Below are 57054 nucleotides of genomic sequence, written 5' to 3' on the forward strand. Positions count from 1 at the left end.
GTCAGGGGCGTCGGCCGAGGGCTGATGTGAACCAGATCAAGGTCGAGAGGCCGGCCCGACCAGTCGTTTACCTCGGCAGGCGTATAGGCCTCCAAGCGTGTCACTGTCTGCGCGATCCGGTCCTGCAGATCCGCATATGGAGCTGGTCCGACAAGCGGCGGAGGGGTGAAGGCACCCGTTCTCATTGCTTCCAGGCCCCAGACGGAAAAATTGTCGACGCACTCGATCTGAAACCAGAACTGAGCCATGTCCGGATAAAGCCGCGCGGTCGCGAAGTCGTCCGGATCGGTGCCTGTCTGCTGGCTATGGGTTGCCGCCTTTTGAAGAAACCCGCTGACGGCGCGTGCCGTTTGCAGGAAGGTTGGCACGCTTATGTCGTAGAGGGTGGTCGCCACGGGCTGTTTCCTGGTCATGATCCGGGTTCGAAACACGCCTTGGCGTGATCTTCAAAGGGTACGACGGGGAGGCGGATCATATCCAGGAATTTTGAGCGCTGGTGTGGAAGCCGGCATTCTGCCTCGGGCGGCAGGGTGCACTTGCTGGCTGTCTGTCGAGCACCGCGAAGAGAAAGGGCATCTGACGTATTTCGCCGCGCGCAGCGTATCAGCGCCTCTTGCCGAAGGTCGGCTTGCCGGCGCCGGCACTTGCGTCCTGACGGGTGCGGCGCACGGAGGTGCGCTCGTCGGCATGCGGTTCATCCTGGTGGCGGCGTTGGAAAAAGTTGTCCGGGCTGTCGCGGCGCTCGTCGAGTTCGCTTCTCAGAGCTTCTTCGGAGCTTTTCAGCACCTGCGCGCGCTGCGCAGCAACATGCCGTTTCTCGCCGATGAACTGGACGCCGCAGCGAAGGCCTTCCTCCCAGCGGCGTTCGCAGGTGACTTCATAGTCTTCCAGGTCGATATGAAGGTCGAATTCCTTGGGCAGCATGTAGGCCTGCTCGAATTCCAGCAAAGCGCCGCCTTCGGAGATGTTGCGCACCATGCAGGGAATGGATCTCAGCCCGTTTTGAAAGACCATCTTGCCTTTCTTGAACACGCGTGCCCGCCGCTCCCGCGGCATCTGTTCGCTGGCGCTCTCATCCGCGGGTGCGTGCGGAAATGGTTTGGCGTCCGACATGGGTTTCTCGCATTCTCATGGTGTCCAAGGGCACTTTAACCCCCATTTGGGGTAAGTTTAGGCGCAAAGCCCTTGCCAATCGGTGAATCCACGTATGGATCAGTCAGGTAAAGCCCGGCATAGGACCATGTTGGGAGCAACAAAAGCTCCCTTGCGAGGGTCAGAGAAACCTGAGCTTTTTGTATTCAGGCGAAAACGTGGAACACCATTCCTTGAATTGATACACTGTACCTTTCTATTTACGGGACAGCCACGCGGGCGGACAGCGCGGGGGGCAATATTTCCCGGCGCGAATTGAGGCATCGATGACTGAAGACCAGATATCTTTCTTGAACCTGCTGGCCCTGAGGGCTGGAGAGGAAATCCTCAAAATCTACGCGGAACCTTTCGAGGTTGAGAACAAGGTCGACGGGTCTCCGGTGACCAAGGCCGACGCGGCAGCCGAGGAAATCATTCTCGCGGGCCTTGCGGAAAAGTTCCCCGACATTCCGGTGGTGGCCGAAGAAGCGGTCGAAGCCGGCAAGCTGCCTGCGGCAGGTGCGCGGTATTTCCTGGTCGACCCGCTCGACGGAACCAAGGAATTCCTGAAGAAGAACGGTGAGTTCACCGTCAACATCGCCCTGATCGAGGATGGCCGCCCGGTGTTCGGCGTGGTTTCCGCACCAGCCCTCGAAGAGATCTATTGGGGTGGGGAATTCCGGGAAAACGGCAAAACCGAAACCAGGGCCTTCAAGGGAACCATCGCGAACGGCGGCATCAGCGATGTTGCGCCTATCTCCGTTCGCACGCCGCCGGTGGACGGCATCAGCGTGCTCGCCAGCCGCTCTCATCTTTCGGAAGAAACCTCTGCCCTGATTTCACGGCTGAGTGTCGCCGAACAGCTTAACGTCGGCTCGTCGCTGAAGCTGTGCTGGGTGGCCGCCGGCCGGGCCGATTTCTATCCCCGTCTTGCGCCCACGATGCAATGGGACATTGCCGCCGGTGATGCAGTTGTACGCGCCGCCGGCGGGGCGGTCGTTCTGGCTTCAACCGGCGAGGACTTTGTCTACCGGGTGCCGGAGAACGCCCGCAAGGACGACCTGCGGAACCCGTTTTTTCTGGCAGCCGGGTGCAGGAACCTCCTGCGGGATGTCGCACCCGCTGCCTGACGATTTGCAAAATTGCGCGGGCGGTTGGCCCGTGCCGAACGATTGATACGGCCGGTTCGCCGGCCAAACGGAAAAGCGAACATGAACATGCAATCTCACGGGATCTCGCCCGAGCGCCTCAGCAATCTGAAGCGGCTGGAAGCAGAAAGCATCCACATCATCCGCGAAGTCGCGGCCGAATTCTCCAATCCGGTGATGCTCTATTCCATCGGCAAGGACTCCGGCGTCATGCTGCACCTGGCGATGAAGGCATTCTATCCGTCCAAGCCGCCGTTTCCGCTGCTGCATGTGGATACGACCTGGAAGTTCCGGGACATGATCACCTTTAGGGACGAGACCGCCGCGCGTCTCGGCATGGACCTGATCGTCCATACCAACCCGGAAGGGCTTGAAAAGAATATCGGCCCGTTTTCCCATGGCTCCTCGGTTCATACGCACATCATGAAGACCGAGGCGCTGAAACAGGCGCTGAACAAATACGGCTTCGATGCCGCCTTCGGCGGCGCGCGCCGGGACGAGGAAAAGTCGCGCGCCAAGGAACGCGTCTTCTCCTTCCGCAATTCCAATCACGGCTGGGACCCCAAGAACCAGCGGCCGGAACTGTGGAACCTCTACAATGCCCGTGTGGCAAAGGGCGAGAGCATCCGTGCGTTTCCGCTGTCCAACTGGACCGAGCTGGATATCTGGCAGTACATCCTGACGGAAGACATCCCGATGGTGCCGCTCTATTTCGCTGCAAAGCGCCCGGTCGTGAACCGCGACGGCATGCTGATCATGGTTGACGACGACCGCATGAAACTGCAGCCCGGTGAAGAGATCGAGGAAAAGATGGTTCGCTTCCGCACGCTCGGCTGCTACCCGCTGACCGGCGCCATTGAATCGGATGCCGATACGCTGCCCGCCATTGTCCGCGAAATGCTGATTGCCCGTACATCCGAACGCCAGGGCCGCCTCATCGACAAGGATGAAAGTGCGTCGATGGAGAAGAAGAAGCGGGAAGGATATTTCTAAGATGACGATCGAGAACATACAGGAAGCTGCAGAGACAGCCGTCACCGAATATATCCTGGCACAGGAAAGCAAGGACCAGCTCCGCTTCCTGACCTGCGGTTCCGTTGACGATGGCAAGTCGACCCTGATCGGCCGCCTGCTTTACGACACCAAGCTGATCTTCGAAGACCAGTTGGCCGCGCTGGAACGCGATTCCAGAAAGCATGGCACCGTGGGCGAGGACATCGATCTGGCACTGCTGGTCGACGGTCTTGAGGCCGAGCGCGAGCAGGGCATCACCATCGACGTTGCCTACCGGTTCTTTGCGACCGAAAAGCGCAAGTTCATCGTTGCCGATACCCCGGGCCACGAACAATACACCCGCAACATGGCCACCGGCGCTTCCACCGCCGACCTTGCCGTGCTGCTGGTTGATGCCCGCAACGGCCTGATGGTCCAGACCCGCCGCCACGCGTTCATCGCGTCGCTGCTGGGCATCCGTCACGTCGTGCTGGCGATCAACAAGATCGACCTTGTCGGCTATTCCCAGGAACGATTTGAGGAAATCCGCAAGGAATTCGAGGTCTTTGCCAACGGCTTCGATTTCGAAACCCTGCAGGCAATTCCGATGTCGGCGCGCTATGGCGACAACGTCACCGGGCGCAGCGACAAGATGGACTGGTATTCCGGACCGACCCTGCTGGAGCACCTGGAGACGGTTCAGGTGGGCGAGCATGTGCTGGAAGCCCCGTTCCGCTTCCCGGTGCAGTGGGTCAACCGGCCCAACCTCGATTTCCGCGGCTATTCCGGTACGGTCGCCAGCGGCCAGGTGTCGGTTGGCGACGAACTGGTGGTTGCCGGTCCGGCAAAGCAGTCCAAAGTAAAGTCGATCATCGGCGCAAGCGGCGAAGTCAGCTCCGCCCGGGCCGGCGAGGCAGTCACCATTTCGCTGGAAGATGAAATCGACATCTCCCGCGGCGATCTTCTGACCTCGACCGCACATCGCCCGGATGTTGCCGATCAGTTTGCCGCCCACGTCATCTGGATGTCGGACGAGCCGTTGCTGCCGGGCAGGCCCTATCTCCTGAAGATCGGCACTCGCACGGTGACGGCGACGGTCTCCGAGATCAAGCACAAGATCAACGTCAATACGTTCGAGCATGTGGCCGGCAAGACGCTGGCATTGAATGAAATCGCGTTCTGCAATTTCTCACTGTCCTCCGCGGTGCCGTTCGATCCCTATGAGGCCAACCACACGACCGGTTCCTTCATCCTGATCGACCGGATGAGCAACTCGACGGTTGGTGCGGGCATGGTCTGGTTCGCACTGCGCCGGGCAAGCAACATTCACTGGCAGGCCCTCGACGTCGACAAGAACGCCCGGTCTGAAAAACTCGGTCAGAAGCCGGCAGTCCTTTGGTTCACCGGCCTCTCCGGGTCCGGCAAGTCGACCATCGCGTCGATCGTCGAAAAGAAACTGCATGTCGACGGACGGCACACCTATACGCTCGACGGCGACAACGTCCGCCATGGCCTCAACAAGGACCTGGGCTTTACCGATGCCGACCGGGTGGAAAACATCCGCCGCGTCGGCGAGGTGGCCAAGCTCTTTGCGGATGCGGGCATGATCACGCTGGTATCCTTCATCTCGCCGTTCCGCTCGGAGCGTCAGATGGCGCGCGATCTCCTGGAAGACGGTGAGTTCATCGAGGTCTTTGTCGATACGCCCATCGAGGAATGCCGCAAACGCGACCCGAAGGGCCTTTATGCCAAGGCCGACCGGGGCGAGATCAAGAACTTCACCGGTATCGACAGCCCCTATGAAGCGCCGGAAAATCCGGAACTTCATATTCGCAACGTCGGTCGGGAACCGGAAGAAGTTGCCGAGGAGATCGTTGAATATCTGCGCAAGCGCGGGTTCCTGAACAGCTTCTCCGTCGACGGCGGCGGCATCTGACAAGAGGCCGAAGGTGACCTTGCCAGGCTGATGACCTGCCCAGGCATTCGAAAATCAGCCATCCGCGTTGCAAGGACGCGGGTGGCTTTTTCGTTTGTGGGGCCGATGCGATATTCCGGCCAGACCAGCTGGAATTTCGTTTGGGAACCGGTCGTTTTTCAGAAGCTCTGTGGGCGTGTCACGCCGCGGTAATCCATTTTGTACTAGGTGTTGTGGCGTCTGTAAGTGTCGCGGTTCCAGGAGGCCAAGAGGGTTCGGACAGACTTCGCCATTGCCCGAACCTTCGAAGCCTTTTAATAACTTGGCTGACCTACTTACGCGTTTTGTAAAATGAATTTTTGATCGAAAGGCTTTGGGCAAATCATGAAAACCGTTCTGGTGACCGGCTCTGCCGGGTTTATCGGCTTTTACCTATGTACCCGACTGCTGAAGGACGGCTTTCGGGTGATCGGCCTCGATGCCATGACGGATTACTATGATGTCCGGCTGAAGGAACGCCGGCAGCAGATGCTGATGCAGAACGAGCATTTCAAGCCGGTGAACGACCGCGTTGAGGCGCCGGACCTTCTGATGTCCCTGTTCCGTACGGAGCGGCCGGATTTTGTCATTCATCTGGCAGCGCAGGCCGGTGTCCGCTACTCCATCGAAGCGCCGCGTTCCTACCTGGAAAGCAATATCTGCGGAACGTTCGAGCTGCTCGAGGCAGCCAGGGCCTTCCCGCCGGAACACATGCTGCTGGCGTCCACGTCGTCCGCCTATGGCGCCAACACCGAAATGCCCTATGCGGAGACCGACAAGGCCGACCACCAGATGTCGTTCTACGCGGCGACCAAGAAGGCAACAGAGTCGATGGCGCATTCCTATGCCCATCTCTACGACCTTCCGGTGACGATGTTCCGCTTCTTCACCGTCTACGGTCCCTGGGGACGGCCCGACATGGCTCTCTTCAAGTTCACCAAGGCGATCCTCGAAGGCAAGCCGATCGACGTCTATAACTACGGCGACATGAAACGGGACTTCACCTATGTGGAAGATCTCGTCGAAGGCATCCGGCTGCTGATGGACGCAGTGCCTGTTCGCCCGGCCGAGGGAGAAGGGGTGAAGGAAGGCGACAGCCTTTCGCCGGTTGCTCCCTGGCGAGTGGTCAACATCGGCAACTCGACCTGCGTTCAGCTGACCGAGTTCATCGAAGCCATTGAGGCAGCTACGGGCCGGACCGCCGAACGCAATCTCATGCCTATCCAGGCCGGAGATGTTCCGGCGACATGGGCCAATGCGGATCTGCTGCAAAGCCTCACGGGGTACCGCCCGAAGACCACAGTGCAGGAAGGCGTTGCCAGGTTCGTCGAATGGTACCGGGACTATTACCGGGCGTAACGCCTGGCAGACACCGGGCGAATGTCTGGCTTCATGTGGCTCTTATGCCTGCTGCGACGCATCCTGCGGCGGCTGGCAGACATCCACCCATTCCGCACCGGTAATTTCCGCCATGCGCTCCGGCGGTATCCTGACAGCGGCATTGGTCGCGCCGGCGGCGGGAATGACCACGTCATATTCCTTCAGCGAGACATCACAGTAGACAGGCAACGGCTGGGCAAGGCCGAAAGGGCATACGCCGCCGACGGGGTGTCCCGTCAGCGTTTCCACTTCATCAAGGCCCAGCATCTTCACCTTGCCACCAAAGGTTGCTTTCGCTTTCTTGTTGTCCATGCGGGCATCGCCGCGGGCAACCACCAGAAAGATCTTGTCCTTGAGCTGAAACGACAGCGTCTTGGCAATCTGACCGGGCTCGACCCCATGTGCCTTGGCGGCAAGGTCGACCGTGGCACTGCTGTCTTCCGTCACGATGACTTCAAGTTCGGGGGCGGCACTGGCAAGGTGGTTGCGTACGCTGTCAAGGCTCATGCTGCAGGGCTTCCTTCAGGTCGGATCAAACAAGACCGGCAGGGAGGGACGCGCAAGAGCTGCGCGGGCCGGGCCATAATTTGTGCATATCAACAATTTCATTGTGCTGTAAATTAAGAAAAGATTCATGTTAATCTTAAACGGGTTTTAACCATTTACGACGTAAACGGTACTGTGTGTGGCCGATGGAAATGGGTTCCAGATGGCCATTGGTTAAGTCGTTCAAGGATTGCCGAAATGGCGAGAGCAGCTACAGCCGGAACCGAAGTTGAATCCTCTGGGGTGGAGAGGAGGAAGCAGGCTGACTATGCAGCTCATCAGGGTGGGTCTATGAATTTGCCATTTTTGGTGGCGAAAAATCTCCTGTTCTGGGGGACGATTTCGCTCAGCCTTTACGGTCTTTACGCGGTGGTTGCTGCCATCTAGGCAGCAGGTGCGTAAACCGATTGTGATTGAACGAACCGCGTCAAGTTCGCGGTCATGTCACATCATCTGCAATCGCATATACAACTCTTCATTGCATGCGCGCCGTCGGCTTCTGCAGTCGGCGCATGCGTAACCGTGAGTTCCTTTAGCGATCTGCGTCCAGTCTGCCGCTGCCGAAGTGGTGCGCCGGGCGGAATGTCTCTGGCAGAGGAACAACAGGTTCTCTGCCAGTCATCTCCGCCACCAGGGCATCCGCTATCAGATGTGCAATGCCGAAGGATATCTTGAAGCCGCCTGTTGCCGCGAAGGCGGTGTCAAAGCCAGGCAGTTTTCCAGCCAGCGGGTCCCGCCTGTGATTGCGGGGGCGGATACCGGCCCAGTCGGAAAGAACCTCGCGGCCCTTCAATTGCGTACAAAAGGCGGTGGCGCGTTCCAGCAGTTCGGCTGAACGGGCTGGAGAGGGGGCAGCGTCTTCGAATTCGCGGTCGGATGTGCTGCCAATGGCGACGGTGCCGTCGTCATGCGGCACGACGTAAAGCCCGTCGCAATAGATCGCTGGCCTGTCTTCCAGTCCCTTGCCCTCCAGCACAAGGGCCTGGCCTTTCTCACCACGTCCGATGCGTTCGCCGGTCAGCGTCTCGATCAGGTCGAAAGCCGCAAATCCTCCTGAAACGACGAATTGCCGTGTCTTGACGGGGGCGTGTCCGTCGGCGAGCAGGACGGTCTGTGTTGCATCCTCATAACCGACCGCTTCAACGCCTTCCCGCAGGCTGCCGTTCTGGCGGACGAAGCTGGCAAGGCTTGCCAGATAAGCCCTCGGGGAGATCCGCGCGGCAAGGGTTTCATAGACGATGCCGAAGGGAGCGGCATTTGCGTCCAGCCAGTCAGACCGGCTTCCGGCAGGTTCAACCACATAGGAAAAGCCGGTTTCCTGAGGTTGCCAGCGCAGCTTGCTTTCTTCCGCTCGCTCCAGATGGTGCTCCAGCTTGTCGGTTGTCGTCAGCGGCAGGATGCGTCCACAGCGGTGATAGCCGCAGGAAAGCCCTGTTTGGCTTTCCAGTTGGCGGATGCGGTCTTCCAGACACAGCAGGGCCTGGAACTGGAATTCCTTCTTGGGGTTCCAGCGTGCCGGCATGTGCGGCATCAACGCCCCCAGCACACCTCCACTGGACCCGGCGCCAACGTGGCTTTTCTCCAGAACAACCACCTTCAGCCCGGCCTCGATCGCTGCCCGGGCAACAGCGAGACCGAAAATACCGGCTCCGGCAATGGCAACATCGAAAGTTTCGGCGTCGGTTGCTGCCATGGGGCGGGGTCCTTTGAGATTGATTGATCCTGCCGGCTCTCTTATGAGAACGCGTTGCAAATGGCAAAGGCTGATGGGTGCGACCCGAAGGAAACCTGAAGATCATGTCGATCAAGGCACCGGATCTGGAATGGCTGCAGGGCGATGTGCCCCGGGCTGAAGGCTTCAACGACACGTATTTTTCCAAGGCTGGGGGGCTTGCGGAAACGCGTCACGTGTTTCTGCAAGGAAATGGCTTGCCTGGCCGGTTCGATGGCTGCGAGCGTTTCACAATTGCAGAGTTCGGCTTCGGGACAGGCCTCAATTTCCTCACCACCCTTGCGGCATGGCAGGAAAGGACCAACCGGCCGGAACTGACCTTCCTGACCTTCGAACTGTTCCCGATGACGGGAGAGCAACTGGCACGGGCACTCGCGGCCTTTCCCGAACTGGCCCCGCTGGCAGAAGAGCTGCTGCAGGCCTGGTCGCCTGAGCCGGGTTGGAACAGCCTGAAAATTGCCGGAGCCAACCTCCAGATCGGCATTGGCGATGCGCGTGAGCTGATCGGTGAGCTGAACGCCGGAATGGCAGGTGAGGGCGAGGGAGGAGAACCGGCAATTGCCCCCATTGATGCCTGGTTTCTCGACGGTTTCAGTCCGGCTCGCAATCCGGAGCTCTGGGACGCGGACCTTCTGAAGGTGGCGGCTGACCTGACGGCCCATGGCGGAACACTGGCAACTTACACGGCTGCCGGCTGGGTTCGCCGCAATCTTCAGGCTGCCGGGTTCGAGATTGAAAAGGCTGAAGGCTTCGCCGGCAAACGCGAAATGGTGAAGGGTCGAAAACCTTGAGGTGGGCGATTGCCTCCATTTACTCCGTAACTGTCTCCAGCATCCACAAGCGGAACTTCTGCATGGCGCTGGTCTCCTCCCGCGACTTCAGCCAGGTCAGCCAGTAGCTTCCCGTCAAGACGCTGGTCTGGAAAGGCTGCACGATCGCGCCGGACGCGAGGGGGCGGCTGAACATCGCTGTCGGCACCAGTGCGACGCCTGCGCCCTGCGTGACGGCTTCAACCATCGCAAGAGAACTGTCGAACATCCAGCCACGCGCCCGTGGTGGCGGCAGTTTCGCTGCCTGGAACCACATGGCCCATTCATCCAACCTGTAGGATCTCAGCAGGGGCTCGTTCACAAGGTCTGCCGGTTCGGACAACCGGGCAGCGATTCCAGGTGAACAGATAGGCGACAGCGGGGCGTCCATCAGCTTGACCGCGTTGGTGGCATGCCAGGCCCCGTCGCCGAAGCGCAGGAAACAGTCGAGACCATCTGCCAGAATATCCGCGCGGTTGTTGTTGGTTTTCAGCCGCAGATCGATCTGCGGATGGGCCCTGGCAAAGCCGGAAAGGCGGGGCAACAGCCAGCCGGTCGCGAAAGTGGCGACGGCGCCGACCGTCAGCACCTCCCGGTAGTTGCCATCCTCAAACCGGCTGAGCGCATCGCTCATCCGCCGGAAGGCATCGCTCAGTACAGGTAGCAGCGCCAGTCCTTCATCCGTCAGGGCAACGCCGCGCGGAAGGCGCTCGAACAGCGACACCTGCAACACGTCCTCCAGCGCCTTCACCTGGTGGCTGACGGCAGTCTGCGATACTCGCAGTTCCAGGCCGGCGCGTGTAAAGCTGCAGAGCCTTGCAGAGGCTTCAAAAGCTCTCAAGGCATTGAGCGGAAGTTTCGAGACGTCCATCCGGATCCAACTTAGGCCAAGTTTTACTCATGTCTAACCTCAGTATTCATCATTTGCGTTATATCTGAGGCAGCGGCACTGTCGCGGTGTCCCGAAGACGAATGGTGCGGGGGGGCGACACACCACACCGGTTCGGGCTGTTTGTATTCATCATTGGAGTTGAAGATGAAACTCTGGACACGCCGTAGCGCGTTGACGCTTTCCCTTGCCCTTTTTGCCGGGTTTCCGGCAATTTCCGGATTGGCACACGCCGCCGGGTTCGATCCCGCACCACTTGAGAAAACCGTCACCGGTGCCGAGAGCCGACTGTCTGCCCGGATCGGGGTTGCGGTGCTGGATACGGAAACCGGCAAGACCTGGACCCACCGCGCCGACGAGCGTTTTCCGCTCAACAGCACCTTCAAGGCCTTTCTGTGTGCGGCCCTTCTGGAAAAGGGCGAGCAGGGTGAGGTTCAGCCGGAACGCCGCGTGAAGATCCGCTCGCAAGACCTCGTCTCCTATTCGCCGGTTACCGAGAAAAAGGTCGGCTCCGGAGGAATGACCTATCTGGAACTGTGTGAAGCGGCCGTTGCGATCAGCGACAATGCGGCGGCCAATCTCGTGCTGGAGGCTGTCGGTGGGCCGGAAGGACTGACGGATTACCTTCGGGGTATTGGCGACACCATCACCCGGCTGGACCGGACGGAGCCGGGTCTCAATGAAGGCCGCCCGGGCGATGCCCGTGACACCACCACCCCGGCAGCGGCAGTTGCCACGTTGCAGAAACTGGTTCTGGGCAATGCCCTTTCGTCCACCGCCAGAGCCCAGCTGACAGGCTGGCTGCTGGACAACAAGGTGGGCAACGCGACCCTGCGTGCCGGGCTGCCGGAAGAATGGCCGGTCGCCGACAAGACCGGGGCAGGGGCCAATGGCTCGCGCAACAACATCGGCGTGATCTGGCCAGACGACCGGGAGCCCGTCGTGATCGCGGTCTACATCACGCAGACCGACGCTTCCTTTGACGACCGCAACAAGGCGATTGCCGATATCGCAGCCGCACTTGCCGAAAGTCTCCACGACTGAGTTTTCTTGTCCGGGCGGATCCCTTCATTCGCCCGGGCGCCTCTGCCTCTGGAAATGTCCTGCCGCTTCTGACGGAGACAACCTTGTCCGTTCCAAGATCCTTGTTTGCCCTGCCGTTGGCGCTTGTCGCGGTTTCAGCCGGTTTCTCCCAGGCATCTGCCGAGGAAACACGCGAACAAAAGCGCGCCAGAAGATGCGCCTACTATCAGGAGATCGTCCGCGTGGCGTTCGAAAATGTCAGTCGTTCACAAATGCGGCCCGGTTTCGTTGCCGAACATGATGCCTTTATCGAAGGGGGGTGTTTCGCGGCGAAAGCCGTTTGCCCGAAAACACCCGCCGAATTCGCCTTTGCCGACATTCTGACGATGATGACCGTCAGTGCAAACATGGGCAGCACCTTTACACCGTTCAGGTGCCCGGCCGGTGGAGCGGAATGAGAAGGTTCGGCTTGAGGCCTTCCCCAAGCATGTGAGATGTCGGTGCGGACCGGCCCGGAAGGGGCCGGCCCAGGGTGCTGGCGGAGGTTACGTCGCCAGCCACCTTCTGCGACCTGGGATGTCGTCTTCTGCCGTTGCGAGGTACCCCGAGCAAACGGGCCACTTCCGCAGGCAAACTGGACCCGCTGACGGATCCGGGCGAACAGCCGGTGTTGAGTAGGCTTCTGAACGCATTCGTCTTTTGGTTCACCAGCCGCCTCAGTCGGCATCCCGGCGTGGTTTATGTGGTCTGATGGATCCACGCCTATCGGGTAAGCGCATCACAAGCAGAAAGGATGCGCTTGATCCATAAACCTAAGGCACAAGCCGGGCGTGTCAAATACTGAGCCGGGAAAAGAATCGGATCGGGCTGCCGAGCAGCCCTGGCATGCCCTCGATCTCAGCGCATTTCCGGCACTGGCGTTATGGCCTTGCCAGTTTCGAACCAGCTTTTCAGGTTGTCGACCACGAGCTGACCCATGGCATTGCGGGTCGCCTGCGAGGCGGAACCGACATGCGGCAGTACGGTGACCCTTGGCAGTTTCAGAAGGGCTTCGGGCACATGCGGCTCGTTCTCGAAGACGTCGAGACCGGCACCGTAGATTGTGCCGTTTTCAAGGGCCGCGATCAATGCGGCCTCGTCGATGACGGTGCCACGGCCGATATTGATGACGATGCCATCCGGCCCGAGTGCTTCCAGCACCTCTGCATTGACCGCATGTTTCGTTTCCGCGCCACCAGGCGCCACCACCATCAGCGTGTCGCAGGCCGTCGCCAGCGCCTTCGGCGTCGCGTGATAGGGGTAGGAGACGTCGTCCTGTTTGCTGCGTCCATGGTAATGGATCTTCATGCCGAAGGCTTCGGCCCGCTTGGCAATCGCCTTGCCGATGCGCCCCAGACCAAAGATGCCGAGCGTGCGCCCCTGCATGGTCGCCCCGGTCAGCTTGTAGGGTCCTTTGCTTTCCCAATTGCCCTGGCGAAGCCACTGTTCAGCCTGGCCGAATTCGCGGATGGTCATGATCATCAGCCCGACCGCCGTATCGGCAACTTCTTCCGTCAGCACATCGGGCGTATGGGTCACCATCACCTTCGCCGCCAGGCAATCGTCCGTGTTGACGTGGTCATAGCCGACACCAAAGCTGGAAACGATTTCCGCGTTCGGGATTTTGGCAAGCAACTCGGCGTTGACCGGCCCGAATGCCATGGCAACACCGCGGATTTTCTCTCCGATTTCCGCCAGCAGCGCTTCCGGATTATCGGCCTCATACAGCCGATGCACCGTAAAGGCGGCATCAAGCTGCTCCTGAACGATCGGCAGCATCGGGCGGGGCATCAGAATATCGATGGAGGTCATGGCAGGTCCGGTGGGGTGATGAAGAAAGGTGAGGTGACCTTAAGGTCTTCGGTTGGGGGAGAAAAGAGCCGAATGGGCAGAGTTGGTACGCAAATTTCGTCACCCTCGAAGCGCTTTCGGCTCACTTCATCAGTGAAACGGCGTATTCCGCCGTCATTCCGGACAAGTGAGACAGGTGTCGAGCGCCGATCCGGAATCCAGAGATATGTCGCGCCATGCGCGGCAAATTGGGTATTCGCTTTGCTCACCCTGACACGCTGGGTTCCGGATCGGCCTGCAGCCTAGCTGCACTTGTCCGGAATGACAGGGCGGGCAGGTTCTTGGGCGTAATTGCAATTCCGAATATAGCGGTCGGCGTTTAACGCGAGTGGGGCGGCGTGCTTTCTGGAAACTTTGGTAATCGGAGTCGGTCCGTAAACTGTCCAATGAAAAGGACACTTATCCCAAAGCGAGGGTGGCTGGAAGTTGGCCAAGGAAGAGGTCTAATTGCGATTGCACAGGTAATGCCTGATTGCGAGACGAACTCTCGAGGCGTTCTCAGGCAAATCCCCCCATTGCCCCCGGGCGCCATTTCCCCTAAAAGACGCCGCAGAATTCCTGAGAATCCCATCAGATTTTGAAAGCGGAGAAGCGGAGCCCCATGGCGCGCCAGTTCATCTATCACATGCATGGCCTGTCCAAGGCCTATAACGACAAGAAGGTTCTCGACAACATCCATCTCTCGTTCTACCCGGACGCCAAGATCGGTATCCTGGGCCCGAACGGTGCGGGTAAGTCGACCCTTCTGAAGATCATGGCCGGTATCGACAAGGAATATACCGGTGAGGCCTGGGCGGCCGAGGGTGCGAAGGTCGGCTATCTGCCGCAGGAACCGCAGCTCGACAACACCAAGACCGTGATGGAAAACGTCATGGAAGGTGTTGCCCACAAGCAGGCGAAAATCGACCGCTACAACGAGTTGATGATGGACTACTCGGACGAAACCGCCGAGGAAGCCGCACAGCTTCAGGACGAGATTGACGCGCAGGATCTGTGGAACCTGGAAAGTCAGGTGGAAATGGCGATGGAAGCCCTGCGCTGCCCGCCATCAGATGCAGCCGTCGACAATCTCTCCGGTGGTGAGCGCCGCCGCGTCGCGCTCTGCAAGCTGCTGCTGTCCGAGCCGGACCTGCTGCTGCTGGATGAGCCGACCAACCACCTGGACGCTGAAACCGTTCACTGGCTGGAGCGTCACCTGCGTGAGTTCAAGGGCTCCGTCCTGATCATCACCCACGACCGCTACTTCCTCGACAATGTCACGGGCTGGATTCTCGAGCTCGACCGCGGTCAGGGCATCCCTTACGAAGGCAACTACTCGGTCTATCTGGAAAAGAAGACCAAGCGTATGGAGCAGGAAGGCCGCGAGAACATGGCCCGCTCCAAGGCGATCGCCCGTGAGCGCGAGTGGATGGGCATGAGCCCGAAAGGCCGTCAGACCAAGTCGAAAGCCCGTATCCGGGCCTTTGAAGACCTCTTGACCGCCCAGGAAGAGCGTCAGCCGTCCATCGAACAGATCCTCATTCCGGTTGGCGAGCGTCTCGGCGCAAACGTCATCGAAGTCGATGGTGTTTCCAAGGGCTTTGAAGACCGTCTCTTGATCGACGACCTGTCGTTCAAGCTGCCGCGCGGTGGCATCGTCGGCGTGATCGGCCCGAACGGCGCCGGCAAGACGACCCTGTTCAAGATGCTCACCGGTCAGGAAACACCGGACAAGGGCAAGGTCGTCGTGGGCGACAGTGTGCACCTTGGCTACGTTGACCAGTCGCGCGATGCGCTCAACCCGAACAACACGGTCTGGGAAGAAATTTCCGGCGGCGCCGAGGTCATCTACCTCGACGACAAGGAAATCAACTCTCGCGCCTATTGCTCGTCCTTCAACTTCAAGGGTGCTGCCCAGCAGGCCAAGGTCGGCGACCTTTCCGGCGGTCAGCGCAACCGCGTGCATCTGGCCAAGGTCCTGAAGAAGGGCGCCAACGTTCTGCTGCTCGATGAGCCGACCAACGATCTCGACACCGAGACGCTGGCAGCTCTGGAAGACGCGCTGGAAAACTACGCCGGCTGCGCCGTTATCATCAGCCACGATCGTATGTTCCTCGACCGTCTGGCCACACACATGCTCGCCTTTGAAGGCGACAGCCATGTGGAATGGTTCGAAGGCAACTTCGAAGACTACGAAAAGGACAAGGTCCGCCGCCTTGGCGCGCATGCCGCCGACCCGCGCCGGATCAAGTACAAGCCGCTTACGCGCTAAGCGAACGGCCTGAAAGCCGAAATGGGGGGCGTGCCCCCTGTTTCCCGAATGTGCCGGCCCCGGAAACGGGCCGGCATCTTTTTTGCCCGGCGGTATAAACCGGCCACCGGCAATTTTTGTCCTTGCGAGCGGCACAAGGCATGTTCCACAGAACTCTCGTCTGTCTGTTTGTGGCCTTCGCCATCGCTGTTCTCGCCTCGTTTCTGGCGGCAGTCGGCTGGCCCGTCGATCTGCTGGCTCATTTTCAGACCCAATACGTTCTTGCCGGATTGCTATTTGCTGCAGGGTTCGTCTTCTTCCGGAACTGGAACATGGCGGCACTGGCTATCTGCCTGTCGGTGGTCGCTCTCATGCGCATGGGCATCTTCGACAACGGACGCTTTGCCCCAACCGCCAATGCGGCAGAACCGGCGATCAGCGTCGTCACCGCAAATCTCTTCGGCAGCGCCGCAGCGCTCGGCAATCTGGTTGAGGAAAACAGCGCCCGCGGCTTCGATCTCATGATCCTCACGGAGCTGCCGGTACCAGCCGACCAAGGGCTGCTCGACCGGTTTGAAGGCATGCTGCATGTGGCCGGAACGCGCCATCAGGCGCTTGGTGGACGTCCCGCCGCAGTTATCCTCTCGCGCACTGCGCCGCACAACGTTGAACTGATCCCTGTAGGCGGGAACCCATACGCGATTACGAAAGCGATTTACTGCGGTATCCAGGCGGAGCCCTGTGTGAGTGTCCTTGCAGTTCACACACTGCCGCCTTTCAGGCGTGACTTCTATCTGCACCAGGCGGAGATCCTTCAGAAGCTTGCATCCGAAGTGTCGAGGACGCCGGGACCTGTTCTTGTTGCCGGCGACATGAACGCCGCCTCTTGGGCACCGCTACTGAAACGGTTTCAGGAAACGGCAGGGGTGCGCAAGGCAGTCTGCGGCAGCCGTTGGACCCCGACATGGCTTGCCCCTGTTCCGGGCATCGGTCTCGAACTCGACCATTTTTTCGTCAGGAGCGGGCTTGCGGTCAAAAACTGCGAACTCGGACACTTCAACGGTTCTGATCACTGGCCGGTCTTTGCCGAATTCACGGTTGTCGACGACAAGTCGTCCGACTGATCTTCGGCGGCAAGCCTGCGCCCACCCGGTCAAAGCGCCATGGACACGAGACAATGCAGTCCGCATAAAAGATTTCTATTCAGTACGTCGGGGTTTTTGCCCTGAAGAGCCGGGTTCAAGTCAGACAGATGCTGCAAGCCGCTTCGGACATTAAGACAAGTCTCCTGCGCACGGACCCCGGCGGCCTGCGGCTGATGCGCGGCGTTCATTTGATGCTGACCGTGCTCGGAGCGGTCTTCCTGGCAAATGTCGTGGCAAGCTTCGTGCCCGGTCAGTCGGCCTTCAAACTGGCCGTTCTGGCAGCCGCTAGCGGCGGGCACTGCCTGATGTTCACGCCGGTTTCCACCAGAAAGGCCGAGGTCCTCGGTATCCTGAAGCTTGGCGTTCTGCTGACGTCCCTGTTTGCTCTCGGGGCTGTTGTCGCCGAGCTGTCGGGGAAAAGCGCCTCAACCGTTCTGCAAGGGCTCTGGATCGCCGCGATCATGCTCGGCTTTGCCATGCAGGGGCTTGGTCCCTTCTGGCAACGCGCTGGGCGCAGCATGGCGATTTGCTGGCTTTTCGTGGTCCTCGGCAACGTCGGAGGATCGCCCGGCCTCTGGCTTCCGGTCATGGCGGTGCTTGGAATGGTGACAGCGCTCGTGGTTCGCACAGGGCCCTGGCGGCCTTCGACATACCGAACCTACCTGCGGGTCGAAGCTGCAAATCGTCAGGCGATGGCAACCTATCTGAGGCAGCTGTCAGGCCGGGCGACCGGTTCGTCCGGCGATGCGGCCGTTCGGATCAGGGATCTTGCGAAGCTGCGCATGGAACTTCAGGTCTGCGCCGATCTGCTCAGACCGGAAGGTGAGTTGCAGGGCATGTCGCCGGAAGCGGCTATCATGGTGGAACTCGCCCTGGAAGTGGTGGGCGATGCACGCGACCAGCTGTCCCGGGACGCACGCACCCGTCTGGCGCAAGACGACGGCTTTGGCCGTGCGGTCGACCGGCTTGTCCATCGCCTGGAAACCGGTGAGGGCGTTCCGGAAGAGAGCGATGTCGGGGAAGGCAAATCCGGCGAAAGCGCACCTGCCGCGAGCTGGCTGCAGGCCGATGCGGCAGTAACTGCACATGACCGGTTTCAGGAATTGCGCATTGCCCAGGCTTTCAAGCGTCTGTGGCTGCTGGCGGCAAAAGACCAGCCGGTTCGCCTGAGCCTCGGTACGGATGACGACAGCCGCGAGGGCGGCTGGTTGCGGAAGCTTTCCTGGCGCCTGTCACTTCAGGCAGGTGTCGCAGCCGGGATCGGCTTTTCCCTGGGGCTCGCGTTCGATCTCAATCACGCCTATTGGGTCACGCTCACCATCATCATCGTGCTGTCGAACAGCCTTGGGGCGACACTGCTCCGAACCACACAGCGGATCGGCGGGACGGCGGGCGGCGTTGTTCTGGCCATGCTGGTCGACCCGGCCCTGGCGGAGTTTCCGTCCGTCAGGCTGGTACTGGTTGTCATTGCCATACCCGGGGTCATCGTTTTCCTCGACCGCAATTACGCCATCGCCTCCGGTATCATCAGTTTCCTGGTGGTCATGGGGCTTCAGACGCTTGAAGGTCTGCCCATCGACGAACTCTGGTCGCGTCTCTACGACACGATGATTGGCGCAGGCGTGGGGCTTGCTGCGGCATGGCTGCTGTTTCCCAACCGCACCGGCGCAAGCTTCAAGGGGCTGGCGTCCGATTACCTCAACGCGTGCCGAAATTGCCTGCGGGCGGAAGGCGGCAAGGCGGATACGGACCTTCAGGACCTCGCCCGGCTTCGAACGGCAGCGAGCACGCTGATCGCCACCGCCAGGTCCTATCGGATCGAGCAAGCTCCCTGGTCGTCGTTCACACGCTCCGCCAGCGACCTCAACATGCTGGTGATCGTTCTGGCCCAATACGTGGTGCTTTACCGCGATGCCCGTTCCGACGTCACGCGGGAAACGGTGGAAGCTCAGGCCAGGTCGGGGATAGAGGCGCTTGTCGCTCGCATGGACAAGCGTCTGGAAGATGAGTTCTCGGCTGTCCTGGATGGACGCCCGAGGCAGACCGTCCCGGGCCTGGAAGATGACTGGATGACAGCCATGCCCGAGGGCGCAACAGGCAATCTTGCGCTGGAAACCGGTTGGGTTGCGATGCTCTACCACGCGCGGAAAATCGTCCGATGCCTGGACGGCTTGCGCAAGGAGAAATTCCTCTCCGGCCCTGCCTGAAGATAGCTTTCACCACCGCAAATACTGGGGCAGCGGATCGATCTTCCGCGCTTATGAAAACATCAATGAGTTTTGTTGGTCAGGAAGGCGCCAGCGCCCTAGCATCGCCTCTCGACTGCGACAGGAGACCCCGCATGACAGACCAGCTCCAGCTTCTTGCCGATGATTTTCGGATTACGCCTGCATTCAGGACAAGCGGCAAGGTGGAGGGCGTTTTCAGGACAGTCTCTGCGGAAGACTTCAGGACCACTGCAACGGATGCTTTGGAGATGACGTTCGAAGGCATTTCGGGAGACCGGCATGGCGGATACACCCGGAGGTCCGGTGGCCGTGAACCCTGGTATCCGCGTGGCACGGAAATGTGCAATGAGCGCCAGATATCCATCCTGTCCGCCGAGGAACTTTCGTTGATTGCCACTCGCATGGAGATTGCCGAACTGAAAGCCGAATGGATCGGCGGCAACATTACCTTGTCCGGCATTCCCAACCTTACGATGGTGCCACCGCGCACCCGGCTGGTGTTCGAGGGCGGTCTGGTTATTCGTGTGGACGGTGACAACAAACCCTGCCGTTTCGCAGGCGAGGCGATCGCCGAAGCCAATCCCGGCCGGGAAGGACTGGACCTGTTGTTCCCGCAAAAGGCAAAGCGCCTGCGAGGACTTGTTGGCTATGTCGAAATCCCGGGGAAGGTTGCGGCGGGCGAGGCGGTCACCGCCCATGTTCCTGAACAGTGGATCTACGAGCGCATCTAGATTTAAGGCTCGCAGCGAGGGAAACCTGTTTCCCGAGGTGCCCGATATTCTCTAGTCTGGATGCTCTGTCATAACCGTCCAACAGGAGCCTCCATGCTGCCGATCCACCACATGATCGACCAGGCGCCACAGCCGGTCGCGCCATTCTCCCATGCCGTCGAAATTGACGGCTGGGTGTTTGTAACCGGCCAGATGCCGACACTGCCGGACGATCCGGACGCCCCGCTACCGGAAGGCATAGAGGCGCAGACTGTGCGGGTGATGGAAAACCTGAAGCTCGTTCTGGGCGGCCTCGGGCTCGGCCTTGAAAACACGACTTTCATTCGTGTCTATCTGACTGAATTCAAACGCGATTATCAGGAGATGAACGACACCTACCGGTCATTTTTCGAACCCGGTAAATTGCCGGGTCGTACCTGTATTGGCGTGTCGGGCCTTGCCGTCGATGCGCTGGTCGAGATCGATTTGATCGCCAGGCGGCCGTAACGGCAGGTCGCCCGCAAATCACATCCCGGGTCGTGTGTGATGGGCACGGATCCGCTTTAAGCGCCGATGTCAGTCCTCGGTTGGGGACGTATCGTCAGCTTCCAGGCGTTTCGCACATCCCCAGGAGCTCAGAACGTCATTCATTTCGTCCAGCACGAAGAACCGGGCAGCGTCACGGTCATAACCTTCGTCCAGCAACGTATCGTAGTCGGTCAGGGCGTGCCTGACATGACTGGTGGTGGCCTGCCAGAGGGCAATGCCGGGCGGCAGATGGCGCAGGTGTCCGGCGAGGGCAACTTCGAGAATGGCTTCCGCATCTGAAAAGGGAACGCGCGGCAGCAGGACCCGCAAGGCCTTGCGCATGTCTTTTTGCCGCTTGGTGCCGCCGGTCATGAACAGGTCCCGGATTTTTGAGGTTGAGACCGGAGCGGTAAACAAATCCCGGACGGATTAGAAGAGGTCCGGTGGAATTGGTCCGGATCGCCGGTCAGGCGCGGAAGAACTGAAAGCTGCTGGCCCCGGCAGTGCCGGACAGGGGCAGCCCTGCAACCCTTCCATTTTCCCTGGCATCGGCAAGAAGGTCCTCGAAAGGCAGGGGAGCGCTGAAATGGTATCCCTGGACCAAACGGCAATGCATCGCTTCCAGAAGTTCCAACTGGTTGCTTTCTTCAACGCCTTCCACCACGCACTGCATCTTCATGGACCGGCACAGGTTGACGATGGAGGTCACGACGCCGCTCGCGATCGGGTCCTTGATACCGGCAACGAAACTGCGGTCGATCTTGACGCAGTCGATAGGCAGTCGGTGCAGGTAGCCAAGGCTGGAATAACCGGTGCCGAAGTCATCGAGCGCGAGTTTGACACCGGCATTGCGAAGAACCTGCAGACAGGTTTCAGCCGCTTCATAACTGCCGATCACGGAAGTCTCGGTAATTTCGAAGGTGATCCGCCGCGGGTCTATCGCCGCGCGGCGGATGATCTCGAGCAGCGCAGCCACTGTCTCGGCGGAGGTGACGTCATGTGCGGATAGATTGAAGGATAGCGAGAGCGTTCCGGGCAGGGCCTTGATCTGCTCGACCGCCTTTTCGAACAGCGACAAGGTCAGCCTGTGGATCAGGCCGGCGCGCTCGGCAATGGGAATGAACTTGTCGGGGGCAATCCTGCCAAGCTGGGGGGTGTCCCACCGCGCCAACGCCTCGAAGCCGACAACGAACCGTTCCGGCAACTGGACGACAGGCTGGAAATAGACCTGGAATTCGCTGACAAGATCTGCGCTTTGAAGCGCGGCCTCGATGGCCCGTTCCGAGCGGATGCGGGCTTCATGTTCAGCCGAATAGACCGTCGTGCGGCCGCGCAGGCTGGTCTTGGAATTGTAAAGGGCGTAGTCGGACCGGTCGAACAGAACATGGGCAGAAGTGCCGGCGTCAGGATAGAACGCAATGCCGCAGGACGCGCCGACAGAAACCTGCAGTTCACCGATCCGATAGGGGCGGCTGATCAGTTCGCAAATAGACTGCCCCGTCGAGGCTGCCTCGTAGATGTCTCCGAGATAAAGGAAACCGAACTCGTCGCCGCCGAGACGGCAGATCTCGACATTCGGCAGTCCAAGGCTTTTCAGGCGCGAGCCGACTTCCATCAGCAATTGGTCGCCCAACTGGTGGCCATAGGTGTCGTTGATGGGCTTGAACCGGTCCAGGTCGACGACGCCGACCGCAAACTGCCGGTCCGTGCCTTCCACTTCACTGATCAGGGCTTCAAGCCGGTTGAAGAAATAGCGTCGGTTCGGCAGGTCGGTAAGCGCGTCGGTTTGGGCAAGCTTGGAGTTTTCTGCGTTGAGACGCTCCGTTTCTTTCTGTTTGGCGGCCAGGTCCGATTGCGATTCAATCAGTTTGCAGAACCCTCGATAGCCGTTCAGAAGAACCTGCAGGACGACCAGGCACACCAGGAAGATATTGAGCCCTATGGCAATGTAGACGTCCTGGTTCTGGCCGAGATAGTGCACCAGATAAGGGATCGTCACGATCACCATGACCATCAGGGCAGCCTGCGGCAGATGCATCAGACAGAAGATGCAGCCGATGACGGTGATGGCGATGAAAAGCGCCACATGACCGCGCTCCGCAGGTCCGCCATAGCCGTCCAGGCTCAGCGACCAGGCAATGTAGATGACGGACACCAGACTGCCGAGAATGACGGTCTGCCGCATCTTGCTGATCGCTTCTTGCGGTGTCGGGTCAACTTTGCGGGCGCGTATCCAGGCCACCATGCGAAAGGTCGTGATCAACAGGATCGGCGCAAGAATTCCGACGGTCAGATAAGTCGGCGCGATATCGAAATGGGTATAGGCAACGGCAACCGCATTGACCATGAGGAGGGCATAGAGCGACGGAATCTGGGTCTTGAGCTCATTGTACTGAGCCTGTGCAATTTCCGGATGGCGAGGATCGATCATCATCCATCTCAGGAAAGCCCTGATTTTTTCCATCATTTTCTCCATTGATATTTCTTCTAATCAAAATGAGATAAAGAATTGTTATGAAGGCGACTTTCCTGACTTTGCGTCGCATTGGGGTTCTTGAAGAGTTAAAGCGCCTATAGGAAATGCTGACGCGACGGTTACGAAATATTTCAAGGCGAAAACCGTGTGATCAAGCAATCAGGCACTAAGTTGGGCCGGCGCCGGACAACGGTTCATCGCAGGATATTATAGTGACATTTCTTGCATGCTCCCGCCACGCTTGGCAAATAAACGTGGCTGCCAAGGCAGGCTTGTTGGCGGGAAATGCTCTGGTCGCTTCACAATAAGATAAGCAGACTATTTTTTTATCTTTGAAATACGCTATATAGACGGCTATGGCAGATCGTACTCGAACCCGGCTTTTGAACGCGCTGAAATCCTCCGGCCCACAGACTGCGGCAGATCTTGCCAGCGGGTTGAAGGTGACGTCAGTGGCTGTTCGCCAGCATCTGGACGGCCTGTTGCAGGACGGACTGGTGGACTTCGATGATCAGAAAGGTTCGGTTGGCCGGCCCAAGCGGGTCTGGGACCTGACACCGGACGGGCACAAGCAGTTTCCCGACAATCATTCCAACCTGGTGCTCGGGTTGATTTCCGGCCTGAACGAAATTTTCGGCGAAGAAGGTGTCGACAAGCTGATTGCCCACCGTGAAGCGCAAAGCCGGAAATCCTATACCGAAGCGGTTGGCAAGGCGCCGGATCTGCGCGGCAAGCTGGAAGTGCTTGCCGATCTGCGCAACCGGGAAGGCTACATGGCCGATCTTGTTCCGGAAGGGGCAGGCTACCTGCTGATCGAAAATCACTGTTCGATCTGTGCCGCGGCAACGGCCTGTCAGGGGTTCTGCCGGTCGGAACTCAATCTTTTCAAGGATGTACTTGGGCCAGGTGTCTCGGTCGAACGTACCGAACATCAGCTCTCGGGCGGTCGTCGCTGTGTTTACAGGATTGAGCCAGCGGCCTGATCAGGCGCTGGTCCAGTCGAGGAGTGTTTTGCGTGTCAATCGCCAGGCCGCTGCTTGCGCGGCTCATCGATCGGTATTTCCATCCGTTCGAAACCCACATCAAACCGCTGGAACTGCCTGTCACGCCTCTTCCGGATGAAGGGCCGCTGAAGCTGGTCTGGCATTTCGCGATGATGTTCCGCTGGCAACTGGTAATCGTTTCCTGCCTGGCGATGATCTCCTCCGGACTGGGTCTTGCGGGCATCTGGGCGATAGCTTTCGTGGTCGACGGTGTGACCGAGGCAGGCGCGCAGGCGTTTCTGAAAGACAACCTCACCATCCTGGCCGGTTTCTTCCTCCTCTTCGTGATTATTGATCCGCTCGCCTTTCTCCTGCGCCAGACCTTTGCCTTCCAGACCGTGCGCATTCTTCTGCCGGCGGCAATGCGCTGGCAGGCGCACAAGGCCGTGGAAGCACAGGACCTGGCTTTCTTCGAGGACACTTTCGCCGGTCAGGTTGCCTCCCGCATTGCCCAGGTCACCATGTCGGTTCACCGTCAGATGATGCTGTCCATCGAGACGGTTCCGTTCCTGGTCATTCAGTTTGGCGGATCGTTCCTGCTGCTTCTGGCCATGGCCTGGCCGCTGGCCATTCCGGTATTGTTCTGGATCTGTGCGAATATCCTCGTCGCCTGGTTGGCGATCCCGGCCTATCTGCAGCGCTCTGCCAAGGTGGCAGCGGCAAATTCCAAGGCCACCGGCGCGATGACAGACGTCTATTCCAACATCGCGATGGTCAAACTGTTTGCGGCGGAAGATTCGGAAGCCGGTGCCATTCGCAAGGTCATCGGCGAAACAATCGACACCAGGCACAGTGAGAACCGGTCCTATATCCTGACCGACAGCGGCGTCTATTTTCTGAACGTGCTGTTGATCCTGGCTGTGGTGGTCATTGGCTTCTGGGGCATGATGAAGGGGTGGGTCTCGATTGGCGACTTTGTCGCCGGGCTGACCGTCACACGCTCGCTGTCCCACGCGTCGTCCAGCTTCATAGGGATCGGACAGTCGATCACCAGCACGCTCGGTACGATCCGCGATGCCATGCCGATCATGACGAGCCGGCCGGCAATCATCGACCCGCCGGATGCCGGCGAGCTGAATGTCAGCGCCGGGGAAATCCGCTTCGACAACGTGTCCTTTGCCTATCAGAGCGACCGCAAGCCGGTCCTGGACAAGTTCAACCTGACAATCAAGCCGGGTGAGCGTGTCGGTCTGGTTGGCCTGTCCGGCGCCGGCAAATCGACCGCTGTGTCTTTACTGATGCGCTTGCGGGACGTGACCGAAGGCCGGATTTCGATCGACGGGCAGGACGTGCGCGATGTCACCCAGGCATCTCTGCGCAGCCGGATCGGCGTTGTCACCCAGGACATCTCCCTTTTGAACCGGTCGATCCGCGACAACATTCGCTATGGCAGGCCGGAAGCCACCGACGAGGAGATCCGTGCGGTTGCCCGTGCTGCCGAAGCGCTCGATTTCATTGAGGAGCAGAAGGACAGCAAGGGCCGGACGAGGTTGGATGCCCATGTGGGCGATCGCGGTGTCAAACTATCCGGCGGTCAGCGCCAACGTATCACGATCGCCAGGGTGCTTTTGAAAGATGCGCCGATCCTGATCCTCGATGAGGCAACCTCTGCCCTCGATAGTGAAGCCGAGCTTGCCATTCAGCAGAACCTCACCCGCATGATGGAAGGGCGCACCACGCTGGCCGTTGCCCACCGTCTGTCGACCATTGCCGCAATGGACCGGCTCGTGGTGATGGATCAAGGCCGGATTGCGGAAGAAGGTACACACCGCGAGCTGCTAGCCTCCGGTGGTCTTTACGCTGCGCTTTGGGAACGTCAATCAGGTGGTTTCCTGGCGCTCAGCGCTGCTGAATAGGGTCTGGTGAAAAGCACCTTGTTTGCGTGAGCTTCCCAGAGGCTGGTGCTTCGGGAAAATGTCAGCTTGTGTTGATTTTCCGAAATCCGGCTGACAATACTCCTCTCATGGACAAGAGAGACCGCGCCGTACTTTTTCGCGAACGCCTGTCGGATGCCTTGCGCAGCCGGGATATGAACCGATCGGATCTGGCTCGCGGTGCCGGCCTCGACCGGTCAACCGTTTCCCAGCTGTTGTCGGAAGATGCACCCCGCCTGCCAAACGGGCAGGCATTGGCTGCCATTGCGACCGCGCTCAGCGTTTCTTCCGACTGGTTGCTTGGTCTTTCCACCCACCGCGGGGCCGCGGCCGAAATCCTGGATCAGGCAGTTCAGGTGGCCGAGACCGAGCGGCACCCGGTCGATGAACATCTGCTCGCCTGGTATCGCGATGCGGTCGGGGCGAAAATCCGGCATGTGCCTGCCAACCTGCCGGATGTCCTCAAGACCGAAGCTGTTCTGGCTTTCGAATACTCCGGCGAAACGTTGCGCACCGCCGACCAGGCCATAACCGGCACAAGGGATCAGAGGGCACTCCTCAGCCGGGCGGAATCCGACATGGAAATCGCCCTCTCGAAAGAGGCGCTGGAAGGCTTTGCGCGCGGGGAGGGGCTATGGCAGGGGCTTCCGGTTGACCTGCGTCGCGAACAGCTGGAGGTCATGGGGCTTACCTTGAGCGAGCTTTACCCCTCGCTACGTCTGCATCTCTTCGGCGCGACCGACCGGTTCTCCGCACCTTTCACGGTCTTCGGGCAGAAATGGGCGGCACTCTACCTCGGGCAGCGCTACCTGGCGTTTTCCAACACGCGCCACGTCCAGCTCTTCTCCAGCCACTTTGACGACCTCGTTCGCCACGCGGTCATCCGCTCGCATGAGGCTGGTGATTTTGCCGTTCAACTGGCGCGCCAGCTCGACTGACGTCTGTTCGTTTTTAGCTGCAAGAAATGGTCACCTTGCAGCCATGGATATCATGTGAGCCGTAGGCATAGCCCGGTTGGGAGGATAGGCAGCAGGTGCGCGCCTCGAGAAAGCCTGTTTCCCGGAAACCTTCACCTTGAAGGACGACGCAAGGCCCCCGCTGACGTTTTATTCCTAGGCGTGGGCGGACTTTGCAGCTTCCACCGACTTGGCCGGGTGAAAGCTTTCTGCTTCCGCCATTTCCCAATAGGTCGAGTAGCCCGGAATGTTGTGCGACTTTTCCAGGAGGGCCCCCTTCTTCAACCAGGACAGCGCGACGCTGGCCGGCATGATTTCGCGAAGACCTTCGTGCAGATAGAAATGTTCCGGCTTGAACTCGCGCGGATGGCTGAGCCCGGCAGCAGCCGAAAAATCCCGAAGGGACTTCAGCGTGTTGCGATGAAAATTCGCGACGCGCTGCGCCTTGTCGGGAACAACCAGGGCCTGCTGGCGCTTGGGATCCTGCGTGGCGACGCCGGTGGGGCAACGATTGGTGTGGCAGCTCTGGGACTGGATGCAGCCGACTGCGAACATGAAGCCGCGCGCAGAGTTGACCCAGTCAGCGCCCAAAGCCAACGCCCCTGCAATGTCGAATGCGCTGATCAGCTTGCCGGCGGCACCGATCCGGATATCTTCGCGAAGGCCCGTGCCAACCAGGCAGTTGTGTACGAAGGTCAGACCCTGGCGCAGGGGCGTTCCCAGCCTGTTGGCAAATTCCACCGGTGCGGCGCCTGTCCCGCCTTCGGCGCCGTCGACCACGATGAAATCCGGCTTGATGCCGGTCTTCAGCATGGCCTTGACGATGGCCATGAATTCCCAGCGATGACCGATGCACAGCTTGAAGCCGACCGGCTTGCCACCTGAGAGCTCCCGCAACTGAACGATGAAATGCAGCAGTTCAACCGGGGTCGAGAAAGCGGAATGAGAGGCAGGTGATATGCAGTCGGTGCCGATCGGAACGCCGCGAGCTTCGGCGATTTCTTCCGTCACTTTCGGTCCGGGCAGTACACCGCCATGACCAGGCTTGGCCCCCTGGCTCATCTTGATTTCGATCATCTTGATCTGCGGTTCGACAGCCTGCTTGGCGAACTTTTCGGCATCGAAAGTGCCATCGTCCGCGCGGCAGCCGAAATAGCCGCTGCCAAGTTCCCAGACCAGATCGCCACCACCTTGCCGGTGATAGCGCGAAACGCTGCCTTCCCCGGTGTCGTGATAGAAACCGCCTGCCTTGGCGCCCTTGTTCAAAGCCAGAATGGCATTGCCGGAGAGCGAACCGAAGCTCATGGCCGAAATGTTGTAGAGGGAAGCCGAATAAGGCTGTTTGCAGTCCGGTCCGCCAATCGTCACGCGCATGTCTTCATGGTTGTGCGGTTTGGGACAGATCGAATGGTTCACCCAGCCATAGGAAGTGTCGTAGACGTCAAGTTCTGTACCGAACGGCAGAACATCCTCGATATCCTTCGCCCGGTCATAAACCATGGAGCGCCGCTCCCGCGAAAACGGTCTGCCGTCCTGATTGCTTTCAAAGAAATACTGGCGCAGTTCCGGCCGGATCGCTTCGAACAGGAAACGGAAATGACCGGAAACAGGATAGTTGCGCAGGATCGCATGTCGGGTCTGGCGGACATCGAGATAACCGATCGCTGAGAGCACTGCAAAAACCAGAAATGGCCAGACGAAGTAGCCGCTGAGGGCAAACGTCAGGACAAGTGCAACCAGGGCAAGTACGATACAAAGAATGAAAACGGTATAGCGGGCGGGAAACACGGACGGGTGACTCCTATTCGGCGGGCTGTCTAGTTGTGTCAGGCTGCGGCCAAAAAGGAAAGAGCGATCAACACTGTTGATCGCTCTTGCATGGAAACGATTTGAGCTCAGACCATGTGGTGCACGTTCAGCTTGTTGCCGTCCAGGTCCCGAAAATAGGCGGCATAAAAGCCGTTGTCGGCGCGCTGGCCGGGCTTGCCTTCGTCCGCCGCGCCAAGCTCTATGGCTTTGCGGTAGACCGCGTCGACCTGTGCCCGGTTCTGTGCGGACAATGCGACCATGACGCCATTGCCGACGGTCGCCTGTTTGCCGTCATAAGGAATATGCACGGAAAAGGCTGACGTGGTCGGCTGGTTCGCCCAGACGATGAAGTCATCGAACTCCATCAGCCGCTGTGCGCCGAGTTCAGCCAGCAATGCGTCGTAAAACGCTGCTGACCGCTTCAGGTCGTTGGTTCCCAAAGACGTATATCCGATCATAAGTTTCTCCTGAAAATTGGTGTGTGCGGTGCCGGCGTGATGGATTTAGGTGTTTGCAAAAATGTTTGGAATAGGCAGATTTAAGGTGGAAGTTTTCAAATTTGAAAGAACATGATGGATTGGAACTACCTTCGAACGTTTCACGCGGTCGCCGAGACCAGCAGTCTCGGCAAGGCTGCTGAAAAGCTCGCAATCAGCCATGCCACGGCGTTCAGGCACATCCGTTCTCTGGAAGAGCAGCTTGGCTCCAGATTGTTCGAAAAGGTGAAGGGCCGTTACAGGCCGACCGAGGCTGGTGCCGAAATTCTGGACCTGGCGCAGTCTGTTGTCGTTGCCATGGAGGACATCGACAGGCGGATATCCGGGGCGGATCTGGCTTTGAAGGGGCGAATTCGATTGACGGCCCCCGCAAGTTTCGCAGCCCATTTCCTTCCTGGCTACCTAGGCGATTTCAGAGCCCGGTTTCCCGACATCACCGTTGAGCTGTTGACTTCCAACGAGGAACTCAACATGTCCAGCAGGGCTGCGGAGATCGCCCTGCGGGTCACGTCATCTCCGCCCGAACACCTGATCGGACGCAAGGTCGCAGATATTCCCTGGGCCTATTTCGCAAGCCAGAGCTATCTGGAGCGCAAGGACGCGCCGTCGAATTCGGCCGATCTCACAACACATGACCTGATTGGCGCAAGCGGACTGCTATCCCAGCGGCCCGGTTTCCAACAGATGGACAGGACGCATCGCGACAGGATAGCGGTCCGAAGCGATGATCTGATGACCATGGCTGCATTGGCGCGCAAGGGGCTGGGGATATGCCTCGTTCCGGCGGATGTCGCACAAGGCGGCTTGCAGAAACTGGCCCTCACCAATGACGTACCAGCAAATGAGCTCTGGGTGCTGACCCATCCCGACCTTCGCTCTGTCGAACGGGTCGCCTGCATGACGCGGTTTCTGGCAACAGCCTTCGGGGCCGAAGCCGCCTTTTCAGGTACGTAGCTTGGTTTTAGACGGCATAGTCTAATCAGATCCTGTCAGCGCCGATCATCGACAGGAGCCGCTCTGCCGTACCTCGCGCACCCGGTTCGCTTGCCATGATGTCTGCCACCCGTTTGGCACCGACACGATACACAGGGTCTTCGAGCTGCATCAGCGCCCGGGCGAGTTTCGAAGGAGTGAGCGACTTTTGCCGGATCGGTGCAGGCCCGGCTCCGATTTTGTGAACCTGCGCGCCCCAGAAGGGCTGATCGCCAAAGACGGGACAGACCAGCGAAGGTTTGCCCCAGCGCAGGGCTTCGTGGGTGGTGCCGGCACCACCGTGGTGAACGATTGCCGCGCAACGCGGGAAAAGCCAGCTGTGAGGTGCTTTATCCAGCAGGAAGACGCGGCCTGAAAGTGTCCGCGGCAGGCCTTGCCCGGACAATCCTCCCCAGCCCGTCGCCAGGATCGCACGTTGGCCGGTTTGTTCCAGGGCTGCAAGCACGGTTTCTGTCAGCTTTGCCGGGTTCCTGCTCGGCATGGAGCCAAAGCCCAGATAGATTGGCTCCGGGCCGCTTTCCAGAAACAAGGCCAGGTCTTCCGGCGGAACGTAGTTCGGATCAGGTTCGGTCAGCCAATAGCCGCAGGCCCAGTTGTTGTCCGGCCAGTCTGGTGGTGTTGGCACGAGACCCCGGGAAAAAGCCTGAAGGGACAGCGGCGATCCTCCGCCGGGCATATGGCCGTCCATCAGATCGCCCGAATGGGCAGGCGCATCCTTCGTCCCCGCTTCCGCGCGGACGGCCTTTGCGAGCGGCGCGATACCCAGCCGCATCAGAGAGCGACCGATGGCAAAACTTTGCCGATTCAGGAAAGGACCGAGGTCGGGCAACCCGAAAAGCGGTAGTGGAAAGGAACCCGTTGCCGCGCTCACCGGCTGAAGCGCTGTCGGCAGGGCGGGTACGTCGAGATGACGGGCCACAAGTGTCAGAACAGTTGCCTTGAGATTGAACAGGATAAGGTCCGGTTTTTCCTGCATGCCGATCTGCCAGAGGCGCCGGGCTGCCTCCTTCTGCAGATCGATATTCTTGCGGGCTGCACGGATTTTGCCCTTCAACGTGAACAGCGCAGCCTGAATGTCCTCATTTTGCAGAAGGGCTTGATAATCGAGTGGAACCGGCCGTGACCGGGCACCGGCGGCGGTGATCATGTCATCGAAACCTTCTCCCGTCGTCACCACGACGTCGGCTCCCATCTTTGCCAGGTCGCGTGCCAGGGCAACATAGGGCTGAACGTCTCCGCGCGTGCCCAGAGAGGCAATGAGGATCTTCTTTCGGGGAGTTGGCATCAGGGCCTCGGTTCGGAAAATCTGGCGGGGCTTCGGTAGGCTTCCCTCAGATGGCGGCCCGCAGCTGCAATTGCAACCGCAGCGTGGATCGCCTAAGCCAGTGCGAAGCGGCAAATGGTCCTCGGAGGAATCGATGCAAACCAGATTCGCAATTGGCACCCGCGGGCAGGGCCTTTACGAATTCACCTCGTCGGTGGCTGAATGGCTTGCAGAAACGGGTGCGGAAGACGGCTTGCTCACACTGTTCGTTCGCCACACTTCCTGTTCTTTGCTGATCCAGGAGAATGCGGATCCGGATGTGCAGCGCGACCTGAAAGCGTTTTTCGAACGCCTGGTTCCGCCCGCAGATCATCCTTCCATGAATTATCTGGTGCATACCCTGGAGGGACCGGACGATATGCCTGCCCACATCAAGGCGGCGATGATGCCGGTTTCGCTTTCCATTCCCGTCTCGGCAGGGCGCATGGCGCTTGGAACCTGGCAGGGAATTTATCTGTTCGAACATCGGACCCGAGCCCATCAGCGTCAGATCGCCGCTCATTTTCTGCCTGACAGCTAATCGGATGTTTTGTCTGCGCGATCGATGACCGTGATTGAGAAAAAAGGCGCTTTCGGAAAATTTGTGACGATTATCACATCCTGAAAAATTGAAGCCGGTAGAGTGGTTGCATGATCCGGAAATCCGTCTCCGAAAACCGGAAGCCGGTTGAGTTTCAGGGAGATAGTCAGATGCGCACCACCCTTTTCCTTGCGGCACTGTTCCTGGCTGGTCCCGCTCTTGCCGATAACGACCCGAACCGCCCGACCGACAGGATCGCGGCAGACCTCGGTATCGAGGAGGCGGTCTTCATCGAGTGTTTCAAACCCGTCAATCCGGAGCCGGGCAAATATCCCAGCGGTGCCCAGCAACGGGCGAACAAGGCGCTGTTGCTGCCGTGCCTGCAAAGGGCCAACGCTGCCATCACCAATGATCGCCTGGACGCGGTCATGGACAAATACCGGCCTGAGGGCGCATTCCGGAAAGAAGATTGTTCCCGCAAGTCCGCAAACCGGCCCGTTATGCAGCGTTGTGTCTTCCTGAAAGTCGAGTGACGCTCACTTACTTGCGAAGTGCCGGAAGGCCAACCCCGGTGCTTTCAAAACCACCATCGGAAGCAATTACCTGCCCGGTGACGTAACTCGCCTGCTCGGAGCATAGAAAGGCGATTACTTCGCCAATTTCCGTTTCCGAGCCATAGCGGTTGAGCGGGATCGCGTCGTGATAGGCATCGATGATGTCCTGGCTGTGCACTGCCATCGCCAGCTTGGTGCGCACGGGACCCGGGCAGACACAGTTGGCGCGAATGCCGTATTCGCCAAGTTCAGCTGCCTGTTGCTTGGTGAGCTGGATGACGGCGGCCTTGGAGGTTCCATAGGCAACCCGCAACGTTGACGCGCGCAGGCCGGAAATGGAGGCGATGTTGACGATGGCGCCACGGGTTTTCTTCAAGGCGGGAACGACAGCTTGAGAAACCAGAAACACGCCGTCGAGATTGGTCTCCATGACCCGCCGCCACATGGCAAAATCCGTCTCCTCGATCGGGCCGAATTCGGCGACGCCGGCATTGTTCACGACGGCATCCAGCTGACCGAATTTCTGCAAGATGGCAGGGATGGTTGCCTCGACCTGCTCTGCGATGGAAACGTCACAGATAAACGGAACGGCACCTGCCAGACCTTCGGACGCAATCGCGAGTTCGTCGACATCCCGGTCAAGCATGGCAACCTGCCAGCCGCGGCTGAGCATGAGCTTTGCCGTCGCAAGGCCGATGCCCCGGGCAGCACCGGTGATGAGGATGGTTTTCTGGGTCATGGGGGAGATCCGTTCAGGGCAGGAAAAGGGGAGGCGGGCCTGTTGAGAAGGTCAGCGCATTGAAATACAGACGCGAATGGAACCGGCATTGTCCGGCAGCGCGACATCCTTGTCGTTGATGCGGAAGGCATAGACACCGGCCGGATCGCGCGAGTTGACGGCGAGCGCGGCAAACTCCGCGAACGGCACAATGCGGCCCGCCTGATCTCGCACAAGCATCTCGCCGAAAGCGTAGGATTGGTCAAACTTGTAGCCGTAGAGCGGGCCTAGCCGGCGGGCGTCTTCGCCCGTGTAGCCACGCGGGCCGACGGCCTTGTACATGCCGGCAATCACGCTCCAGCCGCCGGAATACTGCACGCCGGTGATCTTGCCGCCGGGCAGGGACAGTTGCTGCCAGCCGCGTTTTGCCTGAACATCGATGCAATGATCGGCGGCAAATGCTGTGGACGAGAACAAGAGGGGCAGAAGCAGGCAGAGGCGAACAAGGGTCATGGTCTGATCCGAAATGAACTCGCCCCAGAAGATAACAGCCCCGCGTGCGGGTCAAGCTGTGTCGGGGAGCGCTGGTTCCGGATCACGCAAGCCTCACACAGGCTTGCCTTGCAACTATTTGCGGGAAGACCCACATCGTAGGGTGAACGATGAGGGTCGTTCCTCCCCAGACTGGCGCCGGGCTTTTACGAAAAGCTGCGGCGCCTTCTTTTTTCAACTCTTTGTCGGTATGCTGACCGTGTGGGCGACAAGGTCGCCAAAACCGGAAATGTGCTCCACTGCGCTCCTGGTGGGCCAGGACCTTTTCCTGGAGAGCTGCATGTGGTGGCCCGCGCCGTCGGACGGGGACGGCGCGGGCTTTAACACCGGCCTGAAAAGGAGGGGCTCAGGACACGGTGTTAGCCGTTGCCGCCAGGATGGCAGCAATCTGGTCTTTCAGATTTAGTCTCTTCTTTTTCAGGTCTTCCAGGACATCGTCGGATGCCGGCTCCACATCTGTCTCGATGCGGTGCACTTCGCGATTGACGGTGTGATATTCATCCGCCAGCCGGGCGAAATGGGCATCACTTGTTTTCAACGCATGCAAAGTGTCTGCGGCTTCCGGAAATTCTTCATGTAACTCGTGTGGCACGTGGCTCATTCTTGCCTCCTTGTGAGAACCACAAGGTGCCGCCAACCTGTTCAATTCACCTTGAGACAGATCAATCGTGCTCGAAATTGCATCGGAGTTTTTGTGCCGGCGCCGTTTTGCTTGCAAGCGCGAGGCTGGAAGCCTGGAAAAGCAGGCGGTCGGCGCTGGAAAGAGCGTCAGCCGCTGACGGGTTTGAGCTTTGCCAAGCGACCACTCGTCGGCATTTTTTCCTTCAAGGTCTGTTCCAGAAGGTAGAGGGAGAAGTCCCGGATGGGCATCGGTTTGGCAAAGAAATAGCCCTGGGCATAGTCCACATCTCGGTTCCTGAGGGACGCAAGCTGGTCCATTGTTTCGACACCCTCCGCACAGACTTTCATGCCGTGCGCCGAAGCAATGCCGAGGATTGCCTGAACAAAGGCGCCGCGGGCCGTGTCGGTGGTGCTGCCGAGATCATCGACGAACATCTTGTCGATCTTCACGAGATCGGGCTTGAGCGCCTTGATCTGGGCAAGGTTGGAATAGCCGGTGCCGAAGTCGTCAATTGCGATCAGGCAGCCGATGCTGCGCAGGTATTCCAGCGATTTTGCTATGCTGGTACCGGACCGGATCCCGGTTTCCAGGATCTCGCAGCAAAGGGAAAGACCGGCTTCCGTCGCCATCGCAAAAACCGGCGACTGAATTACGGACTGGATCTGTTCGTCTTCCAGATCCGCCTGGAAGAAATTGACGGACACCTTGAAACCCGGTCGTCCCGCAAGCAGCGGTTTCAGGTCGCGCAGTGCCTTGGCGATGATGATCTCGGTAAACTCCCAGGTCAGGTTCTCCTGCTGGATAATGTTCACGAATTCATCCGGGAAAAGCTTGCCCTGGGCATCTTCGAACCGGGCCAGAACCTCACAGCCTTCGCATTTCATCGTGTCGAGCGACAAGATGGGCTGGTAGTGCGGCTCGAAACCTTTGCCGCCGTTGGCGATCGCGTGACGGATCCGCCCGGCGGGACTGTGGCGGTCACGCACGATCCGTTTGACCCTCAGGAAAACGAGCGCGCCGGTGACGATGCCGAAGACTGCAAAAATTGCGAGCAGGCCGATATTTTGCTGAACGATCCGGCTGGCAGGGATCATGGTCAAGTAACACAGCCTGACATCGCCTTCGCCGCAGGCCTGTGCATAGACGTTCCCGAACATCGGGCCGTAGTTGTCGCGGTATTGCTTCAAAAGACCCGCGTTTCCATTGGCGTGGAACAGAACCGTGTAAGGGTCTTGAACACTCGACACGTAGAACATGTCGTCGGCGGCCGTTGCCAGGTTGCCGGTCTGGTAGAATGAAACGCCGTAGCGGCCCTTCTTGATCACTGTAACGCTGTCGACACCCTCGGCCTTGTCGAAGGGCACCCTGTACCAGGTCTCCCTGCCATCGCGGAACAGTTGCGCCTTTTCAGGCGGGCCGAAATCGTGGGCAGGTTCGAAACGTCCGAAGCTTGAAGAGCAGGTTGCTTTCGTGTCGCCGTTCGGAAAAAACCAGACATTGGTAATGTGATTGTCGTTGTAGACGAGCGTGTTAAGCGTTTTCAGATGCGCGTCGCTGCAATCGTCTTCGGGAAGTCTTTCCAGGGCTCCGTAGAGCTTGTTTCCACGGTCTATGTTGGACTGCCAGATGCCAAGAAGGTCTGCCGTCTGTTTCTGCAGTTCGCTCTGCCCGTCATAGGCGACACCGGCCCAGGCTATAAGCAACATGACGGCAACCGTCGCGAGGCCTGCAAGAGAGCCTTTTAATAGTGGGCGGGTATTGGGCGAGGTACCGTGACGAGCCATTTCATTGCCAATTATTATTCCGCCCAAGTTGCACGGCCGGGATTAAGAACAAGTCAATTGTTAGAATTAACGGCGCTTAACCCGGCAGATTAATCGGCTTTTTGTGTCTTTTTAGGGTGTTTTTTGCCTGAAATGGCCATGAGGCGTCCTCAAGTCAGGCCGAAATCAGCAATCCGGGCAGGCGCTCGATGACCCACCAGGCAGACAGGATCGCAATCCCCGACAGCGCGCCGAGCCGCAAGGGTTGCAGGGCGGGTTCAGCTGTCTTTCGTAGAAGCAGGACGATGGAGAGCGTTACGGCGAGAATGATCAGTTGGCCAAGTTCGATGCCGATGTTGAATGCCAGCAGCGCGGGTATGAGATCCGGTGCGCCCCGGCCGAGAATGTCCGCAAGAACGAAGGAAAAGCCGAGGCCGTGCAACAGGCCGATCGCGGCGAAGACGATCACCGAGCCCGACTTCCGGACCATTGCCGCGATGGCCGCATAAAGAACGGAAGCGGCGATGGCCGTTTCCACCAGCGGGATGAACCATGGCCAGGAAGGTGTTGCCCCGAGGAAGGTTGCAATCAGCGTGACTGAGTGCCCGATCGTGAAGGCGGTGACGAGGTAAATCAGTCTCCGCGTTGCCCCGACACCCAGAGCCAGCGCAATCACCAGAAAGACGTGATCGAGCCCCTCCAGAATATGCAGGGTGCCCTGGTGGATGAAATGCAGAAACGTGCTGAGCCGGCATCCGTCGAACCGCGCAGGTTCTTCCAGTTGCCCGGGAGCCGTGGTCGAAACCGGAGGGGTGATGCGGGCATCGACCAGGTGGTTGTCGATGGCTATGCCGGGCCCCGGGATCAGGGGAGCGTACCCGGACTGCACTTGAAGGACACCGGTCGGATCGCTGCTTTCCAGCCTGAGCGCGTAGTCGATGACTGCCGTACCAAAGAGCGGGTCTTCATTCGGGAAAGCTTCGCTCAACGCGGATTGGGCGGCAACAGCTGTGTCGATGTCCTGAGCAGGTCGAGTGGCGTGAACCGTAAATCCGATGATCTCCACCGGCAGGGCAAGGCCCGCCTGCGAAAAGACGAGGGCGTTGCGCAGCCGGTTTTCAAAGGCAGATCGATTGCTGTCGATCGCGTCGAGATCAACCCGGTAGCGCTCACCGTCCGGGTTTTGCTCCAGGCGAAGAAACGGCGAGACCAGTGGTACCTGTTCGACCTGCGAGCGACCGACGAGATCCGAGAAGACAAGTGGAGCGGGCACCCGCACATAAACAGTCAGCGTGTCAGCTTCACGCGAGACCAGAAGCGTGCGCACCTTGGTGCCTTCCGAAAAATGCGCGAAGGCAGGCGTGAAGTTTGTCAGCAGAAGCAAGAGACTGAAAAAGATCATCTGCCAGCGTATCATGATCTCTCCTTCCGGTTGTCGAACCGCCTTGGTCTGCGTCCCTGCCCATGCAGTTTAGCTGTGACGAAGCGGTACCGGCAAATTGTCATCAGCCTCTTTTCCGAATTCATCGGTGAGACGAAATTTGCAGGTGTTTACTTACCCTTGCGTCATATATGTTTGTCAGTCTCTCCTGACAGAATGCTGTCAGGAGAGGTTTGATAAGGTGATCCTCATCACAGCGCCTGAGGAGACTTTCCATGACTTTTGCACCCGATCACTTCAACGTCTGGATGGAGATTCCCGTCTCCGATCTGGACAAGGCGGTCAGTTTTTATAACGACGTTTTCAAAACGGAGCTTAGACGTGTCATCGACATGGGACCAAATGAGATCGCAATCTTTCCGACCAAGGAGCAGGGTGGGATTGCAGGTCACCTTTACCCGGGAAAACCCGCGCAGAACGGAACCGGACCAACCATTCATCTCGCCTGCCCGGACACCCTGGAAGAAACGATGGAACGGTTCGCTGCCAAGGGGGGAGAGATCATTTCCGATCCGGCTGCCATTCCGGCGGGGCGCTTTGCCTATGGCATCGACCCGGACGGAAATTCCATCGGCATGTTCGCACGCTGATTTGAGACTGACAGGATGTCGGCTTCGCAAGGAGCCGGCATCATGAGACGCGCCGACCGCCTTTTCCAGATCGTGCAATATCTGCGCGGCGGCCGGCTCGTGCGGGCACGTCAGCTGTCCGAATGGCTGGAAGTATCCGAACGCACCATCTATCGCGATGTTGCTGACTTGCAGGCATCCGGCGTGCCGATCGAAGGTGCGGCTGGTGTCGGCTACATCATGCGCGATGGCTATGAACTGCCACCACTCATGTTCACCCGGGACGAAATTGTTGCTCTACTCGCCGGTGCGCGTCTGATCCGTGCCTGGGGCGGGGCCGCCATGGCCCGGGCCGCCGAAGAGGCGATGATCAAGATTGACGCTGTCCTGCCGGAAAAGATGCGGGTGCGTCAGAACGAAGTCGAGATCCACGCGTTCGCGCCAGAGATGACACCGCAAATCCGGGCTCATATCGATTTTCTGGAAGCGGCTGCCGATGGCCGCAGGCGCTTGTTCGTGGCGTATTGCGACAGCAAGGGAGAGCCGACCGATCGTACGATCCGCCCTCTCGGACTGTGGTTCTGGGGCAAGGTCTGGACGCTGGTGGCCTGGTGCGAATTGCGCCAGGACTTCCGCATGTTCCGTCTGGACCGGATTTCCGAGATGCGGGAGACGGGAGACAGGTTTGATCCGGAACCCGGCAAGACGCTGAAGGATTTCTACCGGGGCATGGAGGCGGAAAACTACGGCAACACCGGGGGGTGACGGCCTGGCCGCAGGAGAAGGGTACCGTTCCCGCGTTTTATGGCGCCTGCACGATCATATCGAGCCATGTCGCAATCGCCTGCAGTGCGGTAGGATCGATGGTCGTTGCTATCCGGATATACTCGTTGATACGTCCGGTTCGCGTTGGTTGGAACAGGTGATTTAGACCAGGCAGCGTTCTGACATCCGAGAGCGGGTGGGTGAGAGCCCTTCGCATGACAGGTGAATTCTCACTGGCGGAGACCTGCAAGTCGTGCTCACCGAAAAGTGCCAGCACCGGAATGGTCAGGCCTGCCAGCTGCGCAACCGGATCGTGCCGCGCGTAGGCGGAAGCCCAGGGCGTCGCCCAGACAGCCAGGTTTTGCCTGATCTGGGAACCGCTCGCCCCCGAGTTCTGCAAGGCCTTCGTGATGTCCTTGCGTAATTCTGCCGGTGTTCCGGATTTCAAAAGAGCGGAGCTGATCTCATTCACCGCGCGGCTCTGTCCGGCAATGACTTCATCGGACAGGCCTTCCGCACGCCCGATATCCTGAACCTGAGTGCGCATGACATCAGGAACAAGCGGCAGGGCAGGTCCTGCAAGATAAACATGAAAGGCGGCCGGTTCGATCTGCTGCGCGATCGGCGCGAGATAACCGCCTTCCGAGTGGCCGATGTATCCGGTTTTTTCGGAAAGAACACGCGGATGAGACTTCACATAGGCAAGCGCGGCGGCTGCGTCGCTCGCGAGATCCTGCGGGGTTGCTGTCGCAAAGTCTCCCGTGCTCCGGCCCACGCCGCGGTCGTCGTAACGCAGCACGGCATAGCCGGATTTCGTCAGGTGATCCGAAAGCACGAGAAAAGGTTTGTGGCCCGCAATTTCTTCATTCTTGTCCTGTGGGCCGGAGCCGGTGATGAGTACCACCGCAGGGACGCGCCCCCTCCCTTTTGGCAAGGTCAGCTCGGCATCCAGAACGGCGGTGCCGGACGCAGTTCTGATCTGGATGGTTTCAATGGGGTAGTCGCGGACCTTCGGGTCCTGTGGCCGGTCGCTCAGTCCGAAGACCGCCAGATAGCCGGCAAACGTCGCCAGAAGCAGATCAATGTTCATCGTGGTGTTCCCCTTGGCTGGAACCAGCAGGCGACTGCATTTGAGTGTCGGACTGGTCCGCGGGAAGAGCCGTATTGCGCGTCGGTGTCCAGCCGGGAGGTTTCATGAGCACCTTCAGAGCCTGGGCGACGGAAGGGGCATTGAGCGCATCTGTGCCAAGACGAATGAAGTCTCGAAAGTTGATGGTGATCGGATTGGATGTGTTGAGCGGATCGGTGATCCCGTAGACAACCTTGGCACGCTCGGGTGTGTAGGTTCCAAAGAGCCGGTCCCAGACGATCAGGATGCCGCCATAGTTCTTGTCGAGATACTCCGGATTGCTGCCGTGGTGCACGCGATGATGCGACGGTGTGTTCAGAATGCTTTCAAGCCACCCGAGCCGTCTGACCTTTTCGGTATGGATCCACGATTGATAGGCCACCACGACGGCAAGTCCTGCGATCACCTGTACAGGGTCGAAGCCGACAATCACCATGGGAATGAAAAACATCCATTCGAACAGCGCTTCGGTCCAGGCCAGACGCAGAGCCGTCGTGAAGTTGAACTCAGGCGAAGAATGATGAACGCTGTGATAGGTCCAGAATAGCCGTACCCGATGCTCGCAGCGATGCATCCAGTAGTACGTCAGATCAGCGACCACGATCGCAAGTACCCACGTCAAGCCGTTCATGGGCAGGTCCCAAAGCGCGAACGGTTCTGCAAGGAAAACGGCAATCACGACGATCAGCCCGTATGCGGTTCGTTCCAACAGACCGTAGACAAGACCGATAATCAGATTTGCGCCGGTTTCCGATAGCGATTGACGGTAGCCGGTAAACCGGTCCCACACGGTTTCGGAAGCCAAAACAAGAAGAAAGACCAGCGCCAGAATTTCAATACCGTTGAAGACACCAGCCGCCTCCTGAAGGCGAAGTTCCAGATCAGAATACATGACACCTCACAAAGAACGAACGTTCGTTCTTTAATTGGGCGCGCGGCCCAGGATTGCAAGACGGCAACGAACCTGAAATGAACAGAGCAGAAGAAGAAGTCGGGCTACGGTCTTTCTTCGTAGCGTCGCACAGGAGATTCCCGATGGCCGAAACCAGGCCGCAATCCACCAGCCGTCTGGAAAAGTCCGCCAAGCGTCGGCAGATGATCGTCGAAACGGCTGCGGGTCTTTTCATCGAAAAGGGGTTTCACCAGACCGGCATGCGCGACATCGCGGGAAAGGCGGGGATCAGCCTCAGCAATCTCTATAATCACTTCAAGGGCAAGAACGAGATCATCGCAGCCATCTCGGAACTGGAAACTGTCGAACTTGATCCCTTGTTGAGGCGGCTTGAAGACACGTCAAAAAATCGGATGGAAAGACTGCTGGAATTTGGGGCGGAGTATTTCGATCTCTGTTCGTCGCCGGCACATGCCGCGTTGAGCGCGGAAATCGTTGCCGAGGCATTCAGAAATCCCGAGATCGGCGGCCTTTTCGAACAAACCCGGGCTCGGCTCGTTCAAGCTGTTGCCAACTGCCTGCCAACGTTTGAAGAAAACCCTGCCACGTCGGCCGAACTGGTTCTTGGTTTGATCGAACGCAGTGGCCAGAATGCCGTTTCCAGAGATGTTTCGACCAGAAAACAGCTCAGGCAATCCATGTTGGCTTTTGTCGAACGCGCAGTTGGCACAGAGCTGAAACACGGTTGATCAACTGCTGGCAGTGTGCTGTTGGCGCGTTTTCTGATGAACGGCAGGCTTTGGCTGTGGAGATCAGCACTGCCAGGTCAGGCTGGTTCATTGAACCTGGAAGGAATGTTCAAGGGGGTGACCACCTGAACATCGCTCGTTTCGCCGGAGGGAGACGTGCCGATGCCGTGGTATGCCAGGAGATGACGAAACGCCGTGTGCATGTCTGACTGCAGGTCGTGATGAAGCACCAGCGTCAGCTGCTCCTGCCGGAGAAGCTCGAGATTGTCCTTGTCCAGATCGTGCGCAACATAGACCCCTGGCATCTGGCCCACCTCGGACAAGGCCTGCAAAATGGCCCTGTTGCCGCCTCCCATGGAGTAAACACCGGAAATCGGCGGAGAGGAGGCCAGCTTCTCGGCGACCTCCCGCCGTGTTTCGGGATTGAGACCGCCGCCGCCACTGGCATCCACCAATCTGCATTCCGGGCGCAGACGATCCAGTTCCTGCCTGAAACCTTCGTAGCGTTCCTCCTCGCCCTGAAAGGTGTGCTGGCTGAGCGTCGTCAGAACCGTTCCGTTTGCCGGCAGGAGCTTGTGCATGAGATAGGCTGCGGTTTTGCCGGCGCTGCGATTATCCAGGCCAACATAGGCAAGCCGCCGGGAAGCGGGAAGGTCGGTAAAGACGGTGACGACAGGGATCCTGCGGTCTGCCAGTCCTGCGATCATATGCCGGACTTCCTCTGTATCGCGCACCTTGAGGCAGATGCCCTGGCTGCCTCGCTTTGCGATCCGCTGCAGAATCGCGCTGCATTCGGCTGCCGACATGGTTTCGGTGAAAGTGAACCTGGGGCGGATCGCGATCGGATGCAGATCTGTCAGCACGCTTTCACAGGCGAGACGCACTTCTCTGCTGAACCTGTTCGGCGCTTCCATAACCACATCGAAGAAGAGCCGCCGCCCCCTGGCAGCCAGCTGACCTTCCTGTTGTTCCAGTTCTGCAATCGCATCCTCAACCCTGCGACGGGTTTGCGGGCTGACATGTGCTCGCCCGTTCATCACGCGGTCAACCGTGGCAGTGCTGAGGCCTGCCTGAAGGGCGATTTCCTTGATCGGGAAGCGATGGGTCATTTGATGGATTCTTGATGGAAAATGCCGATCCGATCAAGACCGATCCTGCTAGCATTGCAGCCAACAAAACCTGGGAGGGGATCATGGACAAACGGGTCGATCATCTGGCGTATTTCAACGCCACCAGTTGCGATGTCGAGGACTTCAGGCAACTTGTGTCGCAAAAACTGGACGACGGCATCGTGCCGCACGCCTACAAGGTGGTTGCCGGTATTCCCGTCTACCGGGTTGCTGATCTAGAGACCGTACTCGCAGGTAGCGAAAGCCGTAGCCGGTTGATGGCAGAGTGGGCGCAGGTTATGCGGCTGCACTCGGGTGTGCTGGTGCTGGAGGAGGCATATAAGGATGTCACCCCGATAGACCGGGCAACGCAGGTCTACAACCGGATCATCGCCGAGGAGAAAGCTGCTTCAGGCGGCGGTGCGGATCACTTTGCAGCTGCAGGCGCAAACGACCGGATCTGGAACTCACTGCAGAAACTCTGTCTGGAAGCCCCCGATGTCTTCGCGGACTATTTTGCCAATCCTGCCATTGATGCCGTTTGTGAAGCCTGGCTCGGACCGAACTACCAGATGACGGCCCAGGTCAATCTTGTACGTCCGGGTGGCAAGGCGCAGCAGGCACATCGGGATTACCACCTTGGTTTCCAGTCAGCAGAAGACTGCGCACTTTATCCGGCCCATGTGCACGACCTGTCGCAGGTCATGACCCTGCAAGGGGCGGTGGCGCATACAGACATGCCGATTGAAAGCGGTCCCACGAAGCTCTTGCCGTTTTCACAGCTTTATCGTCCGGGCTACGCTGCCTACCGGCTGGAGGCATTCAAGGAGTTTTTTGAACAGAATTACGTGCAGATGCCATTGCGCAAGGGCGATGCGGTGTTCTTCAACCCGGCACTGTTCCACGCCGCCGGTGACAACTCCAGTGTCGATATCCAGCGCATGGCAAACCTGCTTCAGGTGTCCTCGGCCTTCGGACGCGCCATGGAAAGTGTGGACCGGGATGCCATGTGCCGGGCGCTCTATCCCGTGCTCCTGGCGAAAACCGGACAGGAAACAATGTCAGGTACCAGACTGGAGGCGGCTGTTTCCGCGTGTGCGGAAGGATATTCCTTCCCGACCAATCTGGACCGGGATCCGCCTGTAGGCGGGTTGGCGCCCGAGACACAGAAGCAGCTTTTCCTAAGGGCCCTGCAGGACAGAATGCCAGCAGCGGATTTTGAAGCGGCTCTTTTGGCCCGGGCGGAGCGCCGGCAAGCCTGAAGCTGATTTCAGCGCAGGGAAGCGTAGCCGCTGCCGAAGATTTCCCGCAGCAGTTTGCGCTTCATTGCCTCGGCGTAGTCGTCATAACTGGCTGCAACCTCGACAAAGGCACCCGGACCCCTGATGACATGGGTCCGGTAGTAGCGCACCGGAGCTTCATCGGCGCCTGAAATCACCAGCCCGTTGACCGTAACGTCCTGGAAATCGAAGGCCCTGTAGGCGCTTTCCGGACCGAAACCGTCGTTGTTGATGCCATCACCGGCAACATCTATGACCTTACGAACACAAGGTGCAGGTGCCTTGCGCATCAGGGTTGCCGCATGGCCGAGTGCATAACCGAGGGCGGTTGGAAATTCGGTGTAGCCTCGTGGTGAGCGTCGCAGGGTTTCGGCCGCATTCGCAGCGCTTTGCGCATCGGAAAGATGGCTCCACCCGAGCTGGAGCAATTGCTGGTACCGGCCGCTCCATTCGAAACTTGTAACCCAGATCCCGCCAACGGCCTCGATTGCCTGAACGACGTCCGGGTCTTTCAAGGCATCTGCCAGTCCGTTGAGCTGCAAGGTGTGTTCGCGCGCATCGACGCTGGCCGAACCGTCCATCGCCAGAACCAGCGACAGGGAACACGCGGCTGCAGGACCTGGCAGGAGCAGCAAGGAAAGAAAAGAGAAGAGACCAATGACCTGACGCAACGTCTTGCGCGCCGCGCTTTGTCCGCAGTGGCAGTCGGTATGTGAGATCCAACAGCAGTCCGTCATGAACCCATTCTAGAGGATAGGGGCGACAAGGGAATGCTTTTACGACGCGCTTTTGGCTCAGAAACGATCATATTCTAGGCATAGAGCCGAGCGCAGCGGGCCAACTGAAAGGGCGGGATCCGGCTGTTTCTGTTCCATACCGCAAATCGTTCCGGAAATGCCGCCAGTCATCAGGCAGGATGCGCAAAGGGGTGATATTGTTCGTCCGAGCCATGTTGCACTGCAAATTTTTTGGCTTAGGCTCTTGATCCTGCTGAAACATCTGGGCAGGGTTAGGGCATGTATGCATCCCATGGATTTCTGCGGTCGGACATTGGCGACGTCGATGTCGTTTATCACGACGGCATCTATCATCTGTTCCATCTGGTGCTGCCCAATCACGATTTCATCGCGCACGCCGTCAGCACGGACGGCATGACATGGCGCCGGGTCAAGAATGCACTTTTCGTCGGTGAACCGGGCGAATGGGATGATGACATGCTCTGGACGATGCATGTGACGCCCGATCCGGACCGGCAGGGCGAGTGGCGCATGTTCTACACCGGCCTTGCGCGGGCGGAATATGGCAGGGTGCAGCGGGTCGGGCTGGCACGGTCCAAGGATCTCTACACCTGGGAACGCTGCAATCACGGCAATTATCCCCTGCAGGTGCCGGGCCCGCTTTACGAGAGCACTGTAGACGAAGGCCGGAAGTGGGTCAGTTTCCGCGATCCTTTCTTCTATGTCGACGAAGACACAGGCGAACGCCTGCTGCTGGCCTCTGCCCGTGTCAAGGAAGGGCCGGTCATACGGCGCGGCTGCGTCGGGCTCGCTCGCGAGACCAAACCGGACAAATTCACATTCGAGCCACCTCTTTATCGGCCCGGTCTTTATGACGACGTCGAGGTGCCGAACCTGTTTCGTCTCGATGGCCGCTATTACCTGATGGGATCGATCCGCGAAGACACCAAGATCCACTACTGGTACGCGGAGACGATTGAGGGCCCATACCAGAACTTCTTCGACAACGTGATCCTGCCGACGGGCAATTATGCAGGCCGTATTTGCCGAACCAGCGACCGTTTGCTTCTGTTCAATTTCTTTTCCAAGACCGAATACGTCTACGGGCGCGAGGTCGTGAAGAAGCTGTTGCCGCCGCCGAAGGAACTGGTGACCGACAGTGCCGGCAGGCTCAAGCTGAAATCGAATTCGGACTTCAACGATCTGGTGACGCATCGCCAGGTCGTGACTGCGTCCTACCAGTGCAAGGCACTGTATTCCAACACACATGCGTCGGCGATCGATCGGCCCGACGGGCTGCATCTGAGCTGCAAGAGCGGGTACGAAGCTTTCATGCTGCCGGGCAAGCATGAGGATTTCCGCCTCAAGGCACAGCTGATGCTGGAGGGACTGGGCAAAACCGGTCTTGTGCTGAGGATGAACGACGAGGGTGACGGTTATTACCTGTCTCTGGATCTCGTCAACGGCATTGCCCAGATGCGGGCTTGGGGGGCAAACCCGACACCTGAATTCGAACATGCCTTCCGTTACGAGCCGCTTCAGGAAGCACATTTCAGGGGCAGCGATCATGGCCCCTGGCAGATCGAGGTTGTGGCGCACGGCCTTTACTTCGAGTTTTCCATCGACGGCTATGTGGTGCTGTCGCTGGTTGACGACAGTTTCATCGAAGGCGGTATCGGCTTCTACACCGAAAGCGCGGCCGTCTGCCTGAAGGACCTTGTGGTTGAAACATTGAGCCGTCCGGTAACGGAGCACACGGTCGAACCGGCATATTCCGTCACGCACAGGGCGCCCGATCAGGAAGGGGAGGGCCGGTGACCGGCGAGACGGGCAAGAGTGATACCTGGCTTCTGGTCAGCGACATCGATGACACCCTGACCGGTAACCGGACCGATCTGGAGCGACTTTGGCATCAGTTGAAGAACGCCAAGTCGCACCTGAAACTGGCTCTAAACTCCAGCCGACCGGCCGCCAGTGTCGACCAGACCCTTGCCGACTACTTCCCCGAAGGCTTCGAACCGGACGCGATTATCACCGGTTTGGGAACCGAAATCCGTCTGGACCGTTTCTTTCTGGAAAGCTGGCAAAGCCGGTTTATCGACTGGCCTGACGAGGAAGTTCGCAAAATCGTCCGGAAACTGGGGTATGATGCGCACGACGACAAGTTCCAGACGGACGGAAAGGCGAGCTTCGCCGTTCCGGGAAAAGACGGCGTGGACGCGATTCTTGCCGCACTCCGGGACGAGGGCATCCCGTTCAGGCACATCTATTCAGGGACCAGTGACCTGGACATTCTCGCCCCCGGCGCAGGCAAGGACGCTGCCATGCGCCATCTGGCAAGCCATCTTGGCATTCCGATGGAGCGAACGATCGCTGCCGGTGATTCCGGTAACGACCTTGCGCTGTTCGAAGCAGCGGGCAAGGCAATCGCGGTCGGCAATGCCCGCCAGGAACTTCTATCAACCCTGCCGCGGCACAAGACCTATCTGGCATCCGCCCACCATGCGGCCGGCGTGCTGGAAGGGCTGACGGTAATGGGCCTGCTGCCGCAATCGGCAGTCTGATCCGGCCTTTCGAGAGGCTGCTGCCTGCTGCAACGTCGGCGGGCCGATGAGCAAAAAGAGCAAAAGAACGCCTGGGTAGATGGAGATCAAGACACACGAACAAGGTAACGACACATGAACAAGCACAATATCGGTTCCCTTCTGATGATCTCGCTGCACGGTTACGTGGCCGGATCACCGGAACTGGGTAAACCGGATACGGGCGGCCAGGTGGTCTTCGTACTGGAGCTGGCAAAACGGTTCGCGCGGCTCGGCTACAGGGTCGATGTCATGACGCGCCAGTTCGAAGACCAGCCGGCCGAGGATATCATCAATGAAAACCTGCGCGTCGTGCGCGTTCCTTTCGGAGGATCCGATTTCATCCGGAAGGAGGACATGCACGACTGGTACGGTGACTTCGTCACCAATGCGCTGGCGATGATCCGTCATCGCAAGTTGCATTATGACGTGATCAACTCTCATTACTGGGATGCAGGTGTCGCCGGCCAGAAAATCGCCGAGGAGCTGCAGGTTCCGCACATCCACACGCCGCACTCCCTCGGTTGGTGGAAAGAACACGACATGGTGGGAGCGGGTGAAGAAGAGATGGCCGGGTACCGCTTCAAGGAGCGGATCCAGAAGGAATTCGTTCTTTACCGCAACTGCGACCACATCATCGCGACGACCGAGCAGCAAACGGACCTGATCGTCGAGCAATACCAGCTGCCGCGTGAGCATATCACCATGATCCCGCCGGGCATCGACGAAGGCCGGTTTACGCCCGCAACACCGGATGTGGTCGCGGAAGCGCGCCGGAAGCACGATTTCAAGGAAACGGATATCTACGTCGTTGGCAGGGCAGCGGAAAACAAAGGCTATGACCTGATCATCGAAGCCTTGCCGAGCCTCCTGAAACTGCAGCCCGACGCACGCCTTGTGCTTGCAGCCGGTGCCAATTCGGACAGCGACAAGGCGCTGCTCGCGCAATGGAAGGAAGTCGCTTCTTCCCTGGGCGTGTCCGATGCCATCAGCTGGCGTGGGTATGTCGCGGATGAAGATCTGGCCGATTTCTATCGTGGTCCGGGTATCTTCGCACTTCCCTCCCGCTATGAGCCTTTCGGCATGACCGCCGTGGAAGCGATGGCCTGCGGAACGCCGACTGTGGTGACGATTCACGGCGGCCTGTTCGACCAGATCGAATTTGGCCGACATGCGCTGGTGGCCGATCCCAAGCGACCAGAAGAGTTTGCGGCCATGCTGAACATGCCGATGCAATACTCCTGGATGCGCGAAACCCTCTCGGTGGAGGGCGCTCGCTTCGCACGCCGCGTGTTCGGCTGGACAGGGATCGCCCGGCGGACGCTGCAGGTGTTCGAGCAGTTCAAGGGCCGTTACGACGACCTGCAGACGGACGAAGTGGCGCTGGGCTGACTAGGCGGCGGAAGGACGCCGCCGCAAGAAGGGCAGCTGAAGAAATCCAAACAACCGGTTCAGCTTGCGTTCAGGTGAAATTGATTACACCTTGCGCATGACCTCGTGAGCAGACCGGAATCGGACACGTGAAACAGATATTTGCCCTTTTGATCCTGACATTCGCCGTCATTGCGCCGGCGCAAGCCGCTTGTTTGTCCCAGTCGCAGGCCCGTGAAGCCGTGGCCAGCGGCAAGGCCGCCCCGCTTGGGGCGGTTGCAGGGCAGGCAGGCGGTGAAATCGTCAAGGCCCAGCTTTGCCAGCAGGGTGGGGGATACGTCTATCTGTTGTCGGTCCTAAAGGGTGGCAAGGTGACAACTGTCACAGTCAACGCCAACAGGTAATTGCTAGAAGCGACATCTTCCTGCCGGCTTTCGGTTGGTTGATCTGGTTCCGACTCCATCAGTCATAAAGTTGAATTTCATGCGCATTCTTGTTGTCGAAGACGATACCGATCTGAACCGCCAGCTGGTGGCCGCCCTGGAAGAGGCTGGCTATGTGGTCGACAGTGCGACGGACGGCGAGGATGGGCATTTTCTTGGCGACACCGAGCCATATGACGCCGTGGTGCTTGACCTCGGCCTGCCGTCCCTCGACGGACTGTCCGTTCTGGAAAACTGGCGCCGCGACGGGCGCACCATGCCGGTCCTCATCCTGACTGCGCGCGACCGCTGGTCGGACAAGGTTGCGGGGATCGACGCCGGTGCCGATGATTATGTCGCAAAGCCTTTCCACATGGAGGAAGTGCTTGCCCGTGTGCGTGCGCTTGTGCGCCGGGCCGCCGGGCATGCCTCCAACGAACTCACTTGCGGTGCGGTGCGGCTGGATCTGAGATCCGGCCGGGTAACCGTAGACGGCAGCGCGGTCAAGCTGACTTCGCATGAATACCGGCTGTTGTCCTACCTGCTGCATCACCAGGGCAAGGTGATCTCCCGGACTGAATTGACCGAACATCTCTACGATCAGGATTTCGATCGTGATTCCAACACGGTTGAAGTCTTCGTCGGCCGTCTGCGCAAGAAAATCGGCTCGGACATGATCGAAACCATCCGAGGGCTCGGATACCGCCTGGGAGCGGCGAGTGACACCTGAGACCTCTGCCAACGGGGACGGCCGGCCCGTGAACCGGCCTCAGCGGTCGCTTGCCGCACGTCTGGTGTTCGTGGCGGCTGTATGGTCCACCATCGCGCTCGCCATCGCCGGGGTGTTCCTAGTGAGCCTTTATGAAAGAGCGAGCGAACGGGCTTTTGACGCCCAGCTCGAGGTTCATATCAAGGCACTGATTGCCGAAATGCTGGCAACCAATGCAGATGTCAGTGCTGACCAGGCGACCGCAACCCTGACTGCGCCGACCTACCGCGGCGATCCCCGGTTCTCCCTGCCACTGTCCGGCTGGTACTGGACGGTTCGACGCGCCGACAGCCCGTCGATCCTCTATGCATCGGAGTCGCTGGTGGGGGATCCGCTGAATACGCCGCCGATCGGGCAGGACGACGCCAACGCCGGGTTTATCGTCGGGCCGACCGGTGATGAAATTCGCGTGCTCCAGCAGAGAATTACCGTTGAAGACGCGGCCTATGTGATTGCCGTCGGCGCTGCAACGGCAGGGTTCTGGGCGGATATCTTCGAGTTTGCGCGGCTTGTGGCCATCACGCTTTGCATTGTCGGTCTCGGGCTGATTCTGGCGATCTTCCTGCAGGTGAAATTCGGCTTGCGGCCACTTGCGCGCTTGCGTGCGTCGCTTTCGGCCGTTCGACAGGGCGAGGCCGAACGCATTGACGAGGCCCTGCCGCGCGAGATCGCGCCGCTGGCGGTGGAACTCAACGCGCTCATCGTGTCGAACAAGGAAATCGTCGAGCGGGCACGCACCCACGTCGGCAACCTTGCACACGGTCTGAAGACCCCACTGTCGGTCATTTCAAACGAGGCAAGGGCGTCCGGTGGTCCCTTGGCGGACAAGGTGTCCGAACAGGCATCGATCATGTCGACCCAGATCCAGCATCATCTGGAGCGGGCCCGCATGGCGGCGCAGCGGCGGGTCATCGGTGTTTCATGCGAGACCGAGCCGGTTCTTGCCCGTCTGATCCGGGCCATGGGCAAGATCTATCAGGACAAAGGCGTTGATGTCGGTTTCGCGCAGTCCGGTCAGATCCGCTTTCGAGGCGAAAGCCAGGACCTGGAAGAAATGAGCGGCAACCTGATCGATAATGCCTGCAAATGGGCAGGTTCGAAGGTGCGGGTGCAGGTTGCGCCGTTGAACGATCCGGCCACGAACCGGGACATGTTCATGATCACGGTCGAGGATGATGGTCCCGGACTGACGCCTGAACAGCGCGCCGAAGCCATCAAGCGTGGTCGGCGTCTGGATGAAACCGTGCCCGGAACAGGTCTTGGCCTGTCGATCGTGGCAGATCTCGCTGCCCTTTACGGCGGTACCTTCGATCTTGAAAGTTCCTCGCTCGGAGGCCTGAAGGCACGTCTGGTGCTGCCGGCGCTCAGCAAGGAATAGGGGATTTACCAAACGTTCGCTTGGGCCGCCCTTGCGGGACTGTGATAGGATGTGATGCAAATAGCGGAAACAAAGACACGGTTGTGGCCAAGTTCGGCCACAAATTGAAAATAACACTGATTCATCGACCGGTTTGCGCCGGTTTCACGCCTTCTAGTGCATTCATTTTGCGCTAGCCTTTGGAAAATGGTCAGCAATCGGATTTCAGCTGCTTCTGGTTGAAATTCGAAGAACTTGGAGCTTTCAAGAATGCGTCTTCGCGGTGCCTCGTGTCTTGCTCTTGCCTTTGCTTTGGCAGGTTGCTCCATGACGTCCGGGTCGAGAGACAGCAACACTTGGGGGTCCTTTTTCGGTGACCCGAATGCGAATGTTTCCGGCTCGGAAGCGAATACGGCCATTTCGGTGCTGGTGAACAACGAGTTCGGGGACGCGCTTGAACCGTCTGACCGCAAGGCAGCCGAAGATGCCCAGAGCAGGGCCCTGCGCGCGCGTGGCCTTGGGGTTTCGGTTGCCTGGCAGAACGAGCGTACCGGCCGCAGCGGTCAGGTCCGTCCCGGACCGGTCTATTTCGTCAACGAGACCAGCTGCCGCGAGTTTACACACGAGATGGTTCTCCAGGGCCGCACCTTGCAGGCGCGCGGCACGGCGTGTGAAACCGACCAGGGTGCCTGGCAGGTGATCGGCTGAACCAGCCGGCGCGAAAAAGGTTCAAAGGGAGACAGTGTCCTGGTGATGCTGTCCGAAGCCCTTTAAGTTCCCGGTATTTATTCTCAACACTTGCTTAAGTCTTCTAACGTTAAACTCGCGGTAACTAGGATCGCGATGTTGACGCTGTGAATGACATATTCGGACCAGCTTGAAACCAAAATCAAAACCTACTTGCGTAGTCTGAGCCCCAAGGCGGTTGAGGCTCTGGTCCGGAATTTGGAACGCGCCAAGGTTCAAAAACACGCTGATCCGCATATCCAGCTCGTTCTTGCCGCAGCCGTGGCACTCATTCGCAAACCGCAGCCGGTTGCACCGAGCATGCCGGGTGGCGCTCAGCGACGCAATCAGATCCAGCGGATGTTCTTCACACCGCTGGATGATTTTCTGATCAACGAAATGCTGCCACAGCGGCAGGAGGGCCGAATCCAGCGAGGCATTCTCGACCGTGTCTGGAACTGGCTCGGTCGTGATGTCATGGCTGCCGACATTCGCCTTGTGCTGGAACAGGCCGGAAATTCTGCCGTTAGTGGTGAGCGTGTGGATGCCCTGGTGCAGGCGCTGCGCTCGCGTGCCGTGGACGCCATCGGCGACATGCTGCGCCGCGCGGAAACGTCCGATAAAGACAAGCGCCGAATGGCAATCGAACTTGGCGGCGAACGCGGTATCTCCGAAGTCAGGGACATCCAGAAGATCTTTGCGGCAGAACGTTGGCTGGTGCCGTTCCTGCAGAACATACCGGATCGCATCAACGAGCATCGGTTGAAGCAGGATACTGAGGTGCTGCGTCTCGTCGACAAATGCACCGCACGGTTTCCCGACCATGTTCCGGTGATCGCCGCCGCGCTGGTAGACCGCTCGGACATGCCTTCGGCCTTGTGTGCCTTCGCCGGACGTCTGGCAGGCGACCCTGACCCCAAGGCGATTGCTCGTTCGCAGTTCGCACCATTTGTTGATGTGGTCATGAGCGAGGCCGAACGCCTGCAGATCCTGGCGTTCGAACATCGCAACAACAATCCGGACCCGGTGGCCTTTTCTCAGGCGCTGTCGGAGTACCACTTGCTGGTCCGCGGAGTTGAACGTGACATGGATCTGTCGGTCACCGGCAGGTGGCACAAACGTCTGGCGGAAACCAAACGCAGCATCTCCAGTGTCGTTACCCGGGAATTGAACAGCGCCCACAGCAGTGTGCGGCGCGCCCTGCAGGTGCCGAAGTTCGACAAGGACGGCAAGCTGCAGATCGACCAGATCGCGATTGATGACGCCGTGCGTACGTTGCGCGTGGTCGCAATGGTTCGGAACGCCTCCGAGACCTTCGCCGTCAACGAGATCGGCAAAAGTACACGCCAGGCAGTCGAACAGACGCTTGAAATCCTGACCCGTTCTCTGATCACCGATCTTGGCAAATCCAAGGGACCTGCGCTGGAGGCGCAGATTGCCGCGGCCGACGTCGCCATCATGCTGTCGGAGATCTATTTCGGCACGGATTACGCCGCGCAGCTGCGCCGCAGTCGGCAATCCGCCTATGCAAAAGCGAGCAAGAACGCGGCCGATGCCAGTTCCGGCCCCAGTCCGGAACGCAAACTGGTCGCCAATGCGCTTGGCCGGCGCTGACGGTTCCCGCTAGGCCTTCGAAGTCGGCGGAGTGCAAAGCCGATTGCCGCAATGGTTTTGAAGGTCTGGCCTCATTCACCGATTTGTTTGCGCCGCGACCGCCGGTCACATCCCAGCCACCTTGCTTTTGTCCGCATTGAATTGTCTATAGTGCGGCCATGGTGTTCTGGATCCTGATTGCCCTGTTGACCGGGGTTGCGACATTGTCGGTACTTATTCCCCTATCGCGCACACGGCGCCATCAGGAGGATGCACCGGCGCGTGCGGACGAAGCGGTTTATCGCGAGCAGCTTGCGGCGATCGAGACGGAACTCGAACGTGGCCTGATAGACGCCGAAGCAGCCGAGGCAGCGCGAACGGAAATCGCGCGCCGTCTACTTGCAGCCCACGACAGGGGCGACAGCAAAATACAGGACGGCACCAAGGGGGGAAGCTTCAAGCTTGCGCAGGGGCTGGCCCTGCTGGCGGTGCCAGCCTCAGCTTTCGGACTTTATCTTGTCCTTGGCTCTCCCGATCTTCCCGACCAGCCGTTGCTCAGCCGTCTGAGCGCACCGGCGGAAGAACAATCCGTCGATCTGCTTGTTGCCCGTGTTGAACGGCATCTGGCGGAAAATCCGGAAGATGGACAAGGCTGGGCAGTCATTGCTCCGGTCTACCTGTCGCTCGGTCAGCCTCAGGCTTCTGCGAAAGCCTATTCCAATGCAATCCGCATTCTCGGGCCGAACCAGGCCTGGCTCACCGATATGGGCGAAGCCCTGACGATTGCAAACCAGGGTCTGGTTACAGCTGATGCCCGCGCCGCTTTCGAGCAGGCCGTGTCGCTGGAACCCGCAGCCGTAAAGCCACGATTCTTTCTCGCACTGGCGCTTGGCCAGGAAGGCCGCAAGGAAGACGCGATTGCCGCTTGGCAGGCTCTCCTTCAGGGTGCTGATGAGACCGCAGCCTGGGTTGGGGCCGCACGTCAGGAAATGGCCCGGCTGACAGGCGGCGCACCGGTCGGCAACAGTTTGCCGGGACCGTCCCAGGAAGAGGTTGCTGCCGCCAGCGAAATGGCCGCTGATGACCGTCAGGCCATGATCGCCGGCATGGTCGCCGGCCTTGCCGAGCGTCTGTCCACGGAAGGCGGATCGGTGGAGGAGTGGAACCGGCTGATCCGTGCCTATATGGTTCTGGGTAAGAAACAGGATGCGGAAAAGGCTCTTGAGGAGGCGCTGTCGGCATATGCGGACAAGCCGGAGGACTTGTCCATGATCAAGGACGCTGCCAGCCAGCTTGGTCTAACTGACGGTTGAGCGGCAGACCTGCCGCAGGCGGCGCAGTTGCGCCGGGGAATTGAAAATCGGACGCTTCGCTGATGACACGCAAACAAAGACGATTGACCCTTATCGGTTCGGCTGGCGCGGTTCTGGCCATTGCCCTGACGCTGATTCTGATCGCGCTGAGAAGCGAGATCGTGTTTTTCCAGAGCCCGACCGAAATCACCCAGAACGGCGTTGCGCCCGGGCAGCGGATCCGGCTCGGTGGCCTGGTCGAGGAAGGCTCGGTCGTGCGCTCCGACAATGCCGAAGTCAGCTTCCGTGTAACCGACACGGCCAATACGGTTGCCGTCACCTACAAGGGCATCCTGCCGGATCTGTTCCGGGAAGGGCAGGGCGTGGTGACCGAGGGGGTCGTCGGTTCGGACGGAGTTTTCGTTGCGGACAGTGTGCTGGCCAAGCACGATGAGAACTACATTCCCAAGGAAGTGGCCGAAGCGCTGAAGGCGCAGGGACACTGGCAAGGTGAAGAGGGCAACGCGAACTGATTGTTCGCAGTGCCGGTGAGGAAGAGGAACGGACATGATTGTCGAATTCGGACACTACGCACTTGTGCTGGCCTTCGCGCTGACACTTGTCCAATCCGTTCTGCCGATCTGGGGGGCGCTCCAGAAGGATGAACGCCTGATGGCGGTGGCGCCGCCGGTTTCGGTGATGCTCTTTCTCCTGGTCCTTCTGTCCTTTGTGGTGCTGACGGGCGCTTATCTCAATTCCGATTTCTCGGTGCTGAACGTTGTCGAGAACAGCCATTCGGCAAAACCCCTGCTCTACAAGTTCACCGGCGTATGGGGAAACCATGAAGGCTCGATGCTTCTGTGGGTGCTGATCCTGGTTTTCTTCGGTGCTCTAGTTGGCGTCTTCGGGGGCAACCTGCCGGCCGACCTGAGAGCGGTGACATTGTCCGTCCAGGGCTGGGTTACCGCGGGTTTTGTCCTGTTCCTGCTGGCAACGTCCAACCCTTTTACCCGGATTGCAAATCCTCCGCTGGAAGGGTCTGACCTGAACCCGATCCTGCAGGACATCGGCCTCGCCATTCACCCGCCTCTGCTTTACGTCGGGTATGTCGGCTTCTCCATCACCTTCTCCTTTGCGGTGGCTGCACTTATCCTCGGCCGTATCGATGCGGCCTGGGCACGATGGGTGCGGCCCTGGACATTGCTTGCCTGGTGCTTTCTCACGCTCGGCATCGCGATGGGCTCCTACTGGGCATACTACGAACTTGGCTGGGGTGGCTGGTGGTTCTGGGATCCGGTCGAAAATGCCAGCTTCATGCCCTGGCTTGCGGGCACGGCTCTGCTGCACTCGGCAATCGTCATGGAAAAGCGCGAGGCGCTGAAGGTCTGGACGGTACTGCTGGCGATCTTCACCTTTTCCCTGTCGCTTCTCGGCACCTTCCTGGTGCGTTCAGGCGTCCTGACTTCGGTTCATGCCTTTGCCACCGACCCGGCCCGCGGCGTCTTCATTCTCGGCCTTCTGTGCATCTTCATCGGCGGATCGCTCAGCCTTTACGCCTGGCGTGCACCGATGTTGAAGCAGGGAGGGCTGTTCGCCCCCATCAGCCGGGAAGGCGGTCTGGTGCTGAACAACCTGTTCCTGACCGCTGCCTGCGCAGCCGTCTTTGTCGGCACGCTCTATCCGCTGGTGCTTGATGCCGTCACTGGCGAGAAGATTTCAGTCGGTGCACCGTTCTTCAACCTGACGTTCGGTCCCCTGATGGTGCCGCTGCTCCTGGCAGTGCCTTTTGGTCCGATCCTGTCCTGGAAACGGGCTGATCTTGGCGCGGCCTGCCAGCGGCTTTATGCGGCTTTCGGTCTCGCCCTGTTGCTGACGCTGGTCACTTACTGGGCCTGGGGCATGGACAAGGTGTTGGCGCCGCTTGGTGTTGGGCTGGCGGTCTGGGTCATGGCGGGTGCAATTTCCGAAATCGTGACCCGTGTCAAATTCTTCGAAATAGGTTTCAAGCGCGGGTTTGCCCGTCTTGTTGGCCTGCCGGGATCTGCCTGGGGAACGGCCACTGCCCATTTCGGCATCGGCCTTACTGTCCTCGGCATTGTCACGGCTTCCGCATTTCAGGAAGAACGTGTCCTCACAATGCGTCCGGGCGATGTTGTCGAACTTGCCGGATACCAGATGACCTTCGAAGGCGCCGCACCGCGCCGCGGTCCGAACTACACTGAAGAAGTCGGTCA

53 protein-coding genes (2 of these 53 running past the window's edge) are annotated in these 57054 nt (G+C 59.2%); 33 read left to right on the plus strand and 20 right to left on the minus strand.

Annotated features, from left to right (window positions below):
* Positions 1-395: the 5' portion of a DUF1993 domain-containing protein gene (locus J7447_RS03450; protein WP_209168747.1), read on the minus strand. The gene continues 139 nt to the left of window position 1, outside the view; 395 of the gene's 534 nt are visible here — the first part of the coding sequence; it begins with the start codon at positions 393-395; its stop codon lies off the left edge, out of view.
* A 208-nt stretch (positions 396-603) separates the two neighbouring features.
* A complete protein-coding gene (locus J7447_RS03455) occupies positions 604-1113 on the minus strand; it encodes a PilZ domain-containing protein (RefSeq protein WP_075283851.1) in 510 nt (169 codons plus the stop codon).
* A gap of 305 nt (positions 1114-1418) precedes the next feature.
* On the opposite strand from J7447_RS03455, the gene cysQ reads away from it, so the two are divergent.
* The 4 genes from cysQ (at position 1419) to J7447_RS03475 (ending at position 6585) form a co-directional block, all read left to right on the plus strand.
* Entirely contained in the window at positions 1419-2261 is an 843-nt protein-coding gene (gene cysQ / locus J7447_RS03460) for a 3'(2'),5'-bisphosphate nucleotidase CysQ (RefSeq protein WP_077290419.1), read from the plus strand.
* A gap of 81 nt (positions 2262-2342) precedes the next feature.
* Complete coding sequence (gene cysD, locus J7447_RS03465) at positions 2343-3272, plus strand: sulfate adenylyltransferase subunit CysD (protein ID WP_022997880.1); 930 nt, start codon at positions 2343-2345, stop codon at positions 3270-3272.
* 1 nt (position 3273) lies between these two features.
* On the plus strand, positions 3274-5208 hold the full coding sequence (gene cysN / locus J7447_RS03470; protein ID WP_209168748.1) for a sulfate adenylyltransferase subunit CysN: 1935 nt from the start codon (positions 3274-3276) through the stop codon (positions 5206-5208).
* Between the two features lie 363 nt (positions 5209-5571).
* The gene (locus J7447_RS03475; RefSeq protein WP_152507172.1) at positions 5572-6585 is read left to right on the plus strand and encodes an NAD-dependent epimerase/dehydratase family protein; all 1014 of its coding nucleotides are present in this window, start codon (positions 5572-5574) and stop codon (positions 6583-6585) included.
* A gap of 42 nt (positions 6586-6627) precedes the next feature.
* On the opposite strand, the gene J7447_RS03480 is transcribed toward J7447_RS03475, so the two are convergent.
* Positions 6628-7113, minus strand: coding sequence for a YbaK/EbsC family protein (locus tag J7447_RS03480; RefSeq protein WP_209168749.1), 486 nt, complete (start codon positions 7111-7113; stop codon positions 6628-6630).
* A gap of 571 nt (positions 7114-7684) precedes the next feature.
* Positions 7685-8845, minus strand: coding sequence for an FAD-dependent oxidoreductase (locus tag J7447_RS03485; RefSeq protein WP_209168750.1), 1161 nt, complete (start codon positions 8843-8845; stop codon positions 7685-7687).
* Between the two features lie 104 nt (positions 8846-8949).
* On the opposite strand from J7447_RS03485, the gene mnmD reads away from it, so the two are divergent.
* Complete coding sequence (gene mnmD, locus J7447_RS03490; RefSeq protein ID WP_209168751.1) at positions 8950-9675, plus strand: tRNA (5-methylaminomethyl-2-thiouridine)(34)-methyltransferase MnmD; 726 nt, start codon at positions 8950-8952, stop codon at positions 9673-9675.
* Between the two features lie 19 nt (positions 9676-9694).
* Here mnmD and J7447_RS03495 read toward each other — a convergent pair whose 3' ends face one another.
* Positions 9695-10564 carry a LysR family transcriptional regulator gene (locus J7447_RS03495; protein WP_152507168.1) on the minus strand — a complete coding sequence of 290 codons (870 nt, stop codon included), beginning with the start codon at positions 10562-10564 and terminating at the stop codon, positions 9695-9697.
* Between the two features lie 165 nt (positions 10565-10729).
* On the opposite strand from J7447_RS03495, the gene bla reads away from it, so the two are divergent.
* Together bla and J7447_RS03505 are read left to right on the plus strand one after the other, a co-directional pair.
* Entirely contained in the window at positions 10730-11626 is an 897-nt protein-coding gene (bla, locus tag J7447_RS03500) for a class A beta-lactamase (RefSeq protein ID WP_075283858.1), read from the plus strand.
* An 83-nt stretch (positions 11627-11709) separates the two neighbouring features.
* Positions 11710-12063, plus strand: coding sequence for a hypothetical protein (locus tag J7447_RS03505; RefSeq protein ID WP_209168752.1), 354 nt, complete (start codon positions 11710-11712; stop codon positions 12061-12063).
* A 439-nt stretch (positions 12064-12502) separates the two neighbouring features.
* On the opposite strand, the gene J7447_RS03510 is transcribed toward J7447_RS03505, so the two are convergent.
* Entirely contained in the window at positions 12503-13456 is a 954-nt protein-coding gene (locus J7447_RS03510; RefSeq protein ID WP_209168753.1) for a 2-hydroxyacid dehydrogenase, read from the minus strand.
* Positions 13457-14096: 640 nt separating this feature from the next.
* Here J7447_RS03510 and ettA point away from each other — a divergent pair.
* The 5 genes from ettA to J7447_RS03535 all read left to right on the plus strand — a co-directional run bounded on the left by ettA (position 14097) and on the right by J7447_RS03535 (position 20315).
* Entirely contained in the window at positions 14097-15746 is a 1650-nt protein-coding gene (gene ettA / locus J7447_RS03515; protein WP_062489499.1) for an energy-dependent translational throttle protein EttA, read from the plus strand.
* Positions 15747-15886: 140 nt separating this feature from the next.
* Positions 15887-16849, plus strand: a complete 963-nt coding sequence (locus J7447_RS03520) for an endonuclease/exonuclease/phosphatase family protein (protein ID WP_209168754.1) — start codon at positions 15887-15889, stop codon at positions 16847-16849.
* A 128-nt stretch (positions 16850-16977) separates the two neighbouring features.
* Positions 16978-19077 (plus strand): FUSC family protein, encoded by a 2100-nt coding sequence (locus J7447_RS03525; protein WP_209168755.1) that lies wholly within the window; start codon positions 16978-16980, stop codon positions 19075-19077.
* Positions 19078-19211: 134 nt separating this feature from the next.
* A complete protein-coding gene (locus J7447_RS03530; protein ID WP_209168756.1) occupies positions 19212-19829 on the plus strand; it encodes an MOSC domain-containing protein in 618 nt (205 codons plus the stop codon).
* Between the two features lie 93 nt (positions 19830-19922).
* Positions 19923-20315 carry a RidA family protein gene (locus tag J7447_RS03535; protein WP_286188907.1) on the plus strand — a complete coding sequence of 131 codons (393 nt, stop codon included), beginning with the start codon at positions 19923-19925 and terminating at the stop codon, positions 20313-20315.
* A gap of 69 nt (positions 20316-20384) precedes the next feature.
* On the opposite strand, the gene J7447_RS03540 is transcribed toward J7447_RS03535, so the two are convergent.
* Both J7447_RS03540 and J7447_RS03545 read right to left on the minus strand, forming a co-directional pair.
* Positions 20385-20708 carry a DUF2293 domain-containing protein gene (locus tag J7447_RS03540; RefSeq protein ID WP_055659520.1) on the minus strand — a complete coding sequence of 108 codons (324 nt, stop codon included), beginning with the start codon at positions 20706-20708 and terminating at the stop codon, positions 20385-20387.
* Between the two features lie 94 nt (positions 20709-20802).
* Positions 20803-22800: an EAL domain-containing protein gene (locus J7447_RS03545; RefSeq protein ID WP_209168757.1), complete on the minus strand. Its 1998-nt coding sequence runs from the start codon at positions 22798-22800 to the stop codon at positions 20803-20805.
* A 368-nt stretch (positions 22801-23168) separates the two neighbouring features.
* Between J7447_RS03545 and J7447_RS03550 the strand changes: the two genes are divergently transcribed.
* From J7447_RS03550 to J7447_RS03560, 3 genes are all read left to right on the plus strand, one after another.
* On the plus strand, positions 23169-23795 hold the full coding sequence (locus tag J7447_RS03550) for a metalloregulator ArsR/SmtB family transcription factor (protein WP_062489490.1): 627 nt from the start codon (positions 23169-23171) through the stop codon (positions 23793-23795).
* 32 nt (positions 23796-23827) lie between these two features.
* A complete protein-coding gene (locus tag J7447_RS03555; protein WP_353653741.1) occupies positions 23828-25711 on the plus strand; it encodes an ABC transporter ATP-binding protein in 1884 nt (627 codons plus the stop codon).
* Positions 25712-25818: 107 nt separating this feature from the next.
* A complete protein-coding gene (locus J7447_RS03560) occupies positions 25819-26667 on the plus strand; it encodes a helix-turn-helix transcriptional regulator (RefSeq protein WP_022997860.1) in 849 nt (282 codons plus the stop codon).
* Between the two features lie 174 nt (positions 26668-26841).
* Here J7447_RS03560 and J7447_RS03565 read toward each other — a convergent pair whose 3' ends face one another.
* Both J7447_RS03565 and J7447_RS03570 read right to left on the minus strand, forming a co-directional pair.
* Positions 26842-28473 carry an FMN-binding glutamate synthase family protein gene (locus tag J7447_RS03565; RefSeq protein WP_022997859.1) on the minus strand — a complete coding sequence of 544 codons (1632 nt, stop codon included), beginning with the start codon at positions 28471-28473 and terminating at the stop codon, positions 26842-26844.
* Between the two features lie 107 nt (positions 28474-28580).
* On the minus strand, positions 28581-28952 hold the full coding sequence (locus J7447_RS03570; RefSeq protein ID WP_022997858.1) for a VOC family protein: 372 nt from the start codon (positions 28950-28952) through the stop codon (positions 28581-28583).
* 111 nt (positions 28953-29063) lie between these two features.
* Here J7447_RS03570 and J7447_RS03575 point away from each other — a divergent pair, with 111 nt between their 5' ends.
* On the plus strand, positions 29064-29945 hold the full coding sequence (locus J7447_RS03575; protein ID WP_209168758.1) for a LysR family transcriptional regulator: 882 nt from the start codon (positions 29064-29066) through the stop codon (positions 29943-29945).
* A gap of 25 nt (positions 29946-29970) precedes the next feature.
* On the opposite strand, the gene J7447_RS03580 is transcribed toward J7447_RS03575, so the two are convergent.
* The gene (locus J7447_RS03580; RefSeq protein ID WP_209168759.1) at positions 29971-31269 is read right to left on the minus strand and encodes a glycosyltransferase; all 1299 of its coding nucleotides are present in this window, start codon (positions 31267-31269) and stop codon (positions 29971-29973) included.
* 133 nt (positions 31270-31402) lie between these two features.
* On the opposite strand from J7447_RS03580, the gene J7447_RS03585 reads away from it, so the two are divergent.
* Together J7447_RS03585 and J7447_RS03590 are read left to right on the plus strand one after the other, a co-directional pair.
* Positions 31403-31828, plus strand: a complete 426-nt coding sequence (locus J7447_RS03585; protein ID WP_168687992.1) for a secondary thiamine-phosphate synthase enzyme YjbQ — start codon at positions 31403-31405, stop codon at positions 31826-31828.
* Between the two features lie 170 nt (positions 31829-31998).
* Complete coding sequence (locus J7447_RS03590) at positions 31999-32361, plus strand: hypothetical protein (RefSeq protein WP_209168760.1); 363 nt, start codon at positions 31999-32001, stop codon at positions 32359-32361.
* 7 nt (positions 32362-32368) lie between these two features.
* Here J7447_RS03590 and J7447_RS03595 read toward each other — a convergent pair whose 3' ends face one another.
* The 5 genes from J7447_RS03595 to J7447_RS03615 form a co-directional block, all read right to left on the minus strand.
* Positions 32369-33121, minus strand: coding sequence for an SDR family oxidoreductase (locus tag J7447_RS03595; RefSeq protein WP_062489479.1), 753 nt, complete (start codon positions 33119-33121; stop codon positions 32369-32371).
* 51 nt (positions 33122-33172) lie between these two features.
* Entirely contained in the window at positions 33173-33613 is a 441-nt protein-coding gene (locus J7447_RS03600) for a hypothetical protein (RefSeq protein ID WP_168693463.1), read from the minus strand.
* Between the two features lie 385 nt (positions 33614-33998).
* On the minus strand, positions 33999-34253 hold the full coding sequence (locus tag J7447_RS03605) for a YdcH family protein (protein WP_031268132.1): 255 nt from the start codon (positions 34251-34253) through the stop codon (positions 33999-34001).
* A 167-nt stretch (positions 34254-34420) separates the two neighbouring features.
* Positions 34421-35980 (minus strand): EAL domain-containing protein, encoded by a 1560-nt coding sequence (locus tag J7447_RS03610; protein WP_209168761.1) that lies wholly within the window; start codon positions 35978-35980, stop codon positions 34421-34423.
* A 232-nt stretch (positions 35981-36212) separates the two neighbouring features.
* Positions 36213-37454, minus strand: coding sequence for a HupE/UreJ family protein (locus J7447_RS03615; protein WP_209168762.1), 1242 nt, complete (start codon positions 37452-37454; stop codon positions 36213-36215).
* Positions 37455-37693: 239 nt separating this feature from the next.
* Between J7447_RS03615 and J7447_RS03620 the strand changes: the two genes are divergently transcribed.
* Complete coding sequence (locus J7447_RS03620; protein WP_022997847.1) at positions 37694-38068, plus strand: VOC family protein; 375 nt, start codon at positions 37694-37696, stop codon at positions 38066-38068.
* Between the two features lie 42 nt (positions 38069-38110).
* The gene (locus J7447_RS03625; RefSeq protein WP_031268126.1) at positions 38111-38812 is read left to right on the plus strand and encodes a YafY family protein; all 702 of its coding nucleotides are present in this window, start codon (positions 38111-38113) and stop codon (positions 38810-38812) included.
* 37 nt (positions 38813-38849) lie between these two features.
* Here J7447_RS03625 and J7447_RS03630 read toward each other — a convergent pair whose 3' ends face one another.
* The gene (locus J7447_RS03630) at positions 38850-39902 is read right to left on the minus strand and encodes an alpha/beta fold hydrolase (RefSeq protein ID WP_209168763.1); all 1053 of its coding nucleotides are present in this window, start codon (positions 39900-39902) and stop codon (positions 38850-38852) included.
* Entirely contained in the window at positions 39892-40833 is a 942-nt protein-coding gene (locus J7447_RS03635) for a sterol desaturase family protein (RefSeq protein ID WP_209168764.1), read from the minus strand. The genes J7447_RS03630 and J7447_RS03635 overlap by 11 nt, the downstream gene beginning before the upstream one ends.
* 143 nt (positions 40834-40976) lie before the next feature.
* On the opposite strand from J7447_RS03635, the gene J7447_RS03640 reads away from it, so the two are divergent.
* Positions 40977-41582: a TetR/AcrR family transcriptional regulator gene (locus tag J7447_RS03640; RefSeq protein WP_209168765.1), complete on the plus strand. Its 606-nt coding sequence runs from the start codon at positions 40977-40979 to the stop codon at positions 41580-41582.
* A gap of 77 nt (positions 41583-41659) precedes the next feature.
* Here J7447_RS03640 and J7447_RS03645 read toward each other — a convergent pair whose 3' ends face one another.
* Positions 41660-42691, minus strand: coding sequence for a LacI family DNA-binding transcriptional regulator (locus J7447_RS03645; RefSeq protein ID WP_209168766.1), 1032 nt, complete (start codon positions 42689-42691; stop codon positions 41660-41662).
* Positions 42692-42774: 83 nt separating this feature from the next.
* Between J7447_RS03645 and J7447_RS03650 the strand changes: the two genes are divergently transcribed.
* A complete protein-coding gene (locus tag J7447_RS03650) occupies positions 42775-43953 on the plus strand; it encodes a phytanoyl-CoA dioxygenase family protein (protein WP_209169372.1) in 1179 nt (392 codons plus the stop codon).
* An 8-nt stretch (positions 43954-43961) separates the two neighbouring features.
* On the opposite strand, the gene J7447_RS03655 is transcribed toward J7447_RS03650, so the two are convergent.
* Positions 43962-44708, minus strand: coding sequence for a DUF1194 domain-containing protein (locus J7447_RS03655; protein WP_209168767.1), 747 nt, complete (start codon positions 44706-44708; stop codon positions 43962-43964).
* Positions 44709-44987: 279 nt separating this feature from the next.
* Between J7447_RS03655 and J7447_RS03660 the strand changes: the two genes are divergently transcribed.
* The 11 genes from J7447_RS03660 to J7447_RS03710 form a co-directional block, all read left to right on the plus strand.
* Positions 44988-46526: a glycosyl hydrolase gene (locus tag J7447_RS03660; protein WP_168687982.1), complete on the plus strand. Its 1539-nt coding sequence runs from the start codon at positions 44988-44990 to the stop codon at positions 46524-46526.
* On the plus strand, positions 46523-47272 hold the full coding sequence (locus tag J7447_RS03665) for an HAD-IIB family hydrolase (protein WP_055658690.1): 750 nt from the start codon (positions 46523-46525) through the stop codon (positions 47270-47272). Before J7447_RS03660 ends, J7447_RS03665 begins: the two co-directional genes overlap by 4 nt.
* A gap of 114 nt (positions 47273-47386) precedes the next feature.
* Positions 47387-48682: a glycosyltransferase gene (locus tag J7447_RS03670; protein WP_055658693.1), complete on the plus strand. Its 1296-nt coding sequence runs from the start codon at positions 47387-47389 to the stop codon at positions 48680-48682.
* 128 nt (positions 48683-48810) lie between these two features.
* A complete protein-coding gene (locus tag J7447_RS03675) occupies positions 48811-49065 on the plus strand; it encodes a PepSY domain-containing protein (protein ID WP_022997836.1) in 255 nt (84 codons plus the stop codon).
* Positions 49066-49144: 79 nt separating this feature from the next.
* Positions 49145-49813 (plus strand): response regulator transcription factor, encoded by a 669-nt coding sequence (locus tag J7447_RS03680; protein ID WP_022997835.1) that lies wholly within the window; start codon positions 49145-49147, stop codon positions 49811-49813.
* Positions 49814-49877: 64 nt separating this feature from the next.
* On the plus strand, positions 49878-51230 hold the full coding sequence (locus J7447_RS03685; RefSeq protein WP_353653757.1) for an ATP-binding protein: 1353 nt from the start codon (positions 49878-49880) through the stop codon (positions 51228-51230).
* A 249-nt stretch (positions 51231-51479) separates the two neighbouring features.
* Positions 51480-51917, plus strand: a complete 438-nt coding sequence (locus tag J7447_RS03690; RefSeq protein ID WP_055658695.1) for an RT0821/Lpp0805 family surface protein — start codon at positions 51480-51482, stop codon at positions 51915-51917.
* Positions 51918-52067: 150 nt separating this feature from the next.
* Positions 52068-53549, plus strand: a complete 1482-nt coding sequence (locus tag J7447_RS03695; protein WP_022997832.1) for a hypothetical protein — start codon at positions 52068-52070, stop codon at positions 53547-53549.
* Between the two features lie 158 nt (positions 53550-53707).
* The gene (gene ccmI / locus J7447_RS03700) at positions 53708-54841 is read left to right on the plus strand and encodes a c-type cytochrome biogenesis protein CcmI (protein WP_209168768.1); all 1134 of its coding nucleotides are present in this window, start codon (positions 53708-53710) and stop codon (positions 54839-54841) included.
* Positions 54842-54903: 62 nt separating this feature from the next.
* Entirely contained in the window at positions 54904-55353 is a 450-nt protein-coding gene (ccmE, locus tag J7447_RS03705) for a cytochrome c maturation protein CcmE (protein WP_055658701.1), read from the plus strand.
* A 34-nt stretch (positions 55354-55387) separates the two neighbouring features.
* Positions 55388-57054, plus strand: partial view of a heme lyase CcmF/NrfE family subunit gene (locus J7447_RS03710; protein WP_209168769.1) — the 5' portion only. It continues 319 nt past the right edge of the window; 1667 of the gene's 1986 nt are visible here — the first part of the coding sequence; the start codon lies at positions 55388-55390; its stop codon lies off the right edge, out of view.

It is taken from the genome of Labrenzia sp. R5_0, assembly GCF_017743835.1.
Taxonomy (GTDB): domain Bacteria; phylum Pseudomonadota; class Alphaproteobacteria; order Rhizobiales; family Stappiaceae; genus Roseibium; species Roseibium algicola.

Bases quoted from the DNA above. Each gene is read 5' to 3' on its own strand.
- J7447_RS03455 (WP_075283851.1), bottom strand. From the start codon at position 1,113: ATGTCGGACGCCAAACCATTTCCGCACGCACCCGCGGATGAGAGCGCC.
- cysQ (WP_077290419.1), top strand. From the start codon at position 1,419: ATGACTGAAGACCAGATATCTTTCTTGAACCTGCTGGCCCTGAGGGCT.
- cysD (WP_022997880.1), top strand. From the start codon at position 2,343: ATGAACATGCAATCTCACGGGATCTCGCCCGAGCGCCTCAGCAATCTG.
- cysN (WP_209168748.1), top strand. From the start codon at position 3,274: ATGACGATCGAGAACATACAGGAAGCTGCAGAGACAGCCGTCACCGAA.
- J7447_RS03475 (WP_152507172.1), top strand. From the start codon at position 5,572: ATGAAAACCGTTCTGGTGACCGGCTCTGCCGGGTTTATCGGCTTTTAC.
- J7447_RS03480 (WP_209168749.1), bottom strand. From the start codon at position 7,113: ATGAGCCTTGACAGCGTACGCAACCACCTTGCCAGTGCCGCCCCCGAA.
- J7447_RS03485 (WP_209168750.1), bottom strand. From the start codon at position 8,845: ATGGCAGCAACCGACGCCGAAACTTTCGATGTTGCCATTGCCGGAGCC.
- mnmD (WP_209168751.1), top strand. From the start codon at position 8,950: ATGTCGATCAAGGCACCGGATCTGGAATGGCTGCAGGGCGATGTGCCC.
- J7447_RS03495 (WP_152507168.1), bottom strand. From the start codon at position 10,564: ATGGACGTCTCGAAACTTCCGCTCAATGCCTTGAGAGCTTTTGAAGCC.
- bla (WP_075283858.1), top strand. From the start codon at position 10,730: ATGAAACTCTGGACACGCCGTAGCGCGTTGACGCTTTCCCTTGCCCTT.
- J7447_RS03510 (WP_209168753.1), bottom strand. From the start codon at position 13,456: ATGACCTCCATCGATATTCTGATGCCCCGCCCGATGCTGCCGATCGTT.
- ettA (WP_062489499.1), top strand. From the start codon at position 14,097: ATGGCGCGCCAGTTCATCTATCACATGCATGGCCTGTCCAAGGCCTAT.
- J7447_RS03520 (WP_209168754.1), top strand. From the start codon at position 15,887: ATGTTCCACAGAACTCTCGTCTGTCTGTTTGTGGCCTTCGCCATCGCT.
- J7447_RS03525 (WP_209168755.1), top strand. From the start codon at position 16,978: ATGCTGCAAGCCGCTTCGGACATTAAGACAAGTCTCCTGCGCACGGAC.
- J7447_RS03530 (WP_209168756.1), top strand. From the start codon at position 19,212: ATGACAGACCAGCTCCAGCTTCTTGCCGATGATTTTCGGATTACGCCT.
- J7447_RS03535 (WP_286188907.1), top strand. From the start codon at position 19,923: ATGCTGCCGATCCACCACATGATCGACCAGGCGCCACAGCCGGTCGCG.
- J7447_RS03540 (WP_055659520.1), bottom strand. From the start codon at position 20,708: ATGACCGGCGGCACCAAGCGGCAAAAAGACATGCGCAAGGCCTTGCGG.
- J7447_RS03545 (WP_209168757.1), bottom strand. From the start codon at position 22,800: ATGGAAAAAATCAGGGCTTTCCTGAGATGGATGATGATCGATCCTCGC.
- J7447_RS03550 (WP_062489490.1), top strand. From the start codon at position 23,169: ATGGCAGATCGTACTCGAACCCGGCTTTTGAACGCGCTGAAATCCTCC.
- J7447_RS03560 (WP_022997860.1), top strand. From the start codon at position 25,819: ATGGACAAGAGAGACCGCGCCGTACTTTTTCGCGAACGCCTGTCGGAT.
- J7447_RS03570 (WP_022997858.1), bottom strand. From the start codon at position 28,952: ATGATCGGATATACGTCTTTGGGAACCAACGACCTGAAGCGGTCAGCA.
- J7447_RS03575 (WP_209168758.1), top strand. From the start codon at position 29,064: ATGATGGATTGGAACTACCTTCGAACGTTTCACGCGGTCGCCGAGACC.
- J7447_RS03580 (WP_209168759.1), bottom strand. From the start codon at position 31,269: ATGCCAACTCCCCGAAAGAAGATCCTCATTGCCTCTCTGGGCACGCGC.
- J7447_RS03585 (WP_168687992.1), top strand. From the start codon at position 31,403: ATGCAAACCAGATTCGCAATTGGCACCCGCGGGCAGGGCCTTTACGAA.
- J7447_RS03590 (WP_209168760.1), top strand. From the start codon at position 31,999: ATGCGCACCACCCTTTTCCTTGCGGCACTGTTCCTGGCTGGTCCCGCT.
- J7447_RS03595 (WP_062489479.1), bottom strand. From the start codon at position 33,121: ATGACCCAGAAAACCATCCTCATCACCGGTGCTGCCCGGGGCATCGGC.
- J7447_RS03600 (WP_168693463.1), bottom strand. From the start codon at position 33,613: ATGACCCTTGTTCGCCTCTGCCTGCTTCTGCCCCTCTTGTTCTCGTCC.
- J7447_RS03605 (WP_031268132.1), bottom strand. From the start codon at position 34,253: ATGAGCCACGTGCCACACGAGTTACATGAAGAATTTCCGGAAGCCGCA.
- J7447_RS03610 (WP_209168761.1), bottom strand. From the start codon at position 35,980: ATGTTGCTTATAGCCTGGGCCGGTGTCGCCTATGACGGGCAGAGCGAA.
- J7447_RS03615 (WP_209168762.1), bottom strand. From the start codon at position 37,454: ATGATACGCTGGCAGATGATCTTTTTCAGTCTCTTGCTTCTGCTGACA.
- J7447_RS03620 (WP_022997847.1), top strand. From the start codon at position 37,694: ATGACTTTTGCACCCGATCACTTCAACGTCTGGATGGAGATTCCCGTC.
- J7447_RS03625 (WP_031268126.1), top strand. From the start codon at position 38,111: ATGAGACGCGCCGACCGCCTTTTCCAGATCGTGCAATATCTGCGCGGC.
- J7447_RS03630 (WP_209168763.1), bottom strand. From the start codon at position 39,902: ATGAACATTGATCTGCTTCTGGCGACGTTTGCCGGCTATCTGGCGGTC.
- J7447_RS03635 (WP_209168764.1), bottom strand. From the start codon at position 40,833: ATGTATTCTGATCTGGAACTTCGCCTTCAGGAGGCGGCTGGTGTCTTC.
- J7447_RS03640 (WP_209168765.1), top strand. From the start codon at position 40,977: ATGGCCGAAACCAGGCCGCAATCCACCAGCCGTCTGGAAAAGTCCGCC.
- J7447_RS03645 (WP_209168766.1), bottom strand. From the start codon at position 42,691: ATGACCCATCGCTTCCCGATCAAGGAAATCGCCCTTCAGGCAGGCCTC.
- J7447_RS03650 (WP_209169372.1), top strand. From the start codon at position 42,775: ATGGACAAACGGGTCGATCATCTGGCGTATTTCAACGCCACCAGTTGC.
- J7447_RS03655 (WP_209168767.1), bottom strand. From the start codon at position 44,708: ATGACGGACTGCTGTTGGATCTCACATACCGACTGCCACTGCGGACAA.
- J7447_RS03660 (WP_168687982.1), top strand. From the start codon at position 44,988: ATGTATGCATCCCATGGATTTCTGCGGTCGGACATTGGCGACGTCGAT.
- J7447_RS03670 (WP_055658693.1), top strand. From the start codon at position 47,387: ATGAACAAGCACAATATCGGTTCCCTTCTGATGATCTCGCTGCACGGT.
- J7447_RS03680 (WP_022997835.1), top strand. From the start codon at position 49,145: ATGCGCATTCTTGTTGTCGAAGACGATACCGATCTGAACCGCCAGCTG.
- J7447_RS03690 (WP_055658695.1), top strand. From the start codon at position 51,480: ATGCGTCTTCGCGGTGCCTCGTGTCTTGCTCTTGCCTTTGCTTTGGCA.
- J7447_RS03695 (WP_022997832.1), top strand. From the start codon at position 52,068: ATGACATATTCGGACCAGCTTGAAACCAAAATCAAAACCTACTTGCGT.
- ccmI (WP_209168768.1), top strand. From the start codon at position 53,708: ATGGTGTTCTGGATCCTGATTGCCCTGTTGACCGGGGTTGCGACATTG.
- ccmE (WP_055658701.1), top strand. From the start codon at position 54,904: ATGACACGCAAACAAAGACGATTGACCCTTATCGGTTCGGCTGGCGCG.